We start from the raw sequence: 57,671 nt of genomic DNA, 5'->3' as shown, positions 1-57,671 counted from the left end.
ATGGATGCTGCAGGAAGTTACTTTACGGAAAGTGATGAGTTAAGTCTGTTGCTCCCTTCTTTTGAAGTGGACATGGAGTATCTTGATTTGGAATCGGAGGATAGAATTGCCCGCCGAGGAGATTATTTGGAGGTAGTCATAAATCCTGAGCAACATAAGAAACTAGATGAAATGATCGTGATCGATGAGCTATATTATACAGACGATGTTGAACATTTTCGCTTAGTGAATCATCAGATAGAAGAAGGGGCAAAGCTCTTGTTTCTGATCGATGACTACTTTTTACCAGTTGCCAATTATTTAGCATTGATGAACAAGGAAATTGAAGTGTTGATGCTTGAAGAAAATCGCGAGTCAGATATTGAGGAACGAATCGAGGAAGAGGTATTTGATGCGATCATTGTCGCTTCGCAAGCATCAGCGATCGAGGAAGACTTCTTTAATTTTTACAAGTAAATGGGGTGATGACGATTAAAGGTGAAGGATGGAAAAAAATCTGGTTTGTAGCAAAAATAATTCTGTTTCTTTCGATTTTAGGTGGCGCATTCGTTGCCGTTCGTTTTAAAGATACGTTCACAGACAGGGAAGAGCCAGTAGATGTTTATTTTCTTTCAACGGAAAATGATGCCAACACTACGCTGATCCAACAAGGAGCCAATACGGTGTTGATCGATACGGGGGAAGAAACGGATCAAGAAATGCTGATTCATTTCTTAAAAGAGAAGCAGGTTGAGCAGATCGACTATTTGATTTTGACTCATCCAGACAAGGATCATATAGGGGGAGTACCGGAAGTTTTAAAAGAATTTTCTGTTGAGCATGTGATCATGCCCTATTATGATAAGGAACATGAGGAATTAAATCAATTGAACCAGCAACTGGCGAGTTTGGATATCCCGGTCACCTATCCTAACAGACCTAGAAATTTTGCTTTGGGCGCTATACGCTTAACAATTTACCCACCGTTGGAACGACACTATAAAAAAGACAATAATTATTCCCTAGCAACGTTGCTTCGTCATGAAGAGGTGAATTTTTTATTCGTAGGAGACAGCGAGTCAAAACGGCTACAGGAATTGATGCAAGTCAACTGGCCATCGATCAATGTCTACTTAGTCGCACATCATGGACGTGCCAATTTGTCTTCTCAGTCATTTATTGAACAAATTAAACCGAAAATAACGGTTACGACATCTGATTCAAACGATCAGGAAGTCCAAGATGCCTTAGAGGCTGTTCCCTCTGAAATGTATTTTACGGCTCCTGGATCACTTCACATGCAAAGTGATGGTGAGTCAGTCGTTGTCGAAAGAGAAAAGGAGTGAATCTGAATGAGTGAAAGACCAATTGATTCGGCAGTAGAACTAAACCCGCCTGTCTATGAGAAAACATCTAAAATCAAAGCCTATCGTAATCAGATTTGGGTTGGGATCACAATTCTTTTAAATCTTATTTATTTGTATTGGCGTATTCGCTATACGTTGCCATTGGAATATGGCATTATTTCGATCATTATTGGGGTTTCCTTGATCATTGTTGAAGTGATGGGTGCATTAGAATCTATGGTCCATTACTACAACATGCACAAGGTAGAAAATCCGCCCGTTCCGAATGTACCGCTAGAGAAATTTCCAGATGTAGATGTTTATATCGCAACCTATACGGAACCGATGGATTTATTGTATAAAACCATCAATGGCTGTAAGCATCTGGAATACCCGGATCCATCTAAGGTCCATATTTACTTATGTGATGATAACCGACGTCCAGAAGCTAGAAAGCTTGCGGAGGAAATGGGGATTCATTATCTGGATCGGCCTGATAATAAGGGAGCAAAAGCGGGTAATTTGAACAATGCCATGGCTAAGAGCACTTCACCACTTATTTTGACGATGGATGCGGATATGATTCCACGACGAGTCCTGTTGATGAGAATGGTTCCGTACTTTGTTGATGCATGGATCAAAAATGAAGGGAAAGAAGAAAAAGACCAAATCAAAATGGGCTTTATTCAATCACCGCAAACATTTTATAATCCCGATCTCTTCCAGTTCAATCTTTTTTCGGAAAATCGAATTCCTAATGAACAAGATTATTTTTATAAAGATGTACAAGTTTCAAGAAATCGTTCCAATAGTGTGATCTATGGTGGATCCAATACGCTGATCAGTAGAGAAGCTCTGGATGGAATCGGTGGCTTCTATGAAGATGCGATCACCGAGGATTTTGCTACAGGGATGCTGATGCAAAAGGCAGATTATCGCTGTTATGCGATCAATGAAGAGTTAGCCAGCGGTTTGTCACCAACAGATTTCCCTAATTTGCTCCAGCAGCGAATTCGCTGGGCAAGAGGTTGTATTCAGACTGGACGAAAGATGCATATTTTATTGACCAAAGGCTTGTCTATTTCTCAAAAAGCCAACTACTGGGCTTCTGTCTGGTATTGGTATGCCCCGATTAAACGTCTGATTTATATCATGTCACCAATCATGTTTGCAACATTTGGTTTTATGGTTATTAAAACAACTTTGCCACAAATTTTACTTTTCTGGTTGCCAATGTACCTGTCTAGTACGATTACCTTAAGAATGATGAGTCGTGAGATTCGAACGACAAAATGGACCAATATCTATGAAACAGCTATGTTCCCGTTTATGTTATTCCCGGTTTTAAAGGAATTTTTTGGCATTAGTTTGAAAAAGTTTAAAGTAACCAAAAAAGACGGCAATACAGCAGAAAATTCTGGGGATTTGATTTATGGATTACCCTTCATGTTGTTCATCTTGTTATCGGTAATTGGAATCTTCAATATCATCTATATGATTCTCGAGAGTGGCTCTATGGGACCAATCGTTATTTTGTTCTGGCTGATTGTCAACCTATTCAATTTGATTATGGCGATGTTTTTCGTATTGGGTCGACGCTTTCACCGGAAAAGTGAACGTGTTGCCCTCACGACACCTGCTGTGATCAAAAGCAAGTATCAAGAGGGGCTGGATGCTCAGACGATCGATATTTCAGAAGGTGGTGTCTCTTTGTTCCTAGAAGAATCTACTTTTATCGATGATGAGAACGATGTAAGAATCCAGATCAAAACGGACTACTATCAGGCAGAAGTTCTGGCACGAATCGTCCATGTGGATGAATACCAGAAGGGATGGAAATATGCTTTTAAAATCAATGATTATCTTGATAGTAAAGATCAGTACATGCAAATCTTGTATGATCGCGTGCACACTTTGCCAAAGAGTTTACAATCTTCCCACAGTACGTTTGACGATCTGCGCTTGAACATTGTTCGACGAGCACAACCGGTTATCTATTATAATAGAAAAGCCGCTCGTATCGACATGAATGAAACGGTGGATCTTAAAGATGGTGGTCAAGTCCATATCACGAATTTCAATTTTCAGTATTTAGTGACCGACTCGAATCATTTGGACAATCGAATCGAATGCCTATTGCCGGACAATGTCAGCTTGATAGGAGAATATACGAAGAAATTAAGAGATGGTAGTAAGCTGTACAAAATATTGAATCTGGAAGCTATCTATCGTGAACCGGATCAAATGCGTGCATTGACTAAATGGGCCAATCAAGCAAGAAACAAAGAAGAAGATGAAAAAGCAATCAATGATACAGACTCACTGGTCAGTGATGTACTAGGTGGTAGCGATGAACTCAAACCGATGGATTAGCGTGGTTTGTTCTGGATTGCTCATCATAGCTTTAGTCATAGGAGGTTGGTGGTACGTGTCGACTTCTAAACGAGAATTGCGTTTTGCAGAGAGCTTAAAAGCAGGATGGAATTTAGGGAATACTTTAGAAACCTGGAATCTACACTTTGAAACAGACGATCCTGCTGACTATGAGACCTATTGGGGAAATCCGGAAATCACAGAAGAGTTGTTGATTGCGATCAAAGAGGCGGGATTTCAGACGATTCGGATCCCTGTGACCTGGCAGGAGCATGTCGATCAGGACTTTCTGATCGACTCGCGCTGGCTGGATCGGGTCAAGCAAGTGGTTGATAGGAGTTTGAATGTAGGGCTTAAAGTCATTCTTAACACACACCATGAAGAATGGTACACGCCAGACGAAACTCATTTTTCATCTGCCGAGGAAAAGATGCAGCGTTTATGGACGCAGATCGGTGAGACATTTGCTGATTATGATGAGCGTTTATTGTTTGAGAGTATGAATGAACCACGATTGATTGGGACGGCAGATGAGTGGACAACTGGGCCTTTTGAGTCCCAGCAGATCGTCAATCAGCTGAATGAGGTGTTTGTAGACACGATCCGTGAACTGGGCGGCAACAATCAAAAAAGATACCTGTTACTACCGACCTATGCAGCTCGCTATGAACGAGCTGCCTTGTCAGCCTTTCAATTACCTAAGGAAAAGCGTTTGATGGTGTCCATTCATTTATATGCTCCTTATGACTTTGCTCAAGATGTCGGAAGCGCACACTCTTTTGACAGTCGAGACAAAGCAGATACCGGAGAACTCGATGCTTTTTTTGAGGATATTGATGAGCTTTTTCTTCAACAAAAGATTCCGGTGGTGATCACTGAATTTGCTGCCGGTGACAAGGACAATTTGACTGACCGTATAGAATGGACACGATATATCGTCCAAAAAAGCCGCTCATTGGGAGTACCTTATGTTTGGTGGGATCAAGGTGGTAATGATAAAATAGACACAAGCTATCGTTTGTATGACCGATATAAAAACGAGTGGATGTTTCCAGAGCTTGTGGAAGTTTTAGTCAATAACTGAAGCAACGAAATTCCTCTTGTCATTTGATGATAAGAGGAATTTTTTGTGAAGTACTATCATTGAAAGCAGAGGTGAACAGATGAGGTACAATCGGCGGAAAACAAGCATTTTTGTTGTCTTATTACTTTTATTTATCATTTTTTTGGCATGGAGGAGTGAAACAGTTCTTCATCCTGCCAAAAAGTCTATCTATCAAGAACCGTTAAAAGCCGCACCGATCGCAGAGGCTCCTCTTGCTGCTATTCAAGAAAATTGGGAAGTTGACGAAACTTTTGAGACCCATCTACCGCTTATTGTTATTGATTCTGGAGGAGAGCGTCCACCTATCAATATGGAACAGGACGAAGAAGGGATTTTTTGGCCGATTCCAGAGCTTGAACCGTATCGTCAGGGCTCAATCAAAGTCATTGATAATGGGACAACCAATCGATTGACTGATCCTACACAAGAGGAAAGCTTGATACAGATTAAACGTCGAGGGAACAGCTCGATGAATTACGAAAAAGCACAGTATTTGATTAAGTTAGTCACAGAATCTGGGCAAGATCGAGAGCTAGATTTTTTCGGCATGGGAGTTGAGCACGAATGGATCTTGAATGGTTCTTTGCAAGATAAAAGTATGATGCGCAACTATCTGGCCTTCCGATTGGGGGATGCGATCATTCCCTATACACCTGAATCACTTTTTACAGAAGTGGTGTACCATGAAAATGGGAAATATTATTATGAGGGTGTCCACTTGTTGATGGAAAATATCAAACAAGGAGAGGAACGAGTGGCGATTCAATCTAGTTCTCCCAGCGATCCAGTTGTTTCATATATTGCTAGAAGAGATCGAATCGGTGAAGATGAGGTTATTTTGGACACTTGGGCAACGCAAGAGGGACTGAGCGAAAACTATCTAGGACTGATCTATCCAACACGAAAAAATGTGACTTCGAAAGATATTGACTTTGTGACAAATGATCTTAGCAGAATTGAACGGGTTTTATATTCAGAAGATCCAGATATTTTTGCTACCTATAGTCGTTATATCGATGTCGCTTCTTTTATTGATTACTTCTTAGTGAATGAATTTTTGGCTAACTATGATGCAGGAGTCAATTCTACTTACTTATACAAGGAACAAGGTGGGAAACTCAAAATGGGTCCTATTTGGGATTTTGATGAAACCATGGACAATTACCGAATGGAGCCTCTCAATTATGAAGTGACAGCTTTTCAAACTAAGGCATGGTTTGATCGATTGATGACGGATCATCATTTTATCGAACAGTTACAAACTCGTTATGCAGAATTAAGAAGAGGAGTTTTCTCTAGCGACTATGTCCTGTCAACGATTGATGAGATTACTGAACATCTTGGAGGAGCGATCGATCGTGAATGGTATCGTTGGAATCACATTTTTACAGAAGAAAACCCACTAAGTTTAGAAAATTTTGGTGAACAGAATGAGTTGGTACGTAATGCAGTCTCTCATGAGGTGGAAATGTATCGACTAAAGACTGCTGTGCTGAAACATGGTGACGCGATGGCTATACACTTGGCCACGCTCAATCATTCAGCAACGACCGATACAGGTGTTCAATATTATATGCCCTTGCTTTTACTAGTGGCGGTTCTAGCCTTCTCTTTGCCTGCTTACTACGCATCAAGAAAATAAAAAACAGAGGATGGACGAGCTATTTCATTCTCATTCATCGTAGTCTGATTATCAAGGAGGGTTTATTTGACTTGATCCTTATTCGCTAGGAACTTGCAGCTCAAGAGATGTCACAATAGATAAAAGCAAACTTTCTTTATTTTTATATTGACAAGCAATTGGAAATAAGGTAAATTATGAAGCAACAACATAACACATACATCCTTTGAAGAGAAGAGTAGTTTTTGAAGACTTTTTAGAGAGGTTCTGGCTGGTGAAAAGAACTAAGAGATAGAAAATGAAGATGGTCTCTGAGGATAAATCATCGATATGTAGGTGATTTCGAATGGTTCAGTCGTTATCTTGAACACCATTTCTGTTTTATAGAGATGGCTTGAGGGAAGAGTATTCTTCCGAAAAAAGGTGGTACCGCGTTTATTCGTCCTTTTATCAGTTTAACTGATAAAAGGACTTTTTTTATTGCCAAAAATGGGAATAAGCTATTTTTTCTATGAAGAGATAGTTTAAAAATATAAAAATGTAAAAGACAAGGAGAGCGTTATAATATGAAAAAGAATTTTAAAAGAGTTTTAGGGTTAGGGTTTTTAGGAGCAGCCTTTTTGGGCCTAGCAGCATGTTCGTCTGGAGGAGAAACGACAGAGAGTTCAGAGGAAGCTACAGTTGAAACTACAACATTAACCGTAGGAGCAAGCTCTACTCCGCATGCAGAGATTCTAGAACAAATCAAAGACGATCTAGCTGAAGAAGGGTACGCACTAGATATCAAGGTTTTTGATGACTATGTATTACCGAATACAGCTTTGAGTGATGGTGATTTGGATGCGAACTTCTTCCAGCATGCCCCTTATTTGGAGAACTTCAATGAAGAGCATGGAACGGAACTAGTTTCTGCAGGAGGCATTCATTTTGAACCACTAGGTATTTATCCAGGACAGTCAACTTCTCTTGATGAGATTCCAGATGGCGGTAAAGTGTCGATTCCAAATGATGCGACAAATGGCGCTCGTGCACTGCTACTTCTTGAAGCAGCAGGTGTGATCGGATTAAACGATGGCGCAGATATTACGACAACACCTAGTGACATTGCAGCCAACCCAAAAAATCTAGAAATCGTTGAATTGGATGCATCTCAAATCGCACGTGCCGTTCAAGACGTAGATGTAGCAGTTATCAATGCCAACTATGCATTGGAAGCAGGTTTTGATGTAGAAGAAGATTCTTTGGAAACAGAAGACAAGGACTCTGAAGCAGCCCAAACCTATGCCAACATCGTAGCAGTCAGAGCCGGTGAAGAAGACAGCGAAGCAACTAAAGCATTGATTGCAGCTCTACAATCTAACAAAGTGAGAGATTACATCAATGATACGTACAATGGTGCAGTGATTCCTGTATTCTAAATCAGTAAACAGAACAAAGAGTTGAAGGAGACTTCAGCTCTTTTTGTTTACGCTGATTTTTGCTATAGTAGAGATAGGTGAAGAAAGGACGTGATTTCCCATGAAAATCCATACGACCAATTATTATGATACCTTTATTGAAGTTCCTGAAGATTGTCCAATCACTACTGCAGAATTGCCTCCTGTCAGAAAAAATGCAACGGTTGCTAGAAAGCAGTACGAGTTGCTTGTAGGAAATCCTTACCATTTTACTTCGGATGATGTTCTTTATGCTACCACCGCAGAACACAAAGGGATCAGCAGAGAACTATTTTTCTCTAAAGGGCAGGCTTGTTTTCGTGCCTCGCCGTTAGTCAAACGTTATGGCTGGGGAATCCACTGCGATGAAAAAGGAAAGATTGCGCTGTATGCATTAGAATCATCAGAATATCAACAATTTGTCGAAGACGACTCATTGACTCATATTCGTTCACTTCGATGGAAAAAATAGTTTTTTAGCCATGTCCCAAAGTACATGGCTTTTTTCATGCAGACAAACAGGACAAAAGATAAAATGAGCACCCCTTCAATTCATCCCCTATTCATATCAAATTCACAGCGGTCATGTTTACTAAAGAGGGAGGAGGAATCCTTATGATACGTGTTTTATATTTAGAAGATGAGGAAACGATTCGAGAAGTAGTATGTGAGTATTTAGCACTTGAAAATTATCACGTTGAAGTGGCTGTTAATGGAAAAGAGGCGCGGCAGCTGATTCAAAGCCAAATTTTTGATGTGGCGATTTTAGATATTATGGTCCCTTTTATTTCAGGTTTGGATATTTTGGAACAACTGGTTCAGCTGCAGCCGCATTGTGGCACGATCATGTTGACTGCACTTGGGGACGAACATAGTCAATTGGAAGCCTTCAATCGACTGGCAGATGATTATATCATCAAACCTTTTTCGCCTATCCTATTGCTCAAGCGCATTCAATCGGTTCTCCGTCGTACAAAAAGTGAGGCGCCTATTCAACAAGGTCTGGATGTAAAAAAGGAAAACTTCCAAGTTTACTACGATCAAGCATCTTTGCAGCTGACGGTGACCGAATTTTTGATTTTTGAAGCAATGTACCAGCATCCTCAACGTGTTTACACTAGAGAGCACCTATTGGAAATCATTGCACCTGATGACTTTATGGTCAGCGATCGAGTCATTGATGCCCATATCAAAAACTTACGCAAAAAATTACCGTTTGATGTGATCAAAACGGTGATTGGTGTGGGTTACTGCTACGAGGAGGTGCCGCAATGACGCTTACAAAAAAAACAGCGATCTATACAGCACTAACGACTTTGTTCATGGGCTTATTGATCATTAGCTACTTTATGTGGATGCTACCGGGCTTATACGCAAGCTATAAAACGGATCAATACATTGAAACGCTAGAAGATGTCCATCGTCGTTTTATGGAAGGAAAAACCTTTGGCGAGGACTATCAATTGACGGACAACTTTGTGATAACCAGTGTCAAATTCCCAGCTGAAGGAGAGAAGATACAAGTTTCCACTCCTTATGTTTCACTGGATCTTCTTCTGAAAGATCCTGAGCTATCCAATATGTATCATCAGATCCGAGCAGGCTTCGAAGCGGTTGAGACGGAAAAAGAAATGGAAGAACTGTTTGCTTCACTGGATTTTGAACCTTTGAAAGAACGAGTAGTAGCCGCTTATCAGCCGATTAGTCAGGGATTGGTCGAGCTACAAAATATTGAGACCTATCCATTTGAGATGATACAAGACTCAGAGACGGCAGAATTTTATCTGACTTCAGACGACATCATCATTGCTGGTGGAACGATCGAACAAAATGTGAATAGCTATGCTAGCTATTACGCCTTAAAGGAAGACAAAGGGGATCTTTATTTAACTTTTTCTTCAGCAATGACACCGAAATTGACGGAATTAATGCCGATCGTTGCCCAAAGTATTCCGATGATCGTCTCTGTTTTGATCGTCCTTTCGTGTCTGATTGCCTATTGGTTTAGCCGTAAGCTGGCGCGACCGGTTGAAATGCTGGCTAGTCAGGCACAAACTCGAGAGGAGACGAAGGGACAAGTATTTCACCAACCTAATACAGGGGATGAATTTGAAGTGTTGGAAAATGCGCTGAACAACATGCATATGGATCTTCAAAATAATTTGCAGCAGCTACATCAGAAAAATCACGAATTGGAAGCGATGAATCAAAAGCAACGTCTTCTGCTTACCAACGCTTCTCATCAGCTGAAAACACCAATCGCTGCCGCAGCTTTGCTCGTAGAAAGCATGAGCCAAAAAGTAGGGAAATTTAAGGACACGCCCAAATACTTACCTGCCGTTTATAAAGAACTTCAAAAAATGCAAGAAATCGTTCAACAGCTGATGTTTCTTTTTGAAGAGCAGGAAAGAGAAGTCATTAAATCAATAGCTGTCGACAACTTGATCAAAAGAAGCTGGGCAAATCATGAGGAAAAGAGCCAGCAAAGAGGATTGAAAACAGACTTTCAGCTGATACCTGTCACGATTGAGACCGAAGAAAACTTGTTCTTTTCTATTGTCGACAATCTTTTACAAAATGCTGTTAAGTACACACCTGTAAAGCATTCAGTGGTGATTATTTTGACCGGAACCTCCTTGACGATCATTAGTGAGCAGGCTCGCATCTCAGAAGAACTGCTTGAACATATTCGAGAACCCTTCGTACGGGATTCTGCGGAAGAAGAAGCTGGTACTGGGCTCGGGTTGTATTTGGTCGATCGGTTTTCCGAACTGCTAGGAATGGTGACAGTCATAGAAAATACCGAACGAGGTGTAGAAGCACGAATAGAATGGAGTGAAGAAACATGATGACGATTGAGCAATTAAAAGTTGTTTATCCGGCAACGGTAGCACTAGATATTCGAGAACCCCTTGAGATCAAGGCGACAGACCGGATTGGTATTATCGGTTCTAACGGGGCGGGGAAAACAACGTTGATCAAAGCTTGTCTAGGATTGATCAAGTATCAAGGCAAAATCAGTTCTCAGATAAAGCCTGAAGAGATGGCTGTCCATTTGCAATTCAATCATTATGTAGACACTGTCAGTTGTAAGGTCATTTTGGAAGCTATTTTGGCAACTAGTTACAAAACCAATGAGCGTTTACAAGAACTCGTGGGATTCTTTGATTTCGAGAACAATCTCAGGAAAAAATTCAAAGATTTATCTGGCGGTCAAAAACAACGGTTCACCTTGATCTTGGTTTTGATGCAAGACGCACCGATCACCTTTTTTGATGAAGTGACGACTGGTCTGGATTTCGAGACCCGTAGTGCGCTGATTCAAAAGATCTTGGAATGGTATGAAGATAAGCAGTCTGCCATTTTATTCGTTACTCACTATTACCAGGAATTGGAAAAATTGACGAATAAATTATTGATCCTTCATGAAGGGAAAGTGATCGCCTTTGATTCACATCGCGTATTGTTTAAGAAATATTGTGGTCATTCAGTCATTACTTTTGATGAAGAGGAACAGCTAGAGCTGACAGGCTACCGACAACTTCTTGCTCCGAAGAATACTGTAGCGATCGCCTGTGACGATCAGAAACAAGAGCTTACTTTGACAAGACTCTTGATCGAGAAGGGAATGAATTTCAAACGAAGCAACCAGGACATTGAATTGCTGGCTTTGAATGCGATTGGAGGCAATTAAAATGAAACGTTATGTAAAATATGAATTATTGAATTCATTGGGAAACTTCTTTTCGATCCTTTTTGGGATCATCTTTCCCATTCTAATGACTTTGTTGTTTTACTTTATTTATAAGGAACAGATTCCAGAAGAAGGCATTGGCGTATTTAGCACACAATTGTTTGTGACCAATCTGCTGATTTCTCCTTTGGCAGTTATCTTTATTGGCTTTGCAGCCCTGTTTTCTCAGGAGGTTGAAAAGGAGGTCACTGTGCGGATGTCCCTTTTTGGATATACGGAAAGGAAACAAATGCAAGCCAAATTTTTGGCACAGCTCATCATGTCCAGTTTGTCGGTCAGTATTTATGTTGCCGCAGTCACCCCTTTTTTGACCTTGCCGAAACCTAGTACTTTTGGCTTGCTCGTCTTTGTTGCAAGCATCTGTATCTTAAGTTTCAGTTTGTTTCTAGCAGCTTACGGAATCTCCTTGCTGATGAGAAAATTCAGTACAACCTTTGGAACAGTCATGTCTGTGTATTTTCTGATCATGATCTTATCAGGAATGATGGGAATCCAAACGAATCAGCTACCTCAAGCTGTTCAGGTAGTCGCTAAGCTCTTGCCAACGACTCATATGGTTCAGGACATCCCCAAACTTTGGGAAAAGACTCGTTACAATTTGATGCCGATGATTCAATCTATCTTATTTTTACTGGCTGTTTCTGTGATTCTTTATTATCTGGGAATCCAATCGAAAAAAAGAACACTTAAATAAAAAAAGTTTCAGTTGAAGCGCCCCCAAACGTTAGCTTTTTTGGTCTAACGTTTGGGGGACGCTTTTTTATGACTATTTATGCACATACAAATCGATTGGTTTCTGGTAATGAGTCGTTTCCCAATTTTGCGTGTTGAAATACTGTGCGAGCAGGTAACCAATGTAAGGCCCTGTGGTTAAACCTGAGGAACCCAAGCCACTAGCAACGACTAGAGACGGATCATCCTCCAGAGGACCAAAAAATGGAGCAAAATCTGACGTATAGGCACGAGTTCCGATCAAATATTCGGGTGACAGTTGCTGAAAAAACGTGGGATCCTTTAAAAAGTGTCGGGTTCCATCTACCAGCTGATGAAAAGCTTCTTCTGTCGGTCTTAGATCCCACATTCCTTCGTTCTCATGGGTGGCACCAAGTAACATTTTTCCACCTTGGAAGGGGATGAGGTCTGCTTCGCCATCCAACATGACGACCGGCCAGTCACCACTGTTCTTCAGAGGAGTCTCAAAAGATAGTAGTTGGCCTTTTTGGGGACGGATATCGACAATATAGCCCAAGGGTTCCAACAAAGGTTTGACAAAAGGTCCGGAGGTAAAAGCCACTTGATCCACAAGGAATGTTTGATTTTGAGTCTGAATCTGCCACTGTTCAGCCTGACGTGTGACGACTGCTTTTTCTTTCACAACCGTTACACCATGCTGCTGTGCTTGTTGATAGGCTTTCTTCAAATAGGACCGCCCATTCAAGCGACCGCCACCAGAAACATACAAGGAGGTATGTTCTCTTAATAGAGGCAGTCTTTCCGCTGTTTCTTCTGGAGACAACAAACGAATCTCTCCAATCTCAGGAGCGTCTAGTTTTCTTTCTTCAGCTAGTTCAGCCAGTGAAAGCAAACTACTTTCTTCTCTTAACAGTAAGGTACCGCAGGCCGAATAGATCGATGAATCGAGTGCCAGATCTTGGATTAGTTGAGGGAAAAAAGCTGCCCCGTCTTTGGCAAGCTGATACCATTTTTTATTGCGACGTTTGGAGAGCCAAGGAGAGATGATCCCTGCACTGGCTCCAGTAGCCTGTCCAATCCCTTCATCAAACAAAGTCACCTCAAATTTTTCGGTATTTAGATAGTTGGCGAGGGTAGCACCGATGATGCCACCGCCAATGATTGCTATTTTTTTCATGAAGTCTTCCTTTCTGCATGTGTCCATATAAAAAGAGTATAATAGAAGGCTCAAGAGAAATTCAAGAAGAAAGATACCTCACGAAGCTTGTTCGTCAGCTGTTGTGAGACCATTGATTTGAAATAAGAGGGATGCAGACTTTCTTCAATAGCGTGGTCTCATTCCTCGCCCAATCGACTGTAAATAATAGTAACAGACCAGTGTTTCTTTTTTCGAAAATAAAACAGCTTCTTGTTTTCTTCTTAAAAGATGTGATACTATTCATTTAAAATAAGACAGGATGGTGTGGCTATGAAAAAGACGATAAAACCCAAAAAACGTGTGTCGTTGCCTCGCTACCAGCAAATGGCTGTTCAGATTGCAGAGAGAATCGTTGAAAATCGCTATAAGGTAGGGGAGAAAATCCATGCACGCTCGACACTGGCGAGTAACTTCAATGTCTCCCCAGAAACCGCGAGAAAAGCCATCAATGTATTGGTAGATTTAGAGATTATGGAAGTTCATCACGGTAGTGGCGCCTATGTAGCTTCCAGAGAAAAAGCAGAGGAATATGTTGAAAAATACAGAAACGTTCAAACGATTCAGGAAATTCGTCAGGAAATACTGGATGGTGTGGAGCGACAACAACAAGAACTCAATAATTTTTCAGAATTACTGGATATGCTGGTTAATCAAACGAGGCAAGCAAGGGATATTTCACCATTTATTCCTTATGAATTGAAATTGACTGCAGAAGCCCGTCACCTTGAGAAAAGTGTTGTAGAATTAAACATCTGGCAGGAAACAGGAGCGACGATCGTTGCGATCCAAACAGAAAGTGAATTGTTGTTGTCGCCTGGTCCCTATGCAAAGTTAAGTATTGGAAACATTGTGTACTTCATTGGAAGTGAATTGAGTTTCCAACGGATGATGAACTTCTTTTATCCAAACGAAGAGTAGGTTTCTTGTTACAGGTATGGAAACAATCGATACTACCGCTGGTTTATACGATGAAAAAAGCAGCATTGAATGAAGTTACTTAAATATGATCAGCGATTGAAGGTACTTTCCAAAACTAGGAAAGTACCTTTTGCTTCATTTCATCTATTTTGTTGTTTTTTGGCAACCATCAGCCTATGAGCTTGTGTCACAAATTGTTGAGTGAGCAAAGAAAAATCTAAGGATAGAAAAAAAGAGTTTTGAGTATTTGAGGAGTTCAAACAATACTTTGGGCACATGCCTCTTTTTGAAGACCTGAATACGTCATAAATAAAATGTAGCCAAAGCCAGGAACGAACATACATATAGAATGGAAAATTTTAAAATTGCTGCGACACTAAAAATACTATCAAAAAACAGGCAAAAGGAAGGAGCGAGACCACTTTCTTTTGCCTGTTTTTTATGAAATGGTTACTTTTTATAAGGAAATTTCAATAAAAATAGAAGTCATCTGAAGTAGTAACGCGCTAGGATTTCTGAGGGATCAAATAGATTCAAATGCAGGACAATTATGAAAATTTTGTTTTTCTTTTTTTGACAAAGTGACCATATCATGTTACGTTTAAGTGGTCACTTTGGTGAAAGTTTTCAGAAACTAAATAATTGAAAAGCAAGGAGTGTATATGTTTGAGTAAAGTTCGAGTCGAACATTTAACAAAAGTGTTTGGGAAGAAAACACAACAAGCATTAGCAATGATTCAAGAAAACAAAAGCAAGAATGAAATTGTAGACAAGACTGGTGCGACAGTCGGGGTCTATGACGCAAGTTTCGAAGTCAATGAGGGAGAGATTTTCGTTATCATGGGCTTATCAGGAAGTGGTAAGTCAACGTTGGTGCGTTTAATCAACCGCTTGATCGAACCAACTTCTGGAAATATCTATATTGATGGAGACGATGTTTCCAAGATGAATAAGGATGAATTGCGTGAAGTAAGACGACACAAAATCAACATGGTCTTCCAAAATTTCGGTTTGTTTCCACAACGGACGATTTTGGAAAATACCGAGTACGGATTAGAAGTGCGTGGCGTTGAAAAAGAAGAACGCCGTAAGCGTGCAGAACAGGCATTGGATAATTCTGGTTTACTGTCATTTAAAGATCAGTATCCGAATCAATTGTCTGGTGGGATGCAGCAGCGTGTTGGATTAGCCCGTGCATTAGCCAATGATCCAGAGATCTTGTTAATGGATGAAGCCTTCTCAGCACTGGATCCATTGATTCGTCGTGAGATGCAGGATGAATTGATTGAACTACAGAACCGTGTAGAAAAAACAATTATCTTTATCACACATGATTTGAATGAGGCACTACGAATTGGTGACCGAATCGCTTTGATGAAAGATGGACAAATCATGCAGATTGGTACCGGAGAAGAAATTCTGACCAATCCAGCGAATGAATTCGTCCGTGAATTTGTTGAAGATGTCGATCGTTCGAAAGTCTTGACCGCTGAAAACATCATGGTTCCTGCATTTACAACAAATGTTGAAATCGATGGACCAAATGTTGCATTGCAACGTATGCGTAAAGAAGAAGTAAGTATGCTACTGGCTATTGACCGTCAAAGAAAACTTAAAGGTAGTTTGACTGCTGAATCAGCAAGAGAAGCACGTAAAAAAGATTTGACTTTAAAAGAAGTCATTGATAAAAACGTCCAAAAAGTTCAAAAAGATACATTAGTATCTGACATTTTTAATTTGATCTACGATTCCCCAACACCTTTAGCAGTTGTTGACGACAAAGATCGTCTTGTGGGAGTAGTGATCCGAGGCAGTGTGATTAGTGCACTGACAGATACGAATGGAAAAGAAGATACAGAGGAAGGAGTGACTGTGAATGCTTAATTTCTTACAAACTCCAATCCCTTTAGCTGAATGGGTTTCAGATGCAACAGATTGGCTAACAAGAACATTTTCAGGTTTATTTTCATTGTTACAAACAATAGGACGTGCTTTCATGAATGGTATGACAGATGGCTTACTATTTATCCCGCCGTTAGTGATGGTCGTTTTGGTCACAGTAGCAGCGTATTTTATTGGTGGTAAAAAATGGGGACTACCTGTCTTTACCTTTATCGGTTTGTTGTTTATTTATAATCAGAATTTATGGACAGCCTTGATGAATACACTGACACTAGTTATCGTTTCTAGTCTAGTCTCAGTAATCATTGGGATTCCATTAGGTATTTTGATGTCTAAAAGTGAAAAAGCGCAGAGTATTATTACGCCTGTTCTCGATTTCATGCAAACAATGCCAGGTTTCGTTTACTTGATTCCTGCGGTTGCTTTCTTTGGGATCGGAATGGTACCAGGTGTCTTTGCTTCCGTTATTTTTGCATTGCCACCAACTGTTCGTATGACGAATCTAGGTATTCGTCAAGTACCGACAGAATTAGTCGAAGCGTCTGATTCTTTTGGTGGTACAGGTAAACAAAAACTGTTCAAGCTAGAGTTACCATTAGCTAAAGGTACGATCTTTGCTGGGATCAACCAAACGATCATGCTGGCATTGTCAATGGTAGTCATCGCGTCTATGATCGGTGCACCCGGTCTTGGACAAGGTGTCTTGTCTGCGGTACAACGTTCACAAGTAGGGAACGGTTTTGTTAATGGACTGGCATTAGTTATCTTAGCGATCATCATGGATCGTTTTACACAAAATATCAATAAAAAGAAATAAGTTCAAGAAAAGCAAGAGACAGACCATGTAGTCTACATGGTTTTGTCTGGATTTTAAAACTAGATAATGGAAGGATGGTCACATCAATGAAAAAGAAAATTTTAGGTGCAGGTATCTTGGCACTAAGTTCTGTGATGCTTTTATCAGCATGCGGAAGCAGCAATGAATCAGGTTCAAGTGATTCAGTTGATTTGGTTTATGTAGAGTGGGATACGGAGGTTGCTTCAACATCTGTTGTTTCAGAAGTTCTACGTGACATGGGTTATGAAGTAAACATGACACCATTAGATAATGCAGTCATGTGGGAAGCTGTTGCGAATGATGAAGCAGACGGCATGGTGGCTGCTTGGTTGCCAATGACCCACGAAGCACAATACGACCGATTTGCCGATCAAGTAGAGGACTTAGGTCCGAACTTGGATGGTGGAGCGAAGCTAGGTCTCGTTGTTCCTAGCTACATGGATGTAGATTCGATTGCTGATCTATCTGATCAAGCGGATCAAACGATCGTTGGTATTGACCCAGGTGCTGGTGTGGTTTCTGCTGCCGAAAATACAGTTGAAACCTATGACAACTTAGCTGACTGGAATGTGATGACTTCTTCTGGTGGCGCAATGACTGCACAATTAGGACAATCTCTTCAAAATGAAGATGAGATCATTATTACTGGTTGGTCTCCGCATTGGATGTTCTCACGCTACGACTTGAAATATCTGGAAGATCCTGAAGGAACAATGGGCGGAGAAGAAAGCATCCACACCATGGTCCGTCAAGGATTGGCTGAAGATAAGCCAGAAGTATACAGCTTGTTGGATAATTTCCAATGGGAAGTAGAAGATATTGAATCAGTGATGTTGGAGATCGAAGATGGTGTTGATCCAACACAAGCAGCAAGAAACTGGATCGAAGCAAACGAAGAGACAGTAAATAGCTGGAAAGAATAACAACAATTAAAAAGCTTGTAGGCGCATTGAGAAATCAGTCTGACTACAAGCTTTTCACTTAAAAAAGGATGGGAGAATCGTTTATGAAATTAAAAACAATGGGAATGTTGACCTTAGGTGTGTCATTTGCTTTAGCAGGGTGTAGTGATCAAGGCGCTGGCTTCCAGTCAAACTGATTTCACGGTGGCCCCATGGTTACCAGTGACTCAAGGTGCTTTGTATGAAGAATACAAGGATCAAATCGAGGATCTGGGTGTGAATTTGGAAGGTCCACAAAATGGCTTGGTCGTACCAGCCTATGTCGATATCGATTCAGTGGAAGAATTAGAACCAAGAGAATAAAAATAAAAAGGGATGTTGTAGAAAAAATATGAAAGCAAAAACAGTTGGAATGTATGCACTAGGCTTGTCGTTTATTTTAGCAGGCTGCAGTCAAGGAGAAGAAACAGCGAATCAAAGTATTGAAGAAGCTGTAGATTATACCTTCACCGGCATCGAGCCGGGATCAGGAGTTACTGAGGCAGGTCACAAGGTCATCGCAGATTATGAGAATCTAGCTGGATGGGATATGACAGAAAGCTCGATGGCAGGTATGTTGGTTGAATTGGAGCAAGCAATCAATAATGAGGAACCAATTATTGTGACTGGTTTTTCACCTCATTGGATTTTTGAAGAGTTTGACCTGAAATTTCTTGAGGATCCATTGAACTCACTTGGCGAGGCCGAAGAAATGAGATCGATCACCCGAGAAGGATTCGCAGATGACTTTCCAGGAGCCAATCAAATTATTGATAATTTTTACTGGGAAATGGAAGATATTCAGGCAGTCATGAGTGAAGCATTGGATATTCCATTTGAAGATGCAGCCCAAAATTGGGTGGACGCCAATCCAGACAAAGTAGCCGAATGGACGGAAGGCACACAAGAAGGCAATGGCGAAATGATTGAGTTGGTTGCTTTGCCGTGGGATTCTGAACGTGCACCATCCCATGTTATGAAAATCGTCTTGGAAGATCAGGGCTATGAAGTCAATCTTGTGGATGTCGAACCAGCGATCATGTTTCAGGCAATCGCTGCTGGCCAGTCAGATGCCAGCGTTTCACCTTGGTTACCGATCACTCATGCTGGCTTCTACGAGGCACACCATGAAGACATTGTTGACTTAGGAGCTAATTTAAATGATGTTCGTGTAGGAATCGTTGTTCCAAGCTACATGGATATCGATTCAATTGAAGATCTAGCACCAAGAGAATAATTTGTAAATAACTTTATTTACCCAAAACAGGAGAGGACGATTCAATATTTTAGTAAAATCGAAAAAAGCAAAAATTGGTTTATTGGCTTTAGGAACAGTGACTTTGACAGCTTGTGGTACAAGTGATCAGGAAACACAAAGCCTTGAGGAACAGGTTGACTATACGGTCATAGCGACCGAACCAGGAGCAGGTCTGACAACTCTTTCGCATCAAACGATCGAAGAGTATGACAATTTAAACGGTTGGTTTCTGCAGGAAAGTTCAACGGCCGGGATGCTGGCTGAACTGGAGCAAGCAATCAATAATGAAGAGCCAGTCATCGTTACTGCTTGGACGCCTCATTGGATTTTTGACGAGTATGATCTGAAAATATTAGAAGATCCAAAACAAACATTAGGAGGATCTGAAGAGATCCGAACGATTGCTCGTCTTGGTTTTGAAAGTGAGCTACCTAATGCCTATCAAATTTTAGATAATTTTTACTGGGAAGCAGAAGACATGCAGGCTGTCATGAAAGAGGCACAGGATATTCCTTTTGAAGAAGCGGCAGATAATTGGATTCAGGAAAACAGTGGGACTGTTGCAGAATGGACAGCTGGAGTCGATCAAGGTAACGGAGAGATGATCGAACTCGTCTCTACACCATGGGACACAGAGCGTGCCTCATCCTTTGTAGTCAAGCAAGTCTTAGAAGATCATGGCTTTGAAGTAACACTCACAGATGTCGAACCGGCAGTGATGTTCCAATCGATTGCTTCAGGTTCTTCCGATGTCAGTGTGGCCCCGTGGTTACCAAGCACACATCAAGCTTTCTATGAAAATTATGAAGGTCAATTTGTTGACATGGGACCGAACTTAGAGGGAACCTTAAATGGCTTTGTTGTTCCTGCCTATGTAGAGATCGATTCAATCGAAGACCTACAACCAAAAAATTAAATTGAAAAAGCAGTGAAATGTGTTATTTCACTGCTTTTTTGCTATTTTTTTCGCTTTTTCAGTATTGGCAAAATGTAGCTTGGCATACTTGCTTAATAGTTCCAAACCACCTTTTTCCAACAGTCTAGCAGCGATTTGATCTGATTTGTTACCAGCACCCGATGGCAAGGTCAGTCCAACCTCTTTGGATGCTTGCTCCAATTCTTCCAAAAATTGGGCACGACACAGGATCGACGCAGCCGCGACTGCTAAATGATATTGCTCGCCCTTCGTAATGAAATACAGCTGCTCTGTTACTTGAGTTTTTTCTGAGCGCAGGTATTTTCGATAATTTGCTTCGCTAGTAAATTGATCAATCAAGATGCCCTCGGGCTGTTCGGGAGCGATTTTTTGTAGTAGCAATTGGATCGCCTGATTATGAAGCGCGACTTTCATCCGAACGGCGTTGTATGTTGGCTGGATTTGATTGTATTTTTCTGGAGTCACTGTCAGTAGCTGAAAAGGGACTTGCTTTTTGATTTCCGGTGCAAGCTGTCGAATCTGCGGGTCTGTCAGCATCTTAGAATCTTTGACACCTAGCGATTTCAAAGTAGGTAAAACAGACGTTTCGGCATAGACTGCACAAACGATCAATGGACCAAAGTAGCTACCATTGCCCACTTCATCACTGCCAATAATACTTTTTTGTGAGAAACCAGCAGGCAATGTAGTTGAAGAGCTTGTTTTTGCTCCAGTACTTGTAGATGTAGTTGATTGCCATTTATTGGCCTCTGCTTCCGCATTGTTCCCCTGAAACATGACTTTCCCTGAAGTATAAGCAGTGATTGTCAGACCATTTTTTTTGGCGACAAAGCTTGTATAGGGGATTTTTTTATCTAAAAAATAGGCTTGGTAGTGAGCGGCTAACTGTTTGATCTCACTAGCTGATAATTTGATGACACGATTACTCATGATGATAAAACCTCCTGTTCATCGATTTTACCATAGAACGAAATTCTTTGAAATCTTTCTCCTTTCGATGATCCGTTGCGGCTGTTGCTCATATACAATAGCTTTTGTTTAGCAGCGTTGCACTTCGAGAAGGTCGGGCAGGTTCAAGGTGATTTCACCGTGGACAGAAGCAGTGTAGCGGTTCAGGTAAAGAGTGATTGTAAATGATAAGAGAAAGAGTTTCAAGTCTTTTTTAAATTTAAGAATCGATGGAAGAAAAAATGCTAGTTAAGTGGTATAATAGGAAAGGACTTTTCAAAAATAGGGAGCTGAAACAAGTGACAAAGCAAAAGAAACGTTTTAAAGCAGTCATTGATAACCAAACATATACGATCATCGGACAAGAGAGCTCAGAACATATGACGTTAGTAACAAAAATCGTCAATGACCAGCTGAACGAAATTAAGAACCTTTCACCACAAACGGACAGTGAGCAAGCAGCTATCTTACTAGCGGTCAATGCCATCTCAGATCAGTTGAAAAAACAAGAGCAGCTATTGAATCTGACAAAGAAAAATGAAGAGCTGCGTAAAAAAGCGATCAAGGTGACCGAGTTAGAGAATCGGATCCAACGCATCGAAGCGATCGAAGTAGAAGCAAAAGAAGTTCTTGAACGCACCGGTCGTAGTGAAGTGGCAATCAAAAATCATGTGGAAGCACAACAAATACTTAACGAAGAACGAAAACGTACAATCCAGAAAAAAGCATCACATGGATAGTAGAAAGGACGATTGAATGATTGGCTTAGTAATCTTTTTTATTCTGCTTTTCGCTTTTTATGAAGGAGCCAGAAGAGGAACGGTTCTACAGGGAATCTATTTTGTAGGCTTTTTGATTTCTTTTTTAGTAGCAAACAACTTCTATCAGGAGATCGGTAAAAAAATTGAATTATATGTGCCGTATCTATCCGTCTCACCAGATACCGAAATGGTTTTTTACAGTCAGGAAATGTCTTTTGATCTGGGAAAAACGTATTATGCAGGGGTAGCCTTTATTGGTGTCTTTGCGCTTGGTTGGTTGTTGACCAAATTTATTGGTATTCTATGCAGCAATCTTCGCTTTTACGAGCTGTTTCCTTACCAATGGCTTTTGGCAGGAGGTTTGAACGTTATCATCGTTTACACGATGGTCTTGATGATTCTGTTATTATTGACGACCATTCCGATCGGTACAGTTCAGAATATTTTTGAAAAAAGCGATGCGGCGAGCTTTATTGTAGAGAAGAGCCCCGTCTTATCGAAGCTTTTCCATAACTTATGGGTTACAGATATCATCCACTAAAAAAGATGGAGCAGCTGTATCAAACAGACAACTGCTCTGTTTTACTGCGCCCACTGTTTTTTAGTACAACGAAAAGAAATGCAGGTGAAAAAATTGAACAAACGAATTTTGGAAACATTAGAATTTAATCAAGTGAAGCAAAAAATCAGTCAATATCTGGTTACAGCTCAAGGGAAAGAAGAGCTGGGAGAACTATTGCCGGTAAACGACAGTCAGGTGATCTCCTCTTGGCTGGAAGAGACAGAAGACGGTATGAAAGCCCAACGTTTACGAGGCGGAATTCCGGTTCCTAAAATTGAAAATATTCGTCCGCATATGAAACGGATCGAAATCGGTGCCGACCTTAATGGAATAGAGTTGGCTCAGGTTTCTCGCGTGTTATCAACAACTAGCGAAGTCCAACGTTTTTTGGAAGATCTTAGAGACAGTGAGATCGAATTTCTACGTTTATATAACTGGGAACAGCAACTAACTACTTTACCAGAACTTAGCCGGCGTTTGAAAGAATCCATCGATGAGGATGGTCGGGTGACGGATGAAGCATCTCCAGAATTACGAAGCATCCGTAGCAGTATTCGACGCAGCGAACAGAATATTCGAGAAAGTCTGGATAATATCGTTCGCGGTAGCAATGCGCGTTATTTGAGTGATGCTATTGTGACCATGAGAAACGAACGCTATGTGATTCCAGTTAAGCAAGAATACCGTGGTGTGTTTGGCGGGGTCGTTCATGACCAAAGTGCTTCTGGTCAAACCTTATTTATTGAGCCACGTCAGGTCGTTGAATTGAACAACCGTCTGCGTCAGCATCAAATTGCTGAGCGAAATGAAATTGCCCGGATCTTGTCAGAGCTTTCCGCAGAATTGGTGCCTTACCGGAAAGATATTATCCACAATGCTTATGTGATCGGTAAATTTGATTTTATCAATGGGAAAGCTCGATTCGCCAAAGAATTGAAGGCTATCGTACCAGCGATCAGTGAAGAAAATCATGTGGTCTTCAAACAGGCCAGACATCCGCTGATCGATCAAGAGCAAGTTGTGGCTAATGACATTATGATCGGTCAGGAATACCAAGCCGTCGTGATCACTGGACCAAATACGGGTGGGAAAACGATCACACTCAAAACTTTGGGATTACTGCAATTGATGGGACAGGCAGGTTTGCCGATTCCGGCAGCTGAAGAAAGTCAGATGGGGATTTTTAAAGAAATTTTTGCTGATATCGGTGATGAACAATCGATCGAGCAAAGTTTATCGACCTTTTCTTCTCACATGACAAATATTGTAGCAATCTTAGACAAGGCCGACGATGAAAGTTTGGTGTTGTTCGATGAACTGGGAGCTGGAACCGATCCACAAGAAGGGGCAGCATTGGCCATTTCGATCTTAGATGAGATTGGATCCAAATCGGCTTATGTAATGGCGACGACTCACTATCCAGAATTAAAAGTCTACGGGTATAATCGCGCGAAAACAGTCAACGCCTCCATGGAATTTGATGTCGATACTTTGAGTCCGACCTATCATTTATTGATCGGTGTTCCAGGAAGAAGTAATGCTTTTGAGATCTCGAAGCGCTTAGGGTTGGATGACCATGTGATCGAGTCGGCGAAACAGATCATGGATGGTGAAAGTCAAGATTTGAATGAAATGATCGCTGATCTTGAGAATCGCCGCAAAATGACTGAGACAGAGTATTTAGAAGTTCGACAATACGTGAATGAAGCACAGCGTTTGCACAAAGAACTACAGGATGCTTATAGCTATTTCTTTGAAGAACGTGAAAAAGAATTGGCAAAAGCCCGCAAAAAGGCGAATGAGATTGTAGAAGAGGCCAAAAGAGAGTCTGAGAAAATCATTTCGGATATCCGTAAGATGCAGTTGACCAGTGGCCAGTCACGAATCAAAGAGCATGAGCTGATCGATGCTCGCTCTCGCTTGTCTGATTTGCAACAGGAAGAAAACCATTTGAAGAAAAACAAAGTCTTGAAGAAAGCCAAGGCTTCGAAAAAGTTGAAGGCTGGCGATGAAGTGTTAGTTACTTCTTATGGACAACGAGGAGAACTGATCAAGTCTATAGGCAACGGACAATGGGAAGTTCAGCTGGGGATTTTAAAAATGAAGGTCGATGAAGAAGATATCCAACCAGTTGCACCAGTCAAAGAACTTGTTCAGCGAATCGTTCATTCTGTTCGTTCAGCTGATAGTTCCCATGTTTCCAATCAACTGGATCTGCGAGGCAAACGCTACGAAGAAGCCTTGAACGAAGTCGACCAGTATTTGGATGCAGCGATTCTAGCAGGCTATCCTCAAGTGACGATCGTGCATGGAAAAGGCACGGGTGCATTGCGTCAAGGAATCATTGAGTACTTGAAAAATCATCGCAGTGTCAAAAGTTATGAATTTGCACCTGGAAATCAAGGTGGAAACGGCGCAACGATCGTAAAATTTAAATAAAAGTAAAGAGAGCTTATCAAAAGGAAGCAAGATAGTTTTCAAGTGTAATTGAAGATGCTATACTTTTGATATTGAAAATTGGAGGTTACAATAATGGCAAAAAATATTACAGATGCAACATTTGCTGAAGAAACAGATAATGGTTTAGTTTTGATTGACTTTTGGGCAACTTGGTGTGGTCCTTGCCGCATGCAAGCACCGATTTTGGAACAACTTTCAGAAACTTACGAGGAAGATGAATTTAAAGTTGTAAAAATGGATGTAGATGAAAATCCTGAAACACCATCAGAATTTGGTGTGATGAGTATTCCTACATTGATCTTGAAAAAAGATGGCGAAGTTGTAGGCAAAGCGATTGGTGTGCAAACCAAAGAACAATTGGAAGCAATGATCGCTCCACATATGTAATTTGGAGACTCGAGATGTTTCGTACATCTCGAGTTTTTTTCTGACTTTCTATAAGGAGGAGGATAGAATGGATCCTGAAACGTTTTGGAATAAATTTAGTGAACTATCTGGAATTACTGTAGCGTATCAAGCCTGGTCATTTGGAGTAGAGGCAGATGCATTGGCAGCGCTGGTTTTACAGGGAGAAAAAACGGCTACTGCTTCGGCGTATCCATTGTATGAAGTTGAAAAGGAAGCCTTACCCAAGGTTGATGAATACAGTGTGATTTTAAATTCTCAGCAAGAGGCAGTATGTATCGTCAAAAATACAAAAGTCTCAATTCGGTCTTTTGATGAAGTCAGTGAAAACCATGCCTTTAAAGAAGGCGAAGGAGACAAGTCACTCACATACTGGCGTAAGATCCATCAACAATTATTTACTGAGTGGCTCGCTGAAGCAGACTTGGTATTTACTGAAAAGATGCCAGTCGTTTGTGAAGAATTTGAAGTTGTTTATCCAGAGTAATCGGAAAAGGCGAAGCTGTATAAACAGTTTGGTCTTTTTCTTTTATGCGAGTGAAACAGAATAGATAATGAATAAAATAGTAGCGAAAGCTTACATGTAAGAGTCAATTCATTAGACAAAATAATCGTTTTCACAAAGAATGGAATAGAATTTTTTTATTTTGCTTAAGAGATACAAAAAATAAAAGCAGTCTAAAAGTGTATCGGTATAGCGTTTCTATTGAAAAAATCGACTGTAAATTGTGTTGGATAAATTATCTGAATAGCCGGAAAGTTGAATAAATTTGTGTATTTTTATGTAAAAATGAATTATAATACACTTTTAGTTCGTAGCATTGTTTAGAAAGGAGAAGCCTATGAAAAAAGTATTATGACTAGTAAGTACCTTGCTTGTTCTTACTTCTGCATTTTTCACTGTCCCAGTTTCTGCGGATACAGATGATTCGTTGCAGCAAGTATTGGACCGAGGAACGTTGATTGTTGGGACCTCTGCTGATAATCCTCCGAAAGAATATATTCGGATGATTGACGGAAGAGAGGAAATCGTAGGTTTTGATATTGATATTGCCAAAAACTAGATAAATGATTCAACGAAAGACATTCGAGTTTAGAGAAAGCTCGAATGTCTTTTTGGTATGTTATAATAAAAGGAATGAAAAAATGGAGGTTGATCGTTTTATGAATGAACGCATCAAAAATAAACTCGCCCTCTTGCCGGATCAACCGGGCTGCTACCTAATGAAGGACAAAAATGGAACAATCATTTATGTCGGCAAAGCGAAGGTTCTCAAAAACCGTGTCCGCTCTTATTTTACTGGCAGCCATGATACTAAGACTGAACGACTGGTCAGTGAAATTGAAGATTTTGAATATATCGTGACTGAATCGAATATTGAAGCCTTATTGTTGGAGATCAATTTAATCAAGAAAAATGATCCCAAATACAATATTATGCTGAAGGATGACAAGACCTATCCCTTTATCAAGATCACGAGTGAAGAATATCCTAGACTGTTGATCACCCGTAAGGTATTGAAGGATAAGGCGCTTTATTTTGGTCCATACCCTGATGTTCGAGCGGCAAACGAAACAAAGAAACTACTGGATCGTCTTTTTCCTTTAAGAAAATGCAAAGTGTTGCCAAAGGAAGTTTGTTTGTACTACCATATGGGTCAGTGTCTGGCACCCTGTGTGTTTGACATTCCGAAAGAAACCTATCAAGAAATGGTCAAAGAGATCAAGCAATTTTTAAGTGGTGGACATAGCGAGATTCAGGCAGACTTGGAAGCTAAAATGGCAGAAGCTGCCAGTGAGATGGAGTTTGAGAAAGCCGCTGAATATCGTGACCAGATCCGTGCGATCGAAACCGTTATGACTCGTCAAAAAATGACTCAAGCCGACCTAATGGACCGCGATGTCTTTGGTTATGCAGTTGACAAAGGCTGGATGTGTGTTCAGGTGTTTTTTGTTCGTCAAGGGAAACTGATCGAACGAGATGTTTCAATTTTTCCATTTTACAATGAAGCAACGGAAGATTTTTTGACTTATATTGGTCAGTTTTATCAGGAAAATGAACACTTTATCCCGAAAGAAGTCTTGATTCCGGATGACATCGATCAGGAAAGTGTTCAGGCCTTGCTAGCTACTAAGATCTTGCAGCCAAAACGTGGCGAGAAGAAAAAACTGGTGGAGTTAGCTAGTAAAAATGCACAGGTCGCTTTGTCAGAAAAATTTGATCTGATTCAGCGCAAACAAGAACGAACGATCGGAGCAGTCGAAAAACTAGGAAATGCGATGGGAATCCCTACACCTACACGAATCGAAGCCTTTGATAATTCCAATATCATGGGAACGGATCCGGTCTCTGCGATGGTTGTATTCATTGATGGAAAACCGGCAAAAAATGAGTACCGCAAATACAAGATTCGCACGGTCAAAGGCCCGGATGATTATGCTTCGATGCGAGAAGTTATTTATCGCCGGTATTCAAGAGTACTGAAAGATAATCTGCCTTTTCCGGATTTGATCCTGATTGATGGCGGAAAAGGGCAGGTCGATGTTGCTCGGGATGTGCTGGCGAACCAATTGGGGCTGGATATTCCAATTGCCGGATTGGCAAAAAACGATAAACACAAGACGAGTGAAATGCTGTTTGGTTCTGATCTTGACATTGTTCCTTTAGAAAGAAATTCATCGGAATTCTTTTTGTTGCAGCGAATCCAAGATGAAGTCCATCGCTTTGCGATTACGTTTCATCGTCAGCTAAGAAGCAAAAACAGTTTCTCTTCCCGGCTGGACAGTATCGAAGGACTCGGACCTAAACGGAAAAAATTATTATTGAAAGAATTCAAATCCCTCAAAAAAATCCAGGAGGCAACGATTGAGGAGTTAAGAGCTCATGGCTTGCCGCAAAAAGTAGCGGAGAATGTTTACGAAGAATTGCACCAGCAAACATCAGAATAATAAAGAAATTTAGAGTCGAATTAAAGTTCGGCTCTTTTTTTGTTGACAATTATCTATATCATCCGATAATATATCGTTAGGTGATATATTATCGGATGATATAGTGAGGTGAGTAAAATGGAAGAAGCATTGACCGATTCAACCTACTTGATTTTGCTGGCATTGTTAAAGCCACAGCATGGGTATGCGATTATGAAAGAAATCACTGTGTTGACAGAAGGCAATTTTGAGATCGGTCCAGCAAGTATGTATACCATTTTAAAAAAGCTCGTCAAAAATGAGTGGATTCAGTTGGAAGAAAGTTCTGATCGAAAAAAAATCTATCAGATCACACCCAAAGGAATCGTCATTTTGAAAAAAGATATTCAACGACGCAAGATTTTTTATCAAGCTGGTGAACATATGCTGGCAAAATTTGGTGAAGAGCAAGAGGAGGGGAAAGCATGAAAAAGAAATATTTGTTGACTTACGGTGCCAATTTCTATTCTGAAAAAGAGTGTCTGCGATTGGAAACTCAAGCGCGCAAAGGCTGGCGATTTATTAAAATGAACAAGCTGGGATTTCTGTCTTTTGAAAAAAGTACTCCGGAAGAAAAGCAGTTTGCAATCGATTTTTATACGGGCAGTAATACACCCGAAGAAATAGAAGAATATTTGGAAATGTACAAAGCAAGCGGCTGGGACTTTATCAGCAGCTATCAAAGCAAATATTTTTATTTTCAAGCAGAAAAAGACACAGCTAAGATCTTTTCAGACAAGACCAGCTATTGGGAACGTTTGAAAGCAGAAGAAAGCTGGAATTTCAAACGATCTTTTCGGTTGTCTGGTGTGGGACTCTTTTTGATTGCTGTTGTTTTACTTTTTCGTTATTTCAATACTTGGAATGGGCTTTTGAATGGTCTGCTAGGTGTTGGGATTACGTTTCTGTTTTTCCCTTTTTTGTGTTTACTAACGATCAAATTGATGAATGTCAGGTATCGCAATCGACAGGATTATTACAAGCAGCCTGAGAAATTTGCTAAAAAACAGCAATTCTGGAAAGACGCTTTGATCAACCTCTTGATTGGTGGCTTGGTTGGTGGCATCATCGGCTTTATATTTGGGTATTTTTCTTGATTCATACGAAATTCATAGGTATTCGGTTAACTATATAGAAGAAAGTGATTCTTCAAGAGGAGGAAGAAAGATGTTAGAAGCAAAGCAATTAGTGAAAACATTTGGCGACTACAAAGCGGTCGATGATTTGTCTTTTACAATCAAAGATGGAGAGATCATGGGACTGATTGGTCAAAATGGAGCCGGAAAAACAACGACTTTCCGCCTGATTCTAGACTTTTTAAAAGCAGATCAGGGAGAAGTTTTGTGGAACGGCAAACCCTTAGGTACTTCAGAATATGACAGCATTGGTTATTTACCAGAAGAGCGTGGCCTATATCCCAAGGTTTCGATTCAAGATCAGTTGGTTTATTTTGCAAAGCTACGGGGAAAAACGAAAAAGGAAATTGAGCCAAAGATCGATGAGTGGATGGAAAAATTCCAAGTCAAAGGTAAAAAAACTGATAAGATCAAGTCTCTTTCCAAAGGGAATCAACAGAAGGTCCAGCTAATCGCTACATTGATCCATGAACCAAAGCTGATTATTCTGGATGAACCCTTCAGTGGACTGGATCCGGTGAATGCGGAGTTACTGAAAAATGGGATCATCGAATTAAAAACTAAAGGCTCCTGTGTGATTTTCTCCAGTCATAACATGGATAATGTAGAGAAAATTTGCGATCATTTAATCATGATGCGCGATGGGCGCACTGTTCTAAATGGGAAAGTCCATGAGATCCGTGAATCCTTTGGACGGACCAAAGTCTTTTTAGATGCGGGTTTATCTAAAGCAGAAGTGGAACAAATTCAAGGCGTCGAAAAGGTCATTGAGCGAGAAAATCGTTCGTTGGATATCACGCTTTCTGATCCGGAAGCGGGAAAGAATTTATTCAGCAAAGCGACAGTCAATGGCTATATTCCAATGTTCAATCAACAACCGCCAACCTTGGAAGAAATTTTTAAACTGAAAGCAGGTGAGCTTCATGAATAAATTTTGGGTAATTGCAGGAGATGTCTACAAGAAAAACATAAAATCGTTCTCCTTCTTCATTATGTTGCTGATTCCATTCTTTATGGGGGGACTTACCTATCTTGGAGGTTATTTTGCCAGCAGATCGAACGATGTCAACACCATAGCCGTCGTTTCTGAACAACCAGAATTGGCACAATCGCTTGTAGCGATCCCCAATGATACCTTTGAACTGGAAACGGTGGACTCAGAAGAACAAGCGCAGGAAAATCTACGTCAGGAAAGCATTGATGCCTATCTGATCGTTACGGTAGAAAATGATTCTCTGAAAGGGGAATTAGTTAGTGAGAACAGCTTGGGTCAAACAACAGAATTAACGATCCAGCAAATTCTGTCAGGGATTCAAGGGACGATTCGAGCAGAGAGTTTAGGTCTGACTTCTGAAGAGGTGACCAGCTTGAGCCAACCTGCGACACTGGCAAGACAAAAAGTCAGCTTTAATGATCAAGGGGAAATGGTGACTGGAGAAGACAACAGTGCCGTCCAGTATATTATCAGTTTTGGTGGAACGATCATTTTATTCGTCTTTATCATTACCTATGCAGGGATCATTGCTCAGGAGATTGCTTCAGAAAAAGGGACCCGTATCATGGAGGTTATTCTTTCCAGTACTCGTGCGCAAACCCATTTTTATGGAAAATTGACGGGTATCTTGCTAGTTGCTCTGACACAAATCGTCGTTTATGCGATCGCATTTGTCGTAAGCTATCAATGGATCAAAGATATGGAGATTATTCAAAGCTTTGTCAACAATGTCTCACTACAAGCTATTTTGGGAAATTTCCTACTATTTACTGTTATTTTTACACTGCTAGGAATTTTGATCTATGCAGTTTTAGCGGCACTTTGCGGCTCACTGGTCAACAAAGCAGAAGACACCTCCAAAGTGATTCTTCCGGTCACCTATTTGGCTCTGGCAGGCTATATGCTGGGGATTTTACTTGGAGCAATGGATCCGAACAATGTGATTATCCGGATCACGTCCTACATCCCATTCCTATCTTCGTACATCATGCCGATCCGTCTGGCAAATGAAACAGTTGGTTTGGGTGGGGCGATGGTCTCGGTTGCAATTTTGGCAGTGACTACTTTGCTAATGACTTTAGGCTGTGCCAAAATGTATAAATCCAATGTACTGGTCTACAATGACAACGGGATTTTCGCGACATTAAAACAGTCTTTCCGTTTGATGAAGAGTCAGAAGTAAAGAATCTATTGCAAAAACAGATCTGTTTCCAGGTCTGTTTTTGTTTTTCCTAAAAATCGATTCTTTGGTACAATGATACTAAGAATGTGATAGTTTGAGGAGGAAAAGAGATGAAGAAAAGCAAGCTGTTTCTTAGTGGACTGATCGGAGCCGGTGTAGGTATGTATTTTTTATTTCGCAATCAATCAGAGGATATTCGAATTGAAGAAGAGATCATCCTAGATGAACATCAAGAATTACAAAAAATAAAAAAGGAAGAGCTTTTCTTAGTATCCTCGGATCATTTGCCTCTTGCTTTGACGGTCCTTCGACCAGCTTATCGTCCGGTTAAGGCGGTTGTTCAAATCGTTCATGGTATTTTAGAGCATCGCAAAAGATACCTTGAATTTGCCGGATTTTTGGCTGAAAACGGCTTTGCTGTCGTTGTCAGTGACAATCGTGGGCACGGACATTCTGTCGATGAGCAATTTCCATTGGGCCACATGCCGGGGGCTGATCGCATGGTGGAGGACCAATATGAGATCACCTGCTTTATCAAAAAACGTTTTCCAGGCAAACCCGTTTATCTCTATGGCCATTCCTTTGGCTCGATTCTTGCAAGAATTTACCTACAAAAACACGATGCAGCGATCGATAAGTTGCTACTGTCGGGAACCGTTCAACATGAAAAGAAAGCACAATTTGGTTTGATCGTGGCTAGGATTGCCAATAAACTGGCTGGAGAGCGTAGTTTTTCATGGATCATGAAAAAGCTGTCAGACTTCGGTTCTGAAGATAAAAGCTGGTTGACTAACAGTAAAGAGCATGTAGCAAAAGCTCAAAAGGATCCTTGGATGATCCCTGGTTATGACAATCGAGGAACAATGACTATTTGGGAAGCCGATCACTACCTGAAAAAAATCACTGATTTTGATTGTCAAAATCCAGAACTTCCGATATTGAGCATTACGGGCGCGGAAGATCTTGGCATCACGGGTGGAAAAAAAGGACTTTTAGATACCGAGAATACTTTAAGAGCGATCGGTTATCGCCAAGTAGATATGCTGGATCTGCCAAATATGAAGCATGAAGTATTGAATGAAATCGACAATCGGCTGGTCTATCAGTTGATTCTGGACTTTTTTAACAGTTGATCAGATAAAACTCTGAGATACATTTATTTCTGAGTTTTTATGAAGTTTCCGGAAGCAATTTGAATTTGATTGTTTGCTGGAGAGATATCACCAATGACAGAAAGTAGGAACAAAATGAAACGAAAACAAAAGAATCAACGATGGATACTTCTCACAGGTCTGTTTGTGTTGCTATTGGCTGCAATTGGTGGTACTGTCTGGTTTTTGCAAGGCAGCAAAGAACGTCAAGCTAAGGAGACTGCCGATGGTTATATCGCAGCATTGGAACAAGGCGACTATGAAACGTTACTCACTTTTTTCAACGAAACTTCCATGGAAGAACATGGCTTTACTGCCGAAGAAGTGCAAGCAAAATATCAAGCCATTTTTCCAGCGATCCACAGCAGTGATCAGAAGGTGACGAATGTCCAATTAGAAAAAGACGAAACAGGCTATCAGTTGAACTATCAGCTTTCGATGATGACCTTTCTGGGAGAGCTTGAAGACTTAGATTATCAGACAACGGTCGATTTGTCAGCAGAGCATCCAACGATCGACTGGTCGCCGGCATTGATTTTTCCGGGAATGACAGGCAAGGACAAAATCCGCATCAATGAAGATCCAGCGAACCGTGGTGATATTGTAGATCGCAACAATCAGCCCTTGGCTACGAACCGTGAGTATCAACAGCTAGGCTTGAATCCCAGTCTATTAGGTGAAGGGACAGAGCGAGAAGAGAAGTTAAAAAAAATTAGTGACTTTTTTTCAATCGACATCGAGCAATTAGAAAATCGTCTGGAACCATCATGGGCTGAAGGCGATGTCTTTGTTCCCGTAAAAATTTTATATGATACAGAAGAAGTCACTCCTCTCGATCAATTGCCGGAAGGGGTAGTGATCGGCAAAGAAAGCAAACGGTATTATCCGCTGAAAGAAGCCGGTGCTCATCTTATCGGTTATGTCAGTCAAGTAACTAAGGAAGACATGGAGAAGGACCCTGGATTAAGTGAGCATGATCTGATCGGGAAATCTGGTTTAGAAGCGACCTTTGATCAACAGCTACGAGGAGAAGCTGGGGGATCGATCGTGATTACCGAGGAAGACGGTACTGAAAAAGAAATCCTACTTGAACGAAAACGCAAAGATCCTGAAATCCTTAAGTTGACGATTGATAGAGAAGCCCAAAGAACGGCCTTTGATGAGTTGGATGATAAGCCCGGATCGACAGTGATCATGGAGCCTCAAACGGGAGATTTGTTGGCTGTGGTCAGTTCGCCAGCCTATGATCCCAACAAGATGATGCTGGGGATGACGCAGGAGGAATATGACAGCTATGCGAATGATGAAGAACTGCCTTTTATGGCTCGATTCACGAATCGATACGCACCAGGATCGACCTTCAAGGTGATTACTGCAGCCATTGGGATAGATGCCGGTACGATCGACCCAGAAGAAGAATTCGCTATCTCAGGACTGAAATGGCAGAAGGATCAGAGCTGGGGGGCCTACGAGGTGACCCGTGTAAAAGAAGCATCACCAATCAACTTGGAAAAAGCCTTGGTCTATTCTGATAATATTTACTTTGCTCAGCAAACGCTGGCACTAGGAGAAGACAAGTTTAGAGAGGGCTTGAGCAAATTTATTTTTGGTGAAGAGCTGTCTCTGCCTCTTCATATGGAGTCAGCATCAATCTCGAATGACGAGCAATTTTCATCTGAGATCTTACTGGCAGATACAGGCTATGGCCAAGGACAATTACTGATTTCTCCGATCCAGCAGGCAGCGATCTATAGTGTGTTTATGAATGAGGGGGACCTAGTTTATCCTCGTCTGACAATTGATGAAGAGACCGAAACAAAAGAGAACGTCATTTCAGCCAGTGCTGCGGAAAGGATCATCAATGATCTGATCCATACCGTGTCAGATGAAGATGGTTATGTCCATGCGTTGTATTCGCCTGAGTTTGTACTTTCCGCTAAGACAGGGACCGCTGAGATCAAAGAGGAACAAGATACAACTGGGATTGAAAACAGCTTCCTCCTGTATTTTGATGCAGAAGATCAACAATTCTTAGGAATCACCATGGTAGAGAATTCGCAGGAAAATGAGACCGCTGTTTCTCACAGCGGAGAGATTGTTGATTACTTAGAGAAGAACTAAAGAACAGGAGATCGCTTTTGCACGATCTCCTATTCTTATAGTTTTTGGACAAAAAAGTCAAACAGCTGCTGATCGGTTGCTATTTTGCTGCGAGTCAGTTCAGGATGCCATTGGATGGCCAGGATCGGTGCCTTGAGGTGCAAGGCCTGAATCCCTTCAATCACGCCATCAGGTGCCTGAGCGATTACTTGAAAGCCCTCAGCTGGCTGGGCAATCACCTGGTGATGATAGGTATTGACTAGATATTCCGAAGGTAAAAAGTCACTCAAAAGACTTTCCGGTTTGATGCGGACAGCATGAGTCGGTTTATTCATTTCTGAATCTTGGATATGTTTTAACGTTTTTGCTGGAAACAATGAAACGTCCTGATACAATGTTCCGCCAAAGGCAACGTTCAATAATTGCATACCGCGGCAAATCCCCAAAATCGGTTTGCCTGCTTTGACCGCCTCTTGAATCAACTCCAATTCAAAGGCATCTCTTTTTTCATTGGTTTCTTCCAAATAAGCATGTGGCTCTTGTCCGTATAATTTGGGCGTGACATCATGACCACCTCCCAGCAAAAGCTTGTCGATTTTTTGTATGTAGTTTGCGGCATCTTCAGGTTCTCCAATTGGAAAAACCATAGGAAGTCCGCCAGCTTGTTGGATTCCTTCAACGAAGTTTCTGGATGTGTAAGAGAGCCAATATGTCTCGCCGGTAAAAATCGTGCGTTCGTTCCCAGCAATACCAATAATTGGTTTCAAGGCGCGTCCTCCTTTGTTGAGTCAGATATTTTCTTTCAATATTATAGAAAAATCTGGTTGATGACAAGCTTTTACGTTCAAAAAAACTCTTTCCAAACCATTTGTTCGGAAAGAGTATCTAAGATTAGCGATCACGAATGACTTCGATTTTGTAGCCATCTGGATCAATAATAAAGTAATAAGAAGGCGGAACACCTGGCAAGCCTTTTAAGTCAGTCACATTGAAGCCGGCTGCTTTGTGTTTTGAATGAAGAGCTTCAACATCTGCAGATGAAATGGCAATATGTCCATAACCGTCTCCTAAATCGTATCCTGGATGATCGTAATTGTAGGTCAACTCCAATTCATAGTCATCTCCAGGTAATGTTAGGTAAACCAAAGTAAATTTTGCTTCTGGGAAATCTCGGCGGCGACTTTCTTCAAAATCAAAGGCTTCTTTGTAGAATGCCAATGAAGCTTCTAAATCTTTTACGCGTACGCAAGTATGTGCCATTTTCATAGTTGGTATCAATCCTTTCCTCTTGTTAGCTTCATCATAACATAACCAATTTTTGATGATAAGAAACTTGCCCTGTTTCTAAGTGAATTCTAAACTTGTGTGTTGCGAGGCTATCAGTTACAATCAAAAGAAAGAGTTTCACAGGGAGGTCAAAATGGACAAGCCGGTTTTTGGGAAAAAAGAAGTTGGGAAAAAGTATCAACCGCGATATGGAGCTTATGTTGTGATCCATCGAGAGAATAAGAAAGAAGTCATTATCGTTCAAGCACCAAATGGGGCTTATTTCCTACCAGGTGGGGAGATTGAGCAGGGAGAGAACCACTTGCAGGCGATCGACCGTGAGATGCTGGAGGAAGTCGGTTTTGAGGTATCCGTCGGTCGGTATTTAGGGGAAGCGATGGAATACTTTTACTCCAGTCACCGAGACACTTATTTTGAACATCCCGGGTATTTTTATGTGGTCGATCAATGGGAAAAAGTTGCAGAACCCACAGAGACTACGAATGGTCTAGCTTGGGTGACACCTGAAGATGCGATGCTACTGCTAAAAAGAGGAAGTCATCGCTGGGCGATCCAGGAATGGTTGAAGGAAGAGAAGTAAGTAAAAAAGCAGGTCCTCCATATCTTGGAAGACCTGTTTTTTCTTATTTCAATGCGTATTTTTTGATTGCTTCGGCAACGCCGTGTTCATCATTTGAAAGAGTGATCACATCGGCGTGTTCTTTGACAACATCGATCGCATTATCCATAGCAACGCCAAGACCGGCGTATTTGATCATGGAAAGATCATTTTCATTGTCTCCAATGGCCATCACTTCAGAAGGCTCTAGCTCGAGATGTTCTACCAAACGTTTGAGTGCCGTTCCTTTTTGCGCTTCTTTGTTCATGATCTCTAAGAAGAAGGCCGCACTTTTTACGATGGTGTATCTTTCTTTGTAATCTTCAGGAACTGAAGGGATCGCTGCATCCAGCAACTCAGGTTCATCAATGATCATCATCTTGATGTATGAGATATCAGGGGTCATTTCTTCCTGTGTCCGATATTTGATCGGCATGTTCACCAAATGTGATTCGTGGACAGTATAAGGACTGATGTCACGATTGGAAGTATAAATTGTATCCTCTGACTCCGTATGCACGTGGAGGTTTAGTCTACGTGCAAGCAGATCGATCTCCAAGTAATCCTCATAGGTCAAGCTAAAACTTGAGACGGTTTTCTTGGTTTCGGTATTTTGAACCAACGAACCATTGTAGGTGATGGCATAATCATCGCCAGTAAAAAGTTCCAATTGGTGAAGCAGCTTCTGGATTCCTGCAAGGGGACGTCCAGTGCTCAAAACGATCTTGATTCCTTGTTTTTTAGCTTGCTGAATAGCGTCGTGTACTTCAGCTGTCAATTGATGACTGCTATTGATCAGGGTGCCGTCGATATCAATGGCAATTAATTTGATAGACATGTGTTCCTCCTAAAAGTTATTCAATCAATGCTCCATTGTGGATATGGTTAGCAAATGACTGGTAAGTCTCTCCAAATAAATCATAGTTGTCCTGAAGCGATTGGTCAACCATTTCTTTCGGGAAATAAAAACGATTGTCTCCTTGACCTTGTCCAGCCAGTGCGGAAACAAGCTGACTGACCTTTGAGAGCTCGATTAGAGTACCATCTTTTTGCTGCAGTTCGATCTGTGTGCGGTGTTTGCCTGATTTTGGACGATAAAAATCATAAGGCAAATCAAAACTGGAATTGATGGCTGTGTAGTAAGTAGGATTAAAACCGGCTGTCTCTACGATTTTCTGCATTTCCTTCACCAAAGGCTGCTGTGAAGCTGGATCAAATTGACAAGATTTCAATGGCTTGCGATTTAAAAATCGTTTGGCCAAATCATTTAATATTGGATCAGCTTCCTCGATCCAATGATTGAAATACGTATTTAATACACCATCATCCAAGCGCAGGTACTCTTCCAAAGAAAATTTTTCTTTTAAGAAAGGCAGCAATAATTGTGAATGGTTCTGGAAGATTTTTTTATCTTCCTGATACAACTCATGGGCACGATTCAGCAGATGCTCTAAGACTACTTCCATTCCTCGAGAAGTTGGGTGGAAATAGACCTGCACATACATTTGGTAGCGACTGACGATATAGTCTTCCACAGCATGCATGCCATTCATGGCAAAGGTGATTCCACCCTTATAGGGACGAATCACTCGTAGGATTCTGGTTAGATCAAAGGTCCCGTATTCTGTTCCAGTGAAATAGGCATCCCGCAGTAAATAATCCATGCGGTCCGCATCGATCTGACTGGAGATCATTTGGACGACTTGTGGATTAGGATAAGTTTTAGTGATCACACTTGCGACTTTTTCCGGAAAACCGACTTCGACACGATTCAAGATCTGGTAGACCTCTGTTTCAGGAGAAGTCAAAATTGCCACCGTGATCGCTTCATGATCAGTGTGAAAAATATGCTCAAAGGTATGTGAATAAGGACCGTGACCTGCATCATGCAGCAAAGCCGCGCACAAAGCCACCAGCCGTTCAGCATCATCCCAACCTTCATCGCCAATTTTTTCTTTTGAGTAGTTGCGCTGAAAAATATCACAGATCCGACGTGTAATCTCATAGACCCCCAAAGAATGGGAAAAACGACTGTGTTCCGCTCCATGGAAGGTAAAGGAAGAGGTTCCTAACTGTTTGATCCGGCGCAAGCGCTGGAACTCCTTGGAGTTGATCAGATCAAGAATCACCCGGTGTTGGACATGCACATAATTATGTACCGGGTCTCGAAAAACGGCTTCTTTACGCAATAGCTGCTTTTTATAGGGAATCGCCATGATGAATCTCCTTTATTTTTAAATTTCGTTGTTCCATGCCAGCAATTTTTTTCTCTAGTAAAGTCGTATAGTTATTTTCCTGGACCCATTGCAACGGATCGATGGCATCTGTTTGGATCTCCAGAGCTTGGAGGAAACGTTCTTTGACAGCTTCCACACTGAGACTTGTTGCAAGCATTGTTTCTAATGTCGTCATACAGCTTGAATCAACGGCAGGATAGCCGTCTGTACCGAAAGCTTCTTTTAAGCTTGTTTGATAAAATTCACGAACGATTTCCCCTCGCCTTGTCTGGTCACCGTTGACACTAAGATACATCATGACCGCCACGCCATTTTTTAGTCTACGCTGGGCGATGCCAGCAATTTTTTTTCCATTTACGCTTAAATCAAAAGTTCCTGGGCAATAGGAGTCAGTGATTTCATAAGCATTTATCACCAGCTCTGGAAAGGCTTTTTGCGTTAATTCATACATCGCTTCATAGGCTGTATCGGTAGTTGTTTGCTCGTTTTTAGGGAAAATCAAGGAGATATTTAGAATCCCTTGATCAGCGATCACACCCAAGCCTCCTGAGTTGCGGATGACCGGTAGATAGTCATTGTTTAAAATACTTTGGACACCGAGTTCAAAGTCAGTTACACGCGTATCCTTCATTCCTAAAATGAAAGTTTGCTCAAACTGCCAAAAGTGAAAAAAAGAGCGACTGTTTGCACTGCTGTCCTCGGTAAAAACATCGGTAAGTGCAAAAGGGAGAAAGGCCGTTTTTTTATAAAAATTTGCTTGATCAATATATAGATATGTCATGGCTAGATCCTTCTTTTTCTATTGTTTTCTCTATTATATACGAAAATCTTATGAAAATATGCGGAAAAGTTTTGAATTGGCTGGTTTTATTGACAAACAAGCTGAAAATGTGAACAATATAAAGAAGAGAAGAGGGGGAACGAACGTGGATTTGAAGAAAGGATTACCTGTTTCTATCCAGCTGAAAACAGAGGTTTTTCAAAATGAGGAATTACAGGAGTTTTTATTTGATTTACAAGGACAGGTCGTCAAGATTGGCGATACTCTTTATATAAGGTACAAAGAAATGCAGGAAGATGAGACAGAAATTCCTGTAACAATGAAGATTTCTCCAGATGGTTCTATCCAGTTGATCCGCTCAGGTGAGATGCGCTTGCGTTTGAAATTTGTTTATCGTGAAAAAGCCGAAACGAGTTATCAAACGCCGTATGGTGTGATGTTTTTTAGTACCTATACAAGAGACTTGCATTTTAGTTTGACTGATCGTCCAACTGCTGGAAAAGTGTCTGTAGAGTATGATTTGTTCACAGCAGGAGAAAAAATTGGAAATTACAAGCTGTCATTGGATTTTACTGCTTGATTTTAGTGATTTTTTGTCAGAAAAAATTGCTTTTTTGCAAAGATTTTTGTATGATTAGACGTAGACTGTGAAAGGACGTGTCCCGATTGGAAATTAATGTATTTGAAGGTGTAAATAAAAGCGAGTTATCCATGATTGAAGTTGCTCATGCAATTTTAGAACAAAAAGGTGATGTCATGGATTTTTCAGATTTAGTTAATGAGATTCAAACTTACTTAGGTAAATCTGATAGTGATATTCGTGATTCTTTGGCGCAGTTTTATACGGACTTAAACATAGACGGCAGCTTTATTTCTTTGGGAGATAATCGTTGGGGCCTACGTTCATGGTACGCCATTGATTCAATCGATGAAGAAGTAAACCATGGAATCGACGAGGATGATGAAGATGCACCACGTCGCCGCAAACGTAAAAAAGTCAATGCGTTCATCAATGACGATGAAGATGCGATTGACTATAACGATGATGATCCGGAAGATGCAGATCTAAATGCTGACGACGATGACGATGATTTATTTGAAGACGATGATGAAGATGAAGAAATCGCTGCTTACAACTCTGACTTGCAGGAAATTGGCGCAAGTGACAACGGTGATGATGAAGAGGATCTTCCAGGAAGTATTGAAGAAGACTTAACAATCATTGACGACGATGGCGATGATGATTTTGATGAGGAAGAAGACGAAGAATTGTAAGGAAGAAGAGACGGGTGCTTAGGCATCTGTCTTTTTTTTATCAAAATAAAAGAACAGCAACGATGTGACATTTGTTGACAAATGAATTTTTTTATGCAAAAATGTATTTGTTAAATATTTCACAATATTGTTGTTTGTTTGAAAAGAGCCAAATAACCGTTTCAATCAGTCTTAAAAAATGAATATGCTAGTTTGAAAGATGGGAGAGAAATTCTATGAGCGCAGTAGTATTTGGAACTTGGGAAGTTTTAATTAATGAAAATCAGCACAGTGAATCTGTCAGTTCGGATTTAACAAAACTACTAAACTATCTAAAAGTGCGTCAGATCAAGGTCGGTATTCTTTCAAAAGAGAGAGCTGGTTTTGATGAACTTAAGATAGGGGAAGACTTGGGCTTGGTTTTAGAAGGAAATTTTCTGCTTGATGAAGCAGGGGAGAACGTATATTTTTTAGATGTTGAAAAGAAAAGACTAGAGAAAGCTAGAAAGGATGGATTTATTCCAATAAGGATCACAGAAAAAGAGGAAGAAGAAAATTGTGTTTGTTTTCACAATATCTCGCAGTTTCATACGTTTTTAGTTCAATCAAAATTTGAATATTAGTTACTCTGAAATCAGTGATGAGAAATCATGCTGGTTTCTTTTTGTTTTGTAAGGCTGTTTTCCTTGACTAGTGATAAAACAGGAATAGATCTTTAGGTGATTTTGTAGTCATACTCAATTTTTCAAGAGCTAAACTTTTTTGAATGTTAATATTTATCTTTCATATGAATCTTAATTAGATTGCTTTAGAAGGATGTTTGCTGTTAATATTAAGAAAATGACGTTGATGTTCTTGAAAGGAGTTAACGAAATGAAGGATGAAAAACGTAGATTATTGTCTAAAGTTGCATATCTTTATTTTATTGAAGAAAAAAGTCAGACAGAAATTTCGGTAGAGCTTGATATTTATCGAACTACAGTCAGTCGAATGATCACCAGGGCGAAAAAAGAAGGGATCATAAAGATCTATATTGAGGAAACAGAGTCAGAAATTTTCAAATTGGAAGAATATATTCAGTCAAAATACAATCTCAAACGAGTTGAGATTGTTGATAACAACACAGAAGAAACAGAAACTGAATTAGCTAATAATATTTCGCAACGAGCTGCTGCTTTAGTGAAACATTTGATTAAAGAAAAAGATATTGTGGGGATTTCATGGGGATCTACTCTAAGTAAAATGGTCGAAAAAATTGAAGTAAAGACTGTCAAGGATGTTTCATTCTGTCCTTTGGCTGGAGGACCTAGTCATATCAACACTAAATATCACGTCAACACACTTGTTTACGAGATGGCTAGACTTTTTCAAGGACAAAGTACATTTATAAATTCAACTGTTGTACAAAATACAGAAGAGATTGCTTATGGTGTCTTACGTTCAAAGTACTTTCAAGAACTTCTAATGCTATGGAATGAATTGGATTTAGCCATTGTTGGAGTAGGCGGGAATTTGATTCATAATAAAAGTCAATGGCGAGATCTTTTAGACAAAACAGACTATGCTATATTAGCCAAAGAAAAAGCAGTTGGGGAAGTTTGTTGTAGATTTTTTAATGAGAATGGGGAACCAATTCATGGAAAGTTACAAAAAAGAATCATTGGTTTAACTCTTGATCAATTAAGCAGGGTACCTAAATCAGTTGCAGTTGCCTATGGAGACAATAAAGCGTGGGCCATTTTGGCTATTCTCAAGAGAGGATATGTCAACCACTTAGTTTTGCCAGTCGCTTTTTTGAATAATTCGTCTCAGATATAATGAAGTTATCCAGAAGCTCCGTACTGGTAATGACTAACATAGTTTTTTTAAATAAATCAAAAATTTTTCTTTTCTACAAGAATATTCACTTTATGGAGTCTTGAAGTAAAGTTCTCGTAATCGCTAATTAAAATACCCATATATAACATATCAACTATAGATAAAAGGGAGGTTCTAGATATCATTGTTTCACTATAAAAAGTTGTTTCATGATCACCTGTCAGTAATTCGATATCAGCATATTTAGATATATGTGAGGCCTTATAATTAGTTAACGCAATAGTTTTCGCACCAGCTTCTTTTGCAATTTGAAGAGTGTCTACAACATCAATAGTACTTCCTGAATGAGAAATGGCAATAGCAACATCATTTTTGGAAAGGGAGACACAACTTAATTGTTCTAAATGATTATCTGTAAAAAATCTTGCGTTTAATCCAATTCTGATTAGCTTACTGACAAAATCAAGAGCAATACTTCCTGAAGTTCCAACACCAAATACTTCGATTCTTTGTGCTTGAAGAATGGCTTTTACAGCTTCTTGATAAGAGGTGGTATTAAAAATCTTTAGTGTATCCTCTAGTCCTTGAATTGTATTACGAATGATTTTTTCAGGAATCGAGTCCAGTGTATCATTTGGAGAAAAATTAATATCAACAAATTTTTTTGTATCTGATGATGAGCTCTCTTTTCCCCAATCTCGAAGTACATGAGATTTGAAGTCACTATAGCCTTTGAATCCTAAAGCTTTAGTAAATCGTACAACTGAAGGATCACTGACTCCTACTGTTCCAGATAATTCAGAAAGTGCCATCTCTGAAACTTGATAACCGGTGTCTAATATAAAATCTGCTACCTTTTTTTCTGTTTTGCTAAGTGAATTGTATTTCAATTTAATTATTTCTGAATATAGTTGGTTATTTTCCATAAAAAAGCCCCTAACGATAAGTATATGTAGTATTAATACATAATAATATTTTTATCTACATCAGTCAAATTGTACTATTAGAAGTATCTTATATAGAACAGACTTAAATATTGTTTTTTTTGTATTTAAAATACGAATATACCTTTATAAAGTATTTAAAATACAATATAATGAATTTGTAGTTATTTTACAAAAAAAGTAAGGAGGAGTATTTTTATGACAAAAGCAAAAGATATGACGGTAGAGCAGCTTGGAAAGTATATTGATCAATCTGTATTAAAACCTGAATTTACAGAAGCTGAAATTCGGCAATATATTCAAGAAGGGGTTGATTATCATTGTGCAACGGTATGCATCAATCCTTCATCTCTTGATATTGCATCTGAGCTAACTAAGGATACAGAAACAAAGATTTGTGTCGTTTGTGACTTTCCATTTGGCCTAAGCACGACAGCATCAAAAGTCTTACAAGCAGAAGAGTATTGTAAACGTGGAGATATTTATGAGCTAGATATCGTTGCGAACTATGGGTGGATTAGAAGTGGCAAATATACTGATGTAACAACTGATATTAAAGCAGTTGTGGATGTCTGCCATAAGTATGGGACAGCAGTGAAGGTTATTTTTGAAACCGATACATTGAATGAAGAGCAAATTCGCCAAGCTTGTGAATGTGCGATTGAAGCTGGAGCTGATTTTGTAAAAACAAGTACAGGATTCCTAACTGGATTTGAAGGTGTAGGCGCTTCGACTGAAGTGATTGGAATCATAATGGATCAATGTAAAGGACGCATCAAAATAAAGGGGAGTGGAGCAATTAGAACACAAGAACATTTCTTTGAATTAATCGATATGGGGATTGATCGTATGGGGATTGGATATAAGTCAACGCCGATAGTTTTAGGATTGGATAAGACGGTAAGTACAGATAATTACTAAAAAATTACAGAAGGGAATCAAAAATTAGTGTATTTAAGTTTTGATTCCTAGTTTATTGTATTCAATTTTTATTTCAAAAATGTTTCCGTTTACACAGGAAGGGATTCATTATAGCGACTTTATGACAATTAAACTATCATATGTTTGTAGGGGATGTGATAAAAATGAGAGAAAAATATGTAAAGTTGATTGTTGCTTTACAAGAACAGGGGGGATTTATAAGAGGAAGTGAATTAGCAGAAAAACTTCATGTATCGGATAGAAGTATCAGAAGCTATATTAAAGATTTAAATGAAAATTATCTGATTGATGCCAAGATAAAAAACAACAAAAATAAAGGATATGTTCTTGTTGGAGAAGTCAATGAAATCAAACGAACGCAGCAGATTGAATTTGAAGAACGAGCTTTTTTTATCATTAAGTATCTCTTAGAAAAAGAAGATTGGGTTACTTATGATGAGATTGCGGAAGGACTTTTATTTTCTAGTCAAACAATTCGGACAGATGTATTAAAAATTCAACAACTGATTAATAATCAATTGAGAGATATTCGTGTCGAAAGTATTATCTTTCGAGGGATTCGATTGATTGGTAGTGAAATTGATAAACGGTTATTTCTGGATAGTTTATCTAATCCACCGACTCTGACAAATATTAATTTTACCAAAGTATTATCACAATATTTTAAAGGTTGGATTATGATTGAAGAATTGGAAAATCTTGTAGAATATTTACAAGAGCAAGTAGATCAACTTGAAATTCCAACCAATACAGAAGTACTTTTACCGATTATTTCTTATTTAATTATTTGTCTTAATCGAATAGAAAAGCAATGTGTTTTAGAAGATGCGACTCACTTATTAAATAAATATGATATTACCCAAACGAAGGAATATGTAATCTCAAAGAAATTATTAGACAGAATTGCTCAGCAACGAAAAACAAGCATACCTGAATCAGAAATCATTTATTTTAGCTTTTATTTAATGAGTCAACGGTTGCTTTTTGTTGCAACAATAGAAGAGGAGTCTCAAATTCCCGATAATATCAAAAAAGAAGTAATTGATATTTTGTTGCAACTTGAGAAAGAGTACAATATGAATTTTTGTAGCGATAGTCAGTTGTCTTCAGGATTAATTTTGCATCTTTCACGGGATATTTATCCATTGCTTTTTAATTTTTATATTGAAAATTCTTTGATTACGACAATCAAACAAGAATACATTCGAGCGTATTATATCTCTGTCCGTTTTTCCCATTTAATCAGCAAAAAACTTCATATTAATATACCTGAAAGTGAAATAGGATATCTTGCTTTGCATTTTGCTTCGTATATCGAAAGAAAAAATAAAGATGCTATTTTTGCTGCCATTCTATCTGGAAGAAATCGTCCAATGTCTATTTTGTTAAAAAAGGATTTAGAAAATAAAATTTCTGGATTAGAAATTAGTAAAATTGTTCGTTTTGATGAAATTGATTCCCTACCAGAAAGTATTCAATTGCTTATTTCAACGTTTCCATTAAAGAAGGAAATATCCATTCCCTCAGTCCAAGTAAATGAATTTATCACAGAAAATGATATAGAGAATTTGAAAATAATTGTTAACAAACTACTTTCAAAGAAAATATTGAAAGTTGATTATTTTGCTAGACTTAGTGCGATGAGTAAAGCCGAGGTTTTAAAGCAGACATTAAAAGAAATGAACTTAGATTATATGTTTGAGAGTTTTATGGAAAGAGAATCACTATCTACTACAGAAGTAGGAAATGCTGTCGCCATTCCGCATCCACTACAACCAAGTAACGAGAAACAAATGCAGATAGGTATAGTTATTTTGGATAAAGCTATTTCTTGGGGAAGCTCGGATGTGTCGCTAATCTTTTTGATTGTGCCTGGAAGAGATAAACAATCAGAAATGAGTCAACTTATGGAAGAGTTACACAGAGTATTGAATGATACGATTCTTTTGAATCAACTCTTGCAAGTTAATTCAAAAGAAGAGTGTGTTTCAATCTTAGAAATATAAGGAGATGAAAAAATGAATATTTCAGAATTATTAACAAGTCACACAATAGAACTAAATGTGAAAGCAAAAAGTAAAGAAGAATTAATTGAAGATTTATCGCAATTACTTGAAAAGAATGGAAATTTATCGAATATTGAACAATATCGGCAGGATATATGGGAAAGAGAAAACTTAATTTCAACCGAAGTAGGGTCGGGAATTGCGATTCCCCATGCAAAATCAACTGCTGTTGTGAAACCAGGCATTGCTTTTGGAAGAAGTTTGGAAGGATTTATCTACGATGAGCAAAAGTGTCATTTGTTCTTTATGATAGCAGCTGGAAATGAAGCATCAAATGAACACTTGCAGACGTTGTCACGTTTATCTACTTATTTAATGGATGAAATGTTTAGAGCAAAACTTATTCTTGCCGATTCGGCAGAAGATGTTTTAGCAGCAATCAATGAAAAAGAGCAAGAGGATATTGAAGAAAAATTTGATTTAAAAGAGACAGGTGCTAAAACCTATTTAGTTGGTGTGACTGCTTGTACAGCAGGAATTGCTCATACGTATATGTCAGCTCAGTCTCTAAAAGATGCTGCAGCAAAAAAAGGCATTGAAATGAAAGTTCAAACTGATGGATCAAGTGGTACCGAAAATCTGCTAACGGACGAAGAAATTCAACGAGCAGCTGGAGTAATTATTGCTGCAGATCGTGGTGTTGATTTAAGTAGATTTGATGGAAAAAAACTCGTCAATACCTCTACAAAAAAAGGAATTAATGAGCCAGACAAATTAATTGAAGAAGTCTTGAACAAACAAGAAGTTTATCGAGCAGAAGGCAAATCTCAAGATCTGGGTAGTTCTTCAAGTTCTGCTAAAAGTGGTGCTTTTGATATTTATAAGCATTTGATGAATGGCGTATCATTCATGTTGCCATTTGTTGTCGCTGGAGGGATTTTAATTGCGATTTCATTTATGTTTGGTATTCATTCATCTAATCCTGATTCTGATCAGTATAACAGCTTTGCTGCATTTCTTAATTCAGTTGGTAGTGGGGCTGGTCTAGGACTGATGGTTCCCATTTTTGCTGGATACGTTGCATTTAGTATCGCAGATCGACCTGGTTTAGCACCAGGTGTTATTGGTGGAATGATTGCTACACAAGGAGGATCCGGATTCTTAGGTGGATTATTTGCTGGGTTTCTAGCAGGTTATGTTATCTTGTTGCTGAAAAAAGTGCTTGTAAAAATGCCTAAATCTTTACAGGGGTTGAATCCAGTCTTGCTGTATCCTGTATTAGGTACATTAGCAACGACAATCACTATTCAGTATGTGATTAATACACCAGTAAGTAATATGAATGCAGCTTTAACTAATTGGTTGACGGGAATGACAGGGTCTAATGCAATCATCGTGGGAGCGATTCTTGGTGGGGTTCTCGTAAGTGATATGGGTGGACCTTTAAATAAAATTGCCTATGCCTTTGGGATTCAAATGATTGCTAGTGGGGTTTATGAACCGATGGCAGCATTGATGGCAGGAGGAATGATTCCTCCGATTGGTGCTGGATTAGCAACAACATTTTTCAAAAATAAATTTACTACCAACGAAAGAGAAGCTGGTAAAGTTGCATATGTTCTAGGTGCCTCTTTTATTACAGAAGGTGTCATTCCTTTTGCTGCAGCTGATCCATTACGTGTGATTCCAGCTAATATTATTGGAGCCGCAGTAGGTGGTGGATTGTCGATGGCTTTAGGCATTACTTTATCTGCACCACATGGAGGATTATTCGTTATTCCGATTGCAGTAAATCATCCAATTATTTATATCGGTTGTATTTTGGTAGGAAGTGTTGTAAGTGCTCTGATTATTGGTTTGAGTAAAAAACCGTTAGAAATTAAATAATATTAGGAGGAGAATAAATGTTAGTAACGTCAAAAGAATTATTTCAACAAGCAAAAGAAAATGGTTATGCTATTCCAGCACCAAATTTTATTGATGTGGAGTCGATGAAGGTATATTTGGAAGTTGCAGAAGAATTGAATGTACCAGTTATTTTAGCTTTAGCTGAATCACACTTAGATTTGATTTCTTTAGAAGAAGCCGCTCTGAACGGAAAATATTTTGGAGAAAAAGCGAAAGTACCGGTTGTTCTTCATTTGGATCATGGGATGACACCAAGTGTTATCAAAAAAGCAATTGATTTAGGGTTCACTTCTGTCATGATTGATGCTTCACAGGATGAATTTGCAGCAAATGTAGCAAAAACTAAAGAAATTATTACCTATGCTCATCCTAAAGGGGTAGTTGTGGAAGCGGAAATTGGTCATGTAGGCTCAGGTGTCAATTATGAAAATCATGAGCATACAGATTCTAAATATACGACAGTCGAAGATGCAGTTAACTTTATTCAAGAAACCAATGTTGATTCTTTAGCAATTTCAATAGGAACTGCACATGGAATGTATAAGGGAGTACCTGAAATTAATTTTGAGCGATTAAATGAAATTGCGAAAGCGGTGGATACTCCGTTAGTGTTACACGGAGGTTCTTCATCAGGTGATGAGAATTTAGCACGATGTGGTCGTGAAGGAATTGCCAAAATTAATGTTTTCTCTGATTTAGTGAATGCCGCAATGGACGGAATCACGGAGACGAAGCCAGTCAATTATCTAGAGGTAAAAGAAGCAGCTAAACAAGGAATGAGAGAATGTTTGACTCATTACTATGGAGTGTTTGGGACAGAAAAGTATAACGATTAATTAGAATAGATAATAGAGTATCTTAACGGGTGCTCTATTTTTACTGTTTTTTGTTACCCAGAATAGAGAGTTTGCCAATAGAAAACAAATGGGGCTGTGACATAAGTCACTTTATTACTCCAATAAACGAATTAAAAAATATAATTTTATTAAAATGTTTGTTACGAAGTTTCATTATTTGATTACAAATACTAATGGAAAAACTTTTCCAAAACAAAAAAGATGACTTGAATTTCCCAAAGTTCGGAAATTCAAGTCATCTTTTTATTTATGTCACAGCCCGTTTGTTAGTAATGAACTATGAATTTCATTTTTATAGTATTCATACTTGTGAAACCTCATTTTGCCTTTTCGATAACTTTCAAGTATACTGTAATCAGTTACAACAACGCATCCTAAGGGAATCGAACCCCTGTCTCAAGAACCGGAATCTTGCGTGATATCCACTACACTAAGGATGCTGAACACTTTTAATAGTTTAGCGGACTTTAAGAAAAAAAACAAGGGGAAATAACAATGAAATTTCAGCAGCAATTTTCACAGCAACAAAAACAAATACAAAAATTGGCAATGACTCAGAAATTGCAGCAGTCGATTCAGGTACTACAGTTTTCTACCGAGGAATTGACCGATTTTATCGATAACCAAGCCTTGGAAAATCCTTTATTAGACGTGACTCCGCCGGATTATACTTCTAACTACTCCAAACCAAGAACTTCTACTGGGACTGAAATGAATTATTTGAGTCAGATCCCTGATAACAACCTTTCCCTTTTTGAGCACCTGATTGATCAGATCCACTTGAATTATCGGGATACATATTTGCGTACCTTGGTTCTGTATTTAGTCGAGTATATTGATTTGAACGGTTTTCTAACGATTTCTTTGGATGAAGCTGTTCGAAAGACAGGTGGGACGCCGATCCAGCTCTTGGATGCCTTGACGTTGATCCAACAACTAGATCCAGCTGGCGTTGGGGCTAGAAATCTGCAAGAGTGTTTGATGCTTCAAACTGAGCGTGATAATTACGCACCCGAATTAGCCTATATCATGCTGGAGGAATGTTTTGATGAATTAGTAGAACGTAAATGGGAGAAGATTGCCAAAATTTTTTCTGTTACCTTACCAGAAGTCCAGAAGGTTTTCGACTACATCCAAACCTTAACACCTACCCCAGGAGCTTCTTTTGGCTCAACAGAAGGTTTATATATCATTCCTGATTTGACCGTGAAAATCAAAGGAGACAGGATTCAGGTGTCGTCTCATCGAAACGGTGCACCGGAAGTTAAATTTCAACAAAATTATTTCGATCAAATGAAGCAAAGTGGTGATCCAGAAGTACTGGAGTATCTTAAAGAAAAAAAGCAAGACTTTGAGTGGTTGAAAAAAACCGTCGAGCAGCGAGGCGATACCATATTTAATGTAGGAAAAGCGATTGTTGCTCGTCAACAAGACTTCTTTTTGAAAAAAGAGCATCCGATCAAACCGCTTATTTTGAAGGATATCTCTGAAGAGCTAGAGATTCATGAATCAACTGTCAGCCGTGCTGTCAATGGAAAATATTTAGAGACCGAGTTTGGTGTGTTTGAATTGAAGCGTTTCTTTAGTCAGAAGCTCACTTCAGATGAAGGAGAGGAACGATCGACAAGCGATGTGAAAAATCGTTTGAAAGACTTGATCGATTCTGAAAGTAAAAAGAAACCATTCTCTGATCAAAAATTGGTAGACTTGTTGAAAGAAGAAGGAATCGAAATCTCTAGACGAACGGTTGCAAAATATCGTGATGCTCTGAAGATTCCAAGTTCTTCTAAGCGAAAACGATACGATGAATAGAAAATAGCACGAGGACGTCGAAGAAAGCAGCAAGATTTTTCGGCATCCTTGTTTTTTGTAAAAAAAATGTAAAAAGTGCGTATATATCCTTAATTTTATTCATGTATGAGTTGATAAATAAGAATGAACATGCTAGAATTATTTGTGTAAGGAATTGAAGAAAGAAGGTAAATTTGCTTTTTTTTACAACGGATGGGTCATATTAAGTCTATCTGGGACTAAAATTGTCCAACGGAGGTTGCATATGCTTGACGAACTTAAATTGTTTGAAACGATTGCACCAGATTTCTTAGCAGTTATTCAGGAAAGATATCGAATTCTGCAAAGTATTTATTGGATGCAGCCAGTTGGAAGACGAACACTTTCAGAGAGCTTGGATATGACAGAACGGATGTTGCGAACAGAAACAGATTTGCTGAAAAAACTTCAATTAATTGATTCTTCAAAAAGTGGTATGATGTTGACTACTAAAGGAGAAGATGTTTATAATAAATTAGGTAGTATGATGGATCAATTGTTTGGTATGCATCAGATTGAGAAACGGCTGGCACATCACTTTGGAATTGACCGCTGTCTGATCACAAGTGGTAATAGCGATCAGCAGGTCAAGGTAATCAGTGAATTTGGACACCTCCTAAAAGAGGTTCTAGATAGCAATTTGCCAAGTGGAGAAAATATCATCGCAGTGATGGGTGGTATTACAATGGCAAAGGTTGCCAAAGAATTGTCCAATCTGGAAACAGATCGACGTCGTAACTTGTTTGTCCCTGCTAGAGGAGGGATTGGAGAAGCCGTCAATGTACAAGCAAATTCTGTGAGTGCAGAAATGGCGATTCGTACAAATGGCAAGTATCGATCGCTTTATGTACCTGAACAGTTGAGTAAAACTACGTATAATTCACTTTTACAGGAACCTTCTATAGTAGAAGTTCTGAATTTGATAAGTGAAGCCAATTGCGTGATTCATGGTATCGGACGAGCGCTACATATGGCTGCTCGACGGAAAATGACAGAAGAAGAGATTTTGATGCTGAAGCAGAAAAATGCTGTGGCAGAATCTTTTGGTTATTTCTTCGATGAGTCTGGCAAGATCGTTTATAAAATTCCCCGCATTGGATTGGAATTAAAGGATCTGCAACATATCCCTTACGTATTTGCAGTCGCGGGTGGAAGAACGAAGGCAAAAGCGATTCATGCATATATGCAGAACGCACCAAAACAAACGTGGCTCATCACAGATGAAGCCGCCGCAAATGAGATTTTAAAAGGGGTAACCCTTTAAAATAAAATTTTTATGATTTTCATAAGGAGGAAATCTTAAATGACAGTTAAAGTAGGTATTAATGGATTTGGACGTATCGGACGCTTAGCTTTCCGTCGTATCCAAGATGTAGAAGGAATCGAAGTGGTTGCGATCAACGACTTAACAGATGCTAAAATGTTAGCACACTTGTTAAAATATGATACAACTCAAGGACGTTTCAACGGTACTGTTGAAGTTCACGAAGGTTCATTCAATGTAAATGGTAACGAAGTTAAAGTTTTAGCTAACCGTAACCCTGAAGAATTACCATGGGGCGAACTAGGCGTAGATATCGTTCTAGAATGTACTGGTTTCTTTACTTCAAAAACTGCTGCAGAAAAACACTTGACTGCTGGTGCTAAACGTGTTGTTATCTCAGCTCCAGGTGGAGATGATGTTCCAACAATCGTTTACAACACAAACCATGAAATCTTAACAGGCGAAGAAACAGTTATCTCAGGTGCTTCATGTACTACTAACTGCTTAGCTCCAATGGCTAAAGCGTTAAACGATAACTTCGGCGTTGTTGAAGGTTTGATGACAACTATCCACGGATACACTGGTGACCAAATGACTCTTGATGGACCACACCCTAAAGGTGACTTCCGTCGTGCGCGTGCGGCTGCTGCAAACATCGTACCTAACTCAACTGGTGCTGCTAAAGCGATCGGCTTAGTAATCCCAGAATTGAACGGTAAATTAGACGGTGCTGCTCAACGTGTTCCTGTACCAACTGGTTCATTGACTGAATTAGTAACAGTTCTTGACAAACAAGTAACTGCTGACGAAATCAATGAAGTAATGGCTAAAGCAGCTAACGAATCTTATGGTTATACTGAAGATGAAATCGTATCTTCTGATATCGTAGGTATTACTTACGGTTCATTATTCGATGCGACTCAAACTCGTGTAATGACAGTTGGCGACAAACAATTAGTTAAAACTGTTTCATGGTATGACAATGAAATGTCATACACTGCACAATTAGTTCGTACTTTAGAATACTTCGCTAATTTATAAGATAGCTCACTATCTAAATTTGCAGTATCAAAGCGGGGAAGCGACGCGCTTCTCCGCTTTTTTTTAAGAGAAAGACCGATATTAGGAGGCAATTTCATGGCTAAAAAGACAGTACAAGATATTGATTTAAAAGGCAAAAAAGTTCTTGTTCGTGTTGACTTCAATGTTCCATTAAAAGATGGAGTGATCACCGATGACACACGAATCAAAGCAGCATTGCCAACAATCAAATATGTTTTAGACCAAGGTGGAAAAGCAATTCTATTTTCTCACTTAGGACGTGTAAAAGCAGAAGAGGATAAAGCAGGTAAATCTTTGGCACCTGTTGCAGATCGTTTAGGCGAATTACTAGACAAAGAAGTGACATTCGTTCCTGAAACTCGTGGTGAAGCATTGGAAACTGCAATCAACAATTTAGAAGACGGTGACGTAGTTGTCTTTGAAAACACACGTTTTGAAGATGTAGATGGTAAAAAAGAAAGCAAAAACGATACAGAACTAGGAAAATACTGGGCATCATTAGGTGACGTCTTTGTAAATGACGCGTTTGGTACAGCTCACCGTGCGCATGCTTCCAATGTAGGTATCGCATCTACAGGAATCCCAACAGTTGCTGGGTTCTTGATGGAAAAAGAAATCAAATTTATCGGTGAAGCGGTTGAAGAACCTAAACGTCCTATGGTGGCAATTTTAGGTGGCGCGAAAGTTTCAGATAAAATCGGCGTAATCGAAAATCTGATTCCTAAAGCAGACAAAATCCTTATCGGTGGTGGAATGACTTATACATTCTATCGTGCAGAAGGAATTGAGATCGGTAAATCACTTGTTGAAGCGGACAAAGTAGAATTAGCAAAAGAATTGATTGAAAAAGCTGGCGATAAATTAGTATTACCAGTTGACTCAGTAACTGCTGCTGATTTCTCTAACGATGTACCAACTGAAGTTCATGAAGGTGCTGTACCAGCAGACCAAATGGGCTTGGATATCGGTCCTAAATCAGTTGAATTGTTTGGCGATATCTTAAAAGATGCAAAAACAGTTGTTTGGAACGGCCCAATGGGTGTGTTTGAAATGTCTAATTTTGCTAAAGGTACGATTGGTGTTTGTGAAGCAATCGCGAACCTTGAAGATGCAACAACAATCATTGGTGGAGGAGACTCTGCTGCAGCGGCTGAGCAATTAGGCTTTGCAGACAAGTTCACGCATATCTCTACTGGTGGCGGTGCTAGCTTGGAATTACTTGAAGGAAAAGAATTACCTGGCTTGGCAGCAATCAACGATAAATAATTGATCAAATCGAAAAAGGAGTGTCACAAACATGCGTAAACCTATTATCGCAGGTAACTGGAAAATGAATTTAACTGCTTCAGAGGCTAAAGCCTTTGCAGAAGAAGTAAAAACAAAAATCCCTGGCAATGACAAAGTTGATTCAGTGATTGGTTCTCCAGCATTATTTTTAGAAACATTAGTAGATGTTGCGAAAGGAACAGATTTGAAGATCTCTGCTCAAAACAGCTACTGGGAAAATTCAGGAGCGTTCACTGGTGAAACTTCTCCAGCTGCGCTAGCAGATCTAGGTGTTGACTATGTGATCATTGGTCACTCAGAACGCCGTGAATACTTCCATGAAACAGATGAAGAAATCAACAAAAAAGCAAAAGCGATTTTTGCTAACGATATGACACCAATCTTATGTTGTGGTGAATCTTTAGAAACTTATGAAGCTGAAAAAACTGCGGAATGGATCGAAGGACAAATCACTGCTGGACTAGCTGATTTAACAGATGCACAAGTAAGTAATCTAGTAATTGCTTATGAACCAATCTGGGCGATCGGCACTGGTAAATCTGCTGATGCAACGATTGCTGATGAGATTTGTGGTGTGGTACGTCAAACCGTTGCTAAACTTTACGGTAGTGAAGTAGCATCAAAAGTTCGTATCCAATACGGTGGTTCTGTAAAACCAGAAAACATCGCTGAATACATGGCAAAAGAAAATGTTGATGGAGCTTTAGTAGGTGGAGCAAGCTTACAAGCTGATTCATTCTTAGCTTTATTGGATGCTGTAAAATAATTCGTTTACATTTTCGAATTTTATTTGCAGTATTACTGAAAATTCATTAAAATAGAAGTAATCACAAGGGGTATCCCTTACGATAAAACAAACTCAAAGGAGAGACAAAACATGTCAATTATTACTGATGTTTACGCTCGCGAAGTCTTAGACTCACGTGGTAACCCAACAATCGAAGTAGAAGTTTATACTGAATCAGGTGCGTTTGGACGCGGAATGGTTCCTTCAGGAGCTTCAACTGGTGAACACGAAGCGGTTGAATTACGTGATGGCGACAAAGACCGTTACTTAGGTAAAGGGGTATCTAAAGCTGTCGATAACGTAAACAACGTTATTGCTGAAGCGCTGATTGGTTATGATGTTCGTGATCAAATGGCTATCGATAAAGCAATGATCGAATTAGACGGAACTCCTAACAAAGGTAAATTAGGTGCGAATGCTATTTTAGGTGTGTCTATTGCTGCTGCTCGTGCTGCTGCTGACTACTTGGAAGTACCTTTGTACCACTATTTAGGCGGATTCAATACAAAAGTTTTACCTACTCCAATGATGAACATCATCAACGGTGGTTCTCACTCAGATGCGCCAATCGCATTCCAAGAGTTCATGATCGTACCAGTTGGTGCACCAACATTTAAAGAAGCATTACGTTGGGGTGCAGAAGTATTCCACGCATTAGCTAAAATCTTGAAATCTCGTGGACTAGAAACAGCTGTAGGTGACGAAGGTGGTTTCGCTCCTAAATTTGAAGGTACTGAAGATGGTGTTGAAACAATCTTAGAAGCAATTAAAGCTGCTGGTTTAGAACCAGGCAAAGATGTATACCTAGGATTTGACTGTGCATCTTCTGAGTTCTACGAAGATGGTGTTTACGACTACGCTAAATTTGAAGGCGAAGGCGGAGCAAAACGTACTGCTGCTGAACAAGTAGATTACCTAGAAGAGCTAGTTAACAAATACCCAATCATCACTATCGAAGACGGTATGGATGAAAACGACTGGGATGGATGGAAGCTATTGACTGAACGCCTAGGCGACAAAGTTCAATTAGTTGGTGACGACTTGTTCGTAACAAACACTGAAATCTTAGCTAAAGGTATTGATGGCGGAATTGGTAACTCAATCCTAATCAAAGTAAACCAAATCGGTACTTTAACTGAAACTTTTGAAGCTATTGAAATGGCTAAAGAAGCTGGCTACACTGCAGTTGTTTCTCACCGTTCTGGTGAAACAGAAGATTCAACAATCTCTGATATCTCTGTTGCAACTAACGCTGGCCAAATCAAAACTGGTTCTCTATCACGTACAGACCGTATTGCGAAATACAACCAATTACTACGTATCGAAGACCAATTAGGTGAAGTAGCTGAATACAAAGGTTTGAAATCTTTCTACAACTTAAAAAATAAATAAGACATCGCTTGCTACAAAAAAGATTTCTTATGATTACTCGTTAAGTAATCTGTTTTTAAAGTTATAGGTAGACCAATAATTATCATTAGACACTGTTTTTTCTCTAACTAGGAGAAAAAACAGTGTTTTTTGTGCACAGAAATGATAGCTGAATATTAGTCTACCTAAGCGCATTGTACATTTGTTAAACAAGAAGTTTTTTAGTTCCCTTAAGATCTCATGAACAAGAAGGTCACTTGTTCAGAAAAAAATTGTCAATAAAAATTAGAAAAATACCAGATTTAAAAATTTCGCGAATTTTATAATCAAGTTAGCCACCTGAAAAATAAAAAAACATCATAGTGAAAAATCATGTATTATTAGGGTTCCGATACCAACTAATAAGGAGATTTTCACTATGACGTATTCAAATTCTACCACAACTCGTTTAAAAGGTCAGCACCTAACAGCC

At 39.5% G+C, this 57,671-nt stretch carries 52 protein-coding genes, 1 tRNA gene, 1 pseudogene and 1 other annotated feature (1 of these 55 running past the window's edge); of the genes and pseudogenes, 45 read left to right on the top strand and 9 right to left on the bottom strand.

The features are described from left to right. The 11 genes from ACWODM_RS07240 to ACWODM_RS07190 all read left to right on the top strand — a co-directional run. Nucleotides 1-456, top strand: the 3' end of a protein-coding gene (locus ACWODM_RS07240) for an alginate O-acetyltransferase AlgX-related protein (RefSeq protein ID WP_455320704.1). Its footprint begins 732 nt before the window's first position; only the last 456 of its 1,188 coding nucleotides appear in the window; its start codon lies off the left edge, out of view; the stop codon is at nucleotides 454-456. 8 nt (nucleotides 457-464) lie between these two features. Next, on the top strand, nucleotides 465-1,325 hold the full coding sequence (locus ACWODM_RS07235; protein ID WP_455320703.1) for a ComEC/Rec2 family competence protein: 861 nt from the start codon (nucleotides 465-467) through the stop codon (nucleotides 1,323-1,325). A gap of 6 nt (nucleotides 1,326-1,331) precedes the next feature. Next, on the top strand, nucleotides 1,332-3,698 hold the full coding sequence (locus ACWODM_RS07230; protein WP_455320702.1) for a glycosyltransferase family 2 protein: 2,367 nt from the start codon (nucleotides 1,332-1,334) through the stop codon (nucleotides 3,696-3,698). A gap of 55 nt (nucleotides 3,699-3,753) precedes the next feature. After that, nucleotides 3,754-4,782 (top strand): glycoside hydrolase family 5 protein, encoded by a 1,029-nt coding sequence (locus ACWODM_RS07225; RefSeq protein WP_455320701.1) that lies wholly within the window; start codon nucleotides 3,754-3,756, stop codon nucleotides 4,780-4,782. 79 nt (nucleotides 4,783-4,861) lie between these two features. After that, entirely contained in the window at nucleotides 4,862-6,445 is a 1,584-nt protein-coding gene (locus ACWODM_RS07220; protein ID WP_455320700.1) for a CotH kinase family protein, read from the top strand. 196 nt (nucleotides 6,446-6,641) lie between these two features. Next, nucleotides 6,642-6,874: a binding site (T-box leader), on the top strand. Between the two features lie 116 nt (nucleotides 6,875-6,990). Further along, nucleotides 6,991-7,842: a MetQ/NlpA family ABC transporter substrate-binding protein gene (locus tag ACWODM_RS07215; protein ID WP_455320699.1), complete on the top strand. Its 852-nt coding sequence runs from the start codon at nucleotides 6,991-6,993 to the stop codon at nucleotides 7,840-7,842. A gap of 100 nt (nucleotides 7,843-7,942) precedes the next feature. Then, a complete protein-coding gene (locus ACWODM_RS07210; protein ID WP_455320698.1) occupies nucleotides 7,943-8,332 on the top strand; it encodes a DUF6157 family protein in 390 nt (129 codons plus the stop codon). Between the two features lie 143 nt (nucleotides 8,333-8,475). Next, a complete protein-coding gene (locus ACWODM_RS07205) occupies nucleotides 8,476-9,135 on the top strand; it encodes a response regulator transcription factor (protein ID WP_455320697.1) in 660 nt (219 codons plus the stop codon). Next, nucleotides 9,132-10,709, top strand: coding sequence for an ATP-binding protein (locus tag ACWODM_RS07200; protein WP_455320696.1), 1,578 nt, complete (start codon nucleotides 9,132-9,134; stop codon nucleotides 10,707-10,709). Before ACWODM_RS07205 ends, ACWODM_RS07200 begins: the two co-directional genes overlap by 4 nt. Next, nucleotides 10,706-11,554: an ATP-binding cassette domain-containing protein gene (locus ACWODM_RS07195; RefSeq protein WP_455320695.1), complete on the top strand. Its 849-nt coding sequence runs from the start codon at nucleotides 10,706-10,708 to the stop codon at nucleotides 11,552-11,554. Before ACWODM_RS07200 ends, ACWODM_RS07195 begins: the two co-directional genes overlap by 4 nt. 1 nt (nucleotide 11,555) lies before the next feature. Then, nucleotides 11,556-12,308 (top strand): ABC transporter permease, encoded by a 753-nt coding sequence (locus ACWODM_RS07190; RefSeq protein ID WP_455320694.1) that lies wholly within the window; start codon nucleotides 11,556-11,558, stop codon nucleotides 12,306-12,308. Nucleotides 12,309-12,380: 72 nt separating this feature from the next. Here the strand turns inward: ACWODM_RS07190 and ACWODM_RS07185 are convergent, their stop codons facing one another. Next, entirely contained in the window at nucleotides 12,381-13,484 is a 1,104-nt protein-coding gene (locus ACWODM_RS07185; RefSeq protein ID WP_455320693.1) for an NAD(P)/FAD-dependent oxidoreductase, read from the bottom strand. Nucleotides 13,485-13,775: 291 nt separating this feature from the next. On the opposite strand from ACWODM_RS07185, the gene ACWODM_RS07180 reads away from it, so the two are divergent. The 6 genes and pseudogenes from ACWODM_RS07180 to ACWODM_RS07155 all read left to right on the top strand — a co-directional run bounded on the left by ACWODM_RS07180 (nucleotide 13,776) and on the right by ACWODM_RS07155 (nucleotide 20,278). After that, a complete protein-coding gene (locus tag ACWODM_RS07180) occupies nucleotides 13,776-14,423 on the top strand; it encodes a GntR family transcriptional regulator (protein ID WP_455320692.1) in 648 nt (215 codons plus the stop codon). A gap of 666 nt (nucleotides 14,424-15,089) precedes the next feature. Continuing rightward, nucleotides 15,090-16,307 (top strand): quaternary amine ABC transporter ATP-binding protein, encoded by a 1,218-nt coding sequence (locus ACWODM_RS07175; RefSeq protein ID WP_455320691.1) that lies wholly within the window; start codon nucleotides 15,090-15,092, stop codon nucleotides 16,305-16,307. Further along, nucleotides 16,300-18,086 (top strand): annotated as a pseudogene (locus ACWODM_RS07170) (ABC transporter permease/substrate binding protein). The gene ACWODM_RS07175 and the pseudogene ACWODM_RS07170 overlap by 8 nt, the downstream one beginning before the upstream one ends. 144 nt (nucleotides 18,087-18,230) lie before the next feature. Then, nucleotides 18,231-18,428, top strand: coding sequence for a glycine betaine ABC transporter substrate-binding protein (locus tag ACWODM_RS07165; protein WP_455320690.1), 198 nt, complete (start codon nucleotides 18,231-18,233; stop codon nucleotides 18,426-18,428). A 28-nt stretch (nucleotides 18,429-18,456) separates the two neighbouring features. After that, on the top strand, nucleotides 18,457-19,341 hold the full coding sequence (locus ACWODM_RS07160) for a glycine betaine ABC transporter substrate-binding protein (protein WP_455320689.1): 885 nt from the start codon (nucleotides 18,457-18,459) through the stop codon (nucleotides 19,339-19,341). 97 nt (nucleotides 19,342-19,438) lie between these two features. Further along, nucleotides 19,439-20,278 (top strand): glycine betaine ABC transporter substrate-binding protein, encoded by an 840-nt coding sequence (locus tag ACWODM_RS07155; protein WP_455320774.1) that lies wholly within the window; start codon nucleotides 19,439-19,441, stop codon nucleotides 20,276-20,278. 27 nt (nucleotides 20,279-20,305) lie between these two features. On the opposite strand, the gene rnhC is transcribed toward ACWODM_RS07155, so the two are convergent. After that, entirely contained in the window at nucleotides 20,306-21,229 is a 924-nt protein-coding gene (gene rnhC / locus ACWODM_RS07150) for a ribonuclease HIII (RefSeq protein ID WP_455320688.1), read from the bottom strand. A 317-nt stretch (nucleotides 21,230-21,546) separates the two neighbouring features. Here rnhC and zapA point away from each other — a divergent pair, with 317 nt between their 5' ends. The 13 genes from zapA to pbp4 all read left to right on the top strand — a co-directional run bounded on the left by zapA (nucleotide 21,547) and on the right by pbp4 (nucleotide 34,987). Next, on the top strand, nucleotides 21,547-21,987 hold the full coding sequence (zapA, locus tag ACWODM_RS07145; protein ID WP_455320687.1) for a cell division protein ZapA: 441 nt from the start codon (nucleotides 21,547-21,549) through the stop codon (nucleotides 21,985-21,987). A gap of 16 nt (nucleotides 21,988-22,003) precedes the next feature. Further along, nucleotides 22,004-22,549, top strand: a complete 546-nt coding sequence (locus ACWODM_RS07140; RefSeq protein ID WP_455320686.1) for a CvpA family protein — start codon at nucleotides 22,004-22,006, stop codon at nucleotides 22,547-22,549. A gap of 93 nt (nucleotides 22,550-22,642) precedes the next feature. Beyond that, entirely contained in the window at nucleotides 22,643-25,009 is a 2,367-nt protein-coding gene (locus ACWODM_RS07135; protein WP_455320685.1) for an endonuclease MutS2, read from the top strand. A 93-nt stretch (nucleotides 25,010-25,102) separates the two neighbouring features. Further along, entirely contained in the window at nucleotides 25,103-25,417 is a 315-nt protein-coding gene (gene trxA, locus ACWODM_RS07130; RefSeq protein WP_455320684.1) for a thioredoxin, read from the top strand. Between the two features lie 67 nt (nucleotides 25,418-25,484). Then, nucleotides 25,485-25,922, top strand: a complete 438-nt coding sequence (locus ACWODM_RS07125) for an ASCH domain-containing protein (protein WP_455320683.1) — start codon at nucleotides 25,485-25,487, stop codon at nucleotides 25,920-25,922. A 385-nt stretch (nucleotides 25,923-26,307) separates the two neighbouring features. Continuing rightward, nucleotides 26,308-26,499 carry a hypothetical protein gene (locus ACWODM_RS07120; RefSeq protein WP_455320682.1) on the top strand — a complete coding sequence of 64 codons (192 nt, stop codon included), beginning with the start codon at nucleotides 26,308-26,310 and terminating at the stop codon, nucleotides 26,497-26,499. 100 nt (nucleotides 26,500-26,599) lie between these two features. Beyond that, complete coding sequence (uvrC, locus tag ACWODM_RS07115; protein WP_455320681.1) at nucleotides 26,600-28,384, top strand: excinuclease ABC subunit UvrC; 1,785 nt, start codon at nucleotides 26,600-26,602, stop codon at nucleotides 28,382-28,384. 117 nt (nucleotides 28,385-28,501) lie between these two features. Continuing rightward, complete coding sequence (locus ACWODM_RS07110) at nucleotides 28,502-28,831, top strand: PadR family transcriptional regulator (protein ID WP_455320680.1); 330 nt, start codon at nucleotides 28,502-28,504, stop codon at nucleotides 28,829-28,831. Further along, nucleotides 28,828-29,499, top strand: a complete 672-nt coding sequence (locus tag ACWODM_RS07105) for a DUF2812 domain-containing protein (RefSeq protein ID WP_455320679.1) — start codon at nucleotides 28,828-28,830, stop codon at nucleotides 29,497-29,499. The genes ACWODM_RS07110 and ACWODM_RS07105 overlap by 4 nt, the downstream gene beginning before the upstream one ends. A gap of 70 nt (nucleotides 29,500-29,569) precedes the next feature. Continuing rightward, nucleotides 29,570-30,469 carry an ABC transporter ATP-binding protein gene (locus tag ACWODM_RS07100; RefSeq protein WP_455320678.1) on the top strand — a complete coding sequence of 300 codons (900 nt, stop codon included), beginning with the start codon at nucleotides 29,570-29,572 and terminating at the stop codon, nucleotides 30,467-30,469. Then, a complete protein-coding gene (locus ACWODM_RS07095; protein WP_455320677.1) occupies nucleotides 30,462-31,715 on the top strand; it encodes an ABC transporter permease in 1,254 nt (417 codons plus the stop codon). The genes ACWODM_RS07100 and ACWODM_RS07095 overlap by 8 nt, the downstream gene beginning before the upstream one ends. A gap of 110 nt (nucleotides 31,716-31,825) precedes the next feature. Beyond that, on the top strand, nucleotides 31,826-32,848 hold the full coding sequence (locus tag ACWODM_RS07090; protein WP_455320676.1) for an alpha/beta hydrolase: 1,023 nt from the start codon (nucleotides 31,826-31,828) through the stop codon (nucleotides 32,846-32,848). 114 nt (nucleotides 32,849-32,962) lie between these two features. Next, nucleotides 32,963-34,987: a penicillin-binding protein PBP4(5) gene (gene pbp4, locus ACWODM_RS07085; RefSeq protein WP_455320675.1), complete on the top strand. Its 2,025-nt coding sequence runs from the start codon at nucleotides 32,963-32,965 to the stop codon at nucleotides 34,985-34,987. Between the two features lie 35 nt (nucleotides 34,988-35,022). Here pbp4 and ACWODM_RS07080 read toward each other — a convergent pair whose 3' ends face one another. Continuing rightward, complete coding sequence (locus tag ACWODM_RS07080) at nucleotides 35,023-35,733, bottom strand: gamma-glutamyl-gamma-aminobutyrate hydrolase family protein (RefSeq protein ID WP_455320674.1); 711 nt, start codon at nucleotides 35,731-35,733, stop codon at nucleotides 35,023-35,025. 124 nt (nucleotides 35,734-35,857) lie between these two features. Continuing rightward, a complete protein-coding gene (gene gloA, locus ACWODM_RS07075) occupies nucleotides 35,858-36,232 on the bottom strand; it encodes a lactoylglutathione lyase (RefSeq protein WP_455320773.1) in 375 nt (124 codons plus the stop codon). 154 nt (nucleotides 36,233-36,386) lie between these two features. Between gloA and ACWODM_RS07070 the strand changes: the two genes are divergently transcribed. Beyond that, nucleotides 36,387-36,833 (top strand): NUDIX hydrolase, encoded by a 447-nt coding sequence (locus ACWODM_RS07070; RefSeq protein WP_455320673.1) that lies wholly within the window; start codon nucleotides 36,387-36,389, stop codon nucleotides 36,831-36,833. A gap of 43 nt (nucleotides 36,834-36,876) precedes the next feature. Here ACWODM_RS07070 and yidA read toward each other — a convergent pair whose 3' ends face one another. From yidA to ACWODM_RS07055, 3 genes are read right to left on the bottom strand one after another with little or no spacing between them, the layout of a single operon-like run. Beyond that, nucleotides 36,877-37,689: a sugar-phosphatase gene (yidA, locus tag ACWODM_RS07065; protein ID WP_455320672.1), complete on the bottom strand. Its 813-nt coding sequence runs from the start codon at nucleotides 37,687-37,689 to the stop codon at nucleotides 36,877-36,879. 16 nt (nucleotides 37,690-37,705) lie between these two features. Next, on the bottom strand, nucleotides 37,706-39,067 hold the full coding sequence (locus ACWODM_RS07060; RefSeq protein ID WP_455320671.1) for an HD domain-containing protein: 1,362 nt from the start codon (nucleotides 39,065-39,067) through the stop codon (nucleotides 37,706-37,708). Beyond that, on the bottom strand, nucleotides 39,051-39,869 hold the full coding sequence (locus ACWODM_RS07055; RefSeq protein ID WP_455320670.1) for a lipoate--protein ligase family protein: 819 nt from the start codon (nucleotides 39,867-39,869) through the stop codon (nucleotides 39,051-39,053). The genes ACWODM_RS07060 and ACWODM_RS07055 overlap by 17 nt, the downstream gene beginning before the upstream one ends. 145 nt (nucleotides 39,870-40,014) lie before the next feature. Here ACWODM_RS07055 and ACWODM_RS07050 point away from each other — a divergent pair, with 145 nt between their 5' ends. From ACWODM_RS07050 to ACWODM_RS07035, 4 genes are all read left to right on the top strand, one after another. Next, on the top strand, nucleotides 40,015-40,449 hold the full coding sequence (locus ACWODM_RS07050) for a DUF1934 domain-containing protein (protein ID WP_455320669.1): 435 nt from the start codon (nucleotides 40,015-40,017) through the stop codon (nucleotides 40,447-40,449). Between the two features lie 86 nt (nucleotides 40,450-40,535). After that, nucleotides 40,536-41,144: a DNA-directed RNA polymerase subunit delta gene (gene rpoE, locus ACWODM_RS07045; RefSeq protein WP_455320668.1), complete on the top strand. Its 609-nt coding sequence runs from the start codon at nucleotides 40,536-40,538 to the stop codon at nucleotides 41,142-41,144. A gap of 215 nt (nucleotides 41,145-41,359) precedes the next feature. Beyond that, nucleotides 41,360-41,746, top strand: a complete 387-nt coding sequence (locus tag ACWODM_RS07040) for a hypothetical protein (protein WP_455320667.1) — start codon at nucleotides 41,360-41,362, stop codon at nucleotides 41,744-41,746. 250 nt (nucleotides 41,747-41,996) lie between these two features. After that, complete coding sequence (locus ACWODM_RS07035) at nucleotides 41,997-42,941, top strand: sugar-binding transcriptional regulator (RefSeq protein ID WP_455320666.1); 945 nt, start codon at nucleotides 41,997-41,999, stop codon at nucleotides 42,939-42,941. Between the two features lie 56 nt (nucleotides 42,942-42,997). Here the strand turns inward: ACWODM_RS07035 and ACWODM_RS07030 are convergent, their stop codons facing one another. Next, a complete protein-coding gene (locus ACWODM_RS07030) occupies nucleotides 42,998-43,867 on the bottom strand; it encodes a MurR/RpiR family transcriptional regulator (RefSeq protein WP_455320665.1) in 870 nt (289 codons plus the stop codon). A 216-nt stretch (nucleotides 43,868-44,083) separates the two neighbouring features. On the opposite strand from ACWODM_RS07030, the gene deoC reads away from it, so the two are divergent. The 4 genes from deoC to ACWODM_RS07010 all read left to right on the top strand — a co-directional run bounded on the left by deoC (nucleotide 44,084) and on the right by ACWODM_RS07010 (nucleotide 49,577). Continuing rightward, a complete protein-coding gene (deoC, locus tag ACWODM_RS07025; RefSeq protein WP_455320664.1) occupies nucleotides 44,084-44,806 on the top strand; it encodes a deoxyribose-phosphate aldolase in 723 nt (240 codons plus the stop codon). A gap of 164 nt (nucleotides 44,807-44,970) precedes the next feature. Next, nucleotides 44,971-46,833 carry a BglG family transcription antiterminator gene (locus tag ACWODM_RS07020; RefSeq protein WP_455320663.1) on the top strand — a complete coding sequence of 621 codons (1,863 nt, stop codon included), beginning with the start codon at nucleotides 44,971-44,973 and terminating at the stop codon, nucleotides 46,831-46,833. A 12-nt stretch (nucleotides 46,834-46,845) separates the two neighbouring features. Next, a complete protein-coding gene (locus tag ACWODM_RS07015; RefSeq protein ID WP_455320662.1) occupies nucleotides 46,846-48,720 on the top strand; it encodes a PTS fructose transporter subunit IIABC in 1,875 nt (624 codons plus the stop codon). A gap of 17 nt (nucleotides 48,721-48,737) precedes the next feature. Further along, nucleotides 48,738-49,577 carry a class II fructose-bisphosphate aldolase gene (locus ACWODM_RS07010; RefSeq protein ID WP_455320661.1) on the top strand — a complete coding sequence of 280 codons (840 nt, stop codon included), beginning with the start codon at nucleotides 48,738-48,740 and terminating at the stop codon, nucleotides 49,575-49,577. A gap of 389 nt (nucleotides 49,578-49,966) precedes the next feature. Here ACWODM_RS07010 and ACWODM_RS07005 read toward each other — a convergent pair. After that, nucleotides 49,967-50,038, bottom strand: a tRNA-Arg gene (locus tag ACWODM_RS07005). A gap of 55 nt (nucleotides 50,039-50,093) precedes the next feature. On the opposite strand from ACWODM_RS07005, the gene rpoN reads away from it, so the two are divergent. The 6 genes from rpoN (at nucleotide 50,094) to eno (ending at nucleotide 57,220) form a co-directional block, all read left to right on the top strand. Beyond that, nucleotides 50,094-51,410 carry an RNA polymerase factor sigma-54 gene (gene rpoN / locus ACWODM_RS07000; protein WP_455320660.1) on the top strand — a complete coding sequence of 439 codons (1,317 nt, stop codon included), beginning with the start codon at nucleotides 50,094-50,096 and terminating at the stop codon, nucleotides 51,408-51,410. Nucleotides 51,411-51,654: 244 nt separating this feature from the next. Next, the gene (locus ACWODM_RS06995) at nucleotides 51,655-52,692 is read left to right on the top strand and encodes a sugar-binding transcriptional regulator (RefSeq protein ID WP_455320659.1); all 1,038 of its coding nucleotides are present in this window, start codon (nucleotides 51,655-51,657) and stop codon (nucleotides 52,690-52,692) included. Between the two features lie 39 nt (nucleotides 52,693-52,731). Continuing rightward, the gene (gene gap / locus ACWODM_RS06990; RefSeq protein WP_455320658.1) at nucleotides 52,732-53,733 is read left to right on the top strand and encodes a type I glyceraldehyde-3-phosphate dehydrogenase; all 1,002 of its coding nucleotides are present in this window, start codon (nucleotides 52,732-52,734) and stop codon (nucleotides 53,731-53,733) included. A gap of 96 nt (nucleotides 53,734-53,829) precedes the next feature. Then, nucleotides 53,830-55,020: a phosphoglycerate kinase gene (locus ACWODM_RS06985; RefSeq protein ID WP_455320657.1), complete on the top strand. Its 1,191-nt coding sequence runs from the start codon at nucleotides 53,830-53,832 to the stop codon at nucleotides 55,018-55,020. 31 nt (nucleotides 55,021-55,051) lie between these two features. Beyond that, the gene (gene tpiA / locus ACWODM_RS06980) at nucleotides 55,052-55,807 is read left to right on the top strand and encodes a triose-phosphate isomerase (protein WP_455320656.1); all 756 of its coding nucleotides are present in this window, start codon (nucleotides 55,052-55,054) and stop codon (nucleotides 55,805-55,807) included. Nucleotides 55,808-55,918: 111 nt separating this feature from the next. Continuing rightward, entirely contained in the window at nucleotides 55,919-57,220 is a 1,302-nt protein-coding gene (gene eno / locus ACWODM_RS06975) for a surface-displayed alpha-enolase (protein WP_455320655.1), read from the top strand. The last annotated feature ends 451 nt before the right edge of the window (nucleotides 57,221-57,671 follow it).

This window comes from Enterococcus olivae, from assembly GCF_053760925.1.
Note: the sequence above shows the minus strand (reverse complement) of the source record. Positions and strands in the feature narration are given on the sequence as shown.

Bases quoted from the DNA above. Each gene is read 5' to 3' on its own strand.
- gloA (WP_455320773.1), bottom strand. From the start codon at position 36,232: ATGAAAATGGCACATACTTGCGTACGCGTAAAAGATTTAGAAGCTTCA.
- ACWODM_RS07030 (WP_455320665.1), bottom strand. From the start codon at position 43,867: ATGGAAAATAACCAACTATATTCAGAAATAATTAAATTGAAATACAAT.
- ACWODM_RS07020 (WP_455320663.1), top strand. From the start codon at position 44,971: ATGAGAGAAAAATATGTAAAGTTGATTGTTGCTTTACAAGAACAGGGG.
- ACWODM_RS07180 (WP_455320692.1), top strand. From the start codon at position 13,776: ATGAAAAAGACGATAAAACCCAAAAAACGTGTGTCGTTGCCTCGCTAC.
- ACWODM_RS07140 (WP_455320686.1), top strand. From the start codon at position 22,004: ATGATTGGCTTAGTAATCTTTTTTATTCTGCTTTTCGCTTTTTATGAA.
- ACWODM_RS07160 (WP_455320689.1), top strand. From the start codon at position 18,457: ATGAAAGCAAAAACAGTTGGAATGTATGCACTAGGCTTGTCGTTTATT.
- ACWODM_RS07210 (WP_455320698.1), top strand. From the start codon at position 7,943: ATGAAAATCCATACGACCAATTATTATGATACCTTTATTGAAGTTCCT.
- ACWODM_RS07125 (WP_455320683.1), top strand. From the start codon at position 25,485: ATGGATCCTGAAACGTTTTGGAATAAATTTAGTGAACTATCTGGAATT.
- ACWODM_RS06995 (WP_455320659.1), top strand. From the start codon at position 51,655: ATGCTTGACGAACTTAAATTGTTTGAAACGATTGCACCAGATTTCTTA.
- eno (WP_455320655.1), top strand. From the start codon at position 55,919: ATGTCAATTATTACTGATGTTTACGCTCGCGAAGTCTTAGACTCACGT.
- gap (WP_455320658.1), top strand. From the start codon at position 52,732: ATGACAGTTAAAGTAGGTATTAATGGATTTGGACGTATCGGACGCTTA.
- ACWODM_RS07185 (WP_455320693.1), bottom strand. From the start codon at position 13,484: ATGAAAAAAATAGCAATCATTGGCGGTGGCATCATCGGTGCTACCCTC.
- tpiA (WP_455320656.1), top strand. From the start codon at position 55,052: ATGCGTAAACCTATTATCGCAGGTAACTGGAAAATGAATTTAACTGCT.
- ACWODM_RS07235 (WP_455320703.1), top strand. From the start codon at position 465: ATGACGATTAAAGGTGAAGGATGGAAAAAAATCTGGTTTGTAGCAAAA.
- ACWODM_RS07015 (WP_455320662.1), top strand. From the start codon at position 46,846: ATGAATATTTCAGAATTATTAACAAGTCACACAATAGAACTAAATGTG.
- yidA (WP_455320672.1), bottom strand. From the start codon at position 37,689: ATGTCTATCAAATTAATTGCCATTGATATCGACGGCACCCTGATCAAT.
- ACWODM_RS07220 (WP_455320700.1), top strand. From the start codon at position 4,862: ATGAGGTACAATCGGCGGAAAACAAGCATTTTTGTTGTCTTATTACTT.
- ACWODM_RS07190 (WP_455320694.1), top strand. From the start codon at position 11,556: ATGAAACGTTATGTAAAATATGAATTATTGAATTCATTGGGAAACTTC.
- ACWODM_RS07090 (WP_455320676.1), top strand. From the start codon at position 31,826: ATGAAGAAAAGCAAGCTGTTTCTTAGTGGACTGATCGGAGCCGGTGTA.
- ACWODM_RS07110 (WP_455320680.1), top strand. From the start codon at position 28,502: ATGGAAGAAGCATTGACCGATTCAACCTACTTGATTTTGCTGGCATTG.
- ACWODM_RS07105 (WP_455320679.1), top strand. From the start codon at position 28,828: ATGAAAAAGAAATATTTGTTGACTTACGGTGCCAATTTCTATTCTGAA.
- ACWODM_RS07095 (WP_455320677.1), top strand. From the start codon at position 30,462: ATGAATAAATTTTGGGTAATTGCAGGAGATGTCTACAAGAAAAACATA.
- ACWODM_RS07070 (WP_455320673.1), top strand. From the start codon at position 36,387: ATGGACAAGCCGGTTTTTGGGAAAAAAGAAGTTGGGAAAAAGTATCAA.
- ACWODM_RS07010 (WP_455320661.1), top strand. From the start codon at position 48,738: ATGTTAGTAACGTCAAAAGAATTATTTCAACAAGCAAAAGAAAATGGT.
- ACWODM_RS07230 (WP_455320702.1), top strand. From the start codon at position 1,332: ATGAGTGAAAGACCAATTGATTCGGCAGTAGAACTAAACCCGCCTGTC.
- uvrC (WP_455320681.1), top strand. From the start codon at position 26,600: ATGAATGAACGCATCAAAAATAAACTCGCCCTCTTGCCGGATCAACCG.
- rnhC (WP_455320688.1), bottom strand. From the start codon at position 21,229: ATGAGTAATCGTGTCATCAAATTATCAGCTAGTGAGATCAAACAGTTA.
- ACWODM_RS07035 (WP_455320666.1), top strand. From the start codon at position 41,997: ATGAAGGATGAAAAACGTAGATTATTGTCTAAAGTTGCATATCTTTAT.
- ACWODM_RS07200 (WP_455320696.1), top strand. From the start codon at position 9,132: ATGACGCTTACAAAAAAAACAGCGATCTATACAGCACTAACGACTTTG.
- pbp4 (WP_455320675.1), top strand. From the start codon at position 32,963: ATGAAACGAAAACAAAAGAATCAACGATGGATACTTCTCACAGGTCTG.
- ACWODM_RS07100 (WP_455320678.1), top strand. From the start codon at position 29,570: ATGTTAGAAGCAAAGCAATTAGTGAAAACATTTGGCGACTACAAAGCG.
- ACWODM_RS06985 (WP_455320657.1), top strand. From the start codon at position 53,830: ATGGCTAAAAAGACAGTACAAGATATTGATTTAAAAGGCAAAAAAGTT.
- ACWODM_RS07055 (WP_455320670.1), bottom strand. From the start codon at position 39,869: ATGACATATCTATATATTGATCAAGCAAATTTTTATAAAAAAACGGCC.
- ACWODM_RS07215 (WP_455320699.1), top strand. From the start codon at position 6,991: ATGAAAAAGAATTTTAAAAGAGTTTTAGGGTTAGGGTTTTTAGGAGCA.
- rpoN (WP_455320660.1), top strand. From the start codon at position 50,094: ATGAAATTTCAGCAGCAATTTTCACAGCAACAAAAACAAATACAAAAA.
- deoC (WP_455320664.1), top strand. From the start codon at position 44,084: ATGACAAAAGCAAAAGATATGACGGTAGAGCAGCTTGGAAAGTATATT.
- ACWODM_RS07195 (WP_455320695.1), top strand. From the start codon at position 10,706: ATGATGACGATTGAGCAATTAAAAGTTGTTTATCCGGCAACGGTAGCA.
- ACWODM_RS07040 (WP_455320667.1), top strand. From the start codon at position 41,360: ATGAGCGCAGTAGTATTTGGAACTTGGGAAGTTTTAATTAATGAAAAT.
- trxA (WP_455320684.1), top strand. From the start codon at position 25,103: ATGGCAAAAAATATTACAGATGCAACATTTGCTGAAGAAACAGATAAT.
- ACWODM_RS07205 (WP_455320697.1), top strand. From the start codon at position 8,476: ATGATACGTGTTTTATATTTAGAAGATGAGGAAACGATTCGAGAAGTA.
- ACWODM_RS07060 (WP_455320671.1), bottom strand. From the start codon at position 39,067: ATGGCGATTCCCTATAAAAAGCAGCTATTGCGTAAAGAAGCCGTTTTT.